General features: G+C 69.6%; 42 protein-coding genes, 1 tRNA gene and 7 pseudogenes (2 of these 50 running past the window's edge). 23 read left to right on the top strand and 27 right to left on the bottom strand.

Annotated elements, in window-relative coordinates:
* Window positions 1-370: the 5' portion of a hypothetical protein gene (locus ACZ60Q_RS20750; RefSeq protein ID WP_469636432.1), read on the bottom strand. It extends 80 nt beyond the left edge of the window; 370 of the gene's 450 nt are visible here — the first part of the coding sequence; its start codon is at window positions 368-370; its stop codon lies off the left edge, out of view.
* A 90-nt stretch (window positions 371-460) separates the two neighbouring features.
* A complete protein-coding gene (locus tag ACZ60Q_RS20745) occupies window positions 461-703 on the bottom strand; it encodes a DUF397 domain-containing protein (protein WP_469636429.1) in 243 nt (80 codons plus the stop codon).
* 784 nt (window positions 704-1487) lie between these two features.
* Here ACZ60Q_RS20745 and ACZ60Q_RS20740 point away from each other — a divergent pair.
* From ACZ60Q_RS20740 to ACZ60Q_RS20730, 3 genes and pseudogenes are all read left to right on the top strand, one after another.
* Window positions 1488-2855: a hypothetical protein gene (locus ACZ60Q_RS20740; RefSeq protein ID WP_469636814.1), complete on the top strand. Its 1368-nt coding sequence runs from the start codon at window positions 1488-1490 to the stop codon at window positions 2853-2855.
* Window positions 2856-2881: 26 nt separating this feature from the next.
* Window positions 2882-3481 (top strand): annotated as a pseudogene (locus ACZ60Q_RS20735) (DUF6879 family protein); the annotation flags it as partial.
* Window positions 3414-3677, top strand: a pseudogene (locus tag ACZ60Q_RS20730) (helix-turn-helix domain-containing protein); the annotation flags it as partial. The pseudogenes ACZ60Q_RS20735 and ACZ60Q_RS20730, both read left to right, overlap by 68 nt.
* Window positions 3678-3731: 54 nt before the next feature.
* On the opposite strand, the gene ACZ60Q_RS20725 reads toward ACZ60Q_RS20730, so the two are convergent.
* Window positions 3732-3923: a DUF397 domain-containing protein gene (locus ACZ60Q_RS20725; RefSeq protein ID WP_469636427.1), complete on the bottom strand. Its 192-nt coding sequence runs from the start codon at window positions 3921-3923 to the stop codon at window positions 3732-3734.
* Window positions 3923-4768, bottom strand: a complete 846-nt coding sequence (locus ACZ60Q_RS20720; protein ID WP_469636424.1) for a helix-turn-helix domain-containing protein — start codon at window positions 4766-4768, stop codon at window positions 3923-3925. The genes ACZ60Q_RS20725 and ACZ60Q_RS20720 overlap by 1 nt, the downstream gene beginning before the upstream one ends.
* Window positions 4769-4964: 196 nt before the next feature.
* Here ACZ60Q_RS20720 and ACZ60Q_RS20715 point away from each other — a divergent pair, with 196 nt between their 5' ends.
* The gene (locus ACZ60Q_RS20715; protein ID WP_469636421.1) at window positions 4965-5627 is read left to right on the top strand and encodes an ATP-binding protein; all 663 of its coding nucleotides are present in this window, start codon (window positions 4965-4967) and stop codon (window positions 5625-5627) included.
* Between the two features lie 8 nt (window positions 5628-5635).
* Here the strand turns inward: ACZ60Q_RS20715 and drmB are convergent, their stop codons facing one another.
* The 5 genes from drmB to ACZ60Q_RS20690 all read right to left on the bottom strand — a co-directional run bounded on the left by drmB (window position 5636) and on the right by ACZ60Q_RS20690 (window position 17874).
* The gene (drmB, locus tag ACZ60Q_RS20710) at window positions 5636-7480 is read right to left on the bottom strand and encodes a DrmB family protein (RefSeq protein WP_469636418.1); all 1845 of its coding nucleotides are present in this window, start codon (window positions 7478-7480) and stop codon (window positions 5636-5638) included.
* Complete coding sequence (locus ACZ60Q_RS20705) at window positions 7477-10734, bottom strand: helicase-related protein (RefSeq protein ID WP_469636415.1); 3258 nt, start codon at window positions 10732-10734, stop codon at window positions 7477-7479. Before ACZ60Q_RS20705 ends, drmB begins: the two co-directional genes overlap by 4 nt.
* Window positions 10731-12644 (bottom strand): UvrD-helicase domain-containing protein, encoded by a 1914-nt coding sequence (locus ACZ60Q_RS20700; RefSeq protein WP_469636412.1) that lies wholly within the window; start codon window positions 12642-12644, stop codon window positions 10731-10733. Before ACZ60Q_RS20700 ends, ACZ60Q_RS20705 begins: the two co-directional genes overlap by 4 nt.
* A complete protein-coding gene (locus tag ACZ60Q_RS20695) occupies window positions 12641-17413 on the bottom strand; it encodes a DEAD/DEAH box helicase (RefSeq protein WP_469636409.1) in 4773 nt (1590 codons plus the stop codon). Before ACZ60Q_RS20695 ends, ACZ60Q_RS20700 begins: the two co-directional genes overlap by 4 nt.
* A 116-nt stretch (window positions 17414-17529) precedes the next feature.
* Complete coding sequence (locus tag ACZ60Q_RS20690) at window positions 17530-17874, bottom strand: hypothetical protein (protein WP_469636406.1); 345 nt, start codon at window positions 17872-17874, stop codon at window positions 17530-17532.
* A 616-nt stretch (window positions 17875-18490) separates the two neighbouring features.
* On the opposite strand from ACZ60Q_RS20690, the gene ACZ60Q_RS20685 reads away from it, so the two are divergent.
* From ACZ60Q_RS20685 to ACZ60Q_RS20675, 3 genes are read left to right on the top strand one after another with little or no spacing between them, the layout of a single operon-like run.
* Entirely contained in the window at window positions 18491-20614 is a 2124-nt protein-coding gene (locus ACZ60Q_RS20685; RefSeq protein WP_469636404.1) for a helix-turn-helix domain-containing protein, read from the top strand.
* A complete protein-coding gene (locus ACZ60Q_RS20680) occupies window positions 20611-21603 on the top strand; it encodes a hypothetical protein (protein WP_469636401.1) in 993 nt (330 codons plus the stop codon). The genes ACZ60Q_RS20685 and ACZ60Q_RS20680 overlap by 4 nt, the downstream gene beginning before the upstream one ends.
* Window positions 21600-22502 carry a DUF6339 family protein gene (locus tag ACZ60Q_RS20675; RefSeq protein ID WP_469636398.1) on the top strand — a complete coding sequence of 301 codons (903 nt, stop codon included), beginning with the start codon at window positions 21600-21602 and terminating at the stop codon, window positions 22500-22502. Before ACZ60Q_RS20680 ends, ACZ60Q_RS20675 begins: the two co-directional genes overlap by 4 nt.
* On the opposite strand, the gene ACZ60Q_RS20670 is transcribed toward ACZ60Q_RS20675, so the two are convergent.
* From ACZ60Q_RS20670 to ACZ60Q_RS20645, 6 genes are all read right to left on the bottom strand, one after another.
* Window positions 22424-23737, bottom strand: a complete 1314-nt coding sequence (locus tag ACZ60Q_RS20670; RefSeq protein WP_469636396.1) for a DNA cytosine methyltransferase — start codon at window positions 23735-23737, stop codon at window positions 22424-22426. The genes ACZ60Q_RS20675 and ACZ60Q_RS20670 overlap by 79 nt on opposite strands.
* A gap of 69 nt (window positions 23738-23806) precedes the next feature.
* Entirely contained in the window at window positions 23807-24760 is a 954-nt protein-coding gene (locus tag ACZ60Q_RS20665) for a DNA cytosine methyltransferase (RefSeq protein ID WP_469636393.1), read from the bottom strand.
* Window positions 24757-25203: a very short patch repair endonuclease gene (locus ACZ60Q_RS20660; RefSeq protein ID WP_469636390.1), complete on the bottom strand. Its 447-nt coding sequence runs from the start codon at window positions 25201-25203 to the stop codon at window positions 24757-24759. Before ACZ60Q_RS20660 ends, ACZ60Q_RS20665 begins: the two co-directional genes overlap by 4 nt.
* A gap of 13 nt (window positions 25204-25216) precedes the next feature.
* Complete coding sequence (locus tag ACZ60Q_RS20655; RefSeq protein ID WP_469636387.1) at window positions 25217-28177, bottom strand: Z1 domain-containing protein; 2961 nt, start codon at window positions 28175-28177, stop codon at window positions 25217-25219.
* A 49-nt stretch (window positions 28178-28226) separates the two neighbouring features.
* Window positions 28227-29756, bottom strand: coding sequence for an ATP-binding protein (locus ACZ60Q_RS20650; RefSeq protein ID WP_469636385.1), 1530 nt, complete (start codon window positions 29754-29756; stop codon window positions 28227-28229).
* Between the two features lie 215 nt (window positions 29757-29971).
* Window positions 29972-30976, bottom strand: coding sequence for an SEC-C domain-containing protein (locus ACZ60Q_RS20645; RefSeq protein ID WP_469636383.1), 1005 nt, complete (start codon window positions 30974-30976; stop codon window positions 29972-29974).
* 442 nt (window positions 30977-31418) lie between these two features.
* On the opposite strand from ACZ60Q_RS20645, the gene ACZ60Q_RS20640 reads away from it, so the two are divergent.
* The 6 genes from ACZ60Q_RS20640 (at window position 31419) to ACZ60Q_RS20615 (ending at window position 36430) form a co-directional block, all read left to right on the top strand.
* The gene (locus ACZ60Q_RS20640; protein ID WP_469636380.1) at window positions 31419-32183 is read left to right on the top strand and encodes a class E sortase; all 765 of its coding nucleotides are present in this window, start codon (window positions 31419-31421) and stop codon (window positions 32181-32183) included.
* Window positions 32184-32211: 28 nt separating this feature from the next.
* Window positions 32212-32433 (top strand): DUF3311 domain-containing protein, encoded by a 222-nt coding sequence (locus ACZ60Q_RS20635; RefSeq protein WP_469636377.1) that lies wholly within the window; start codon window positions 32212-32214, stop codon window positions 32431-32433.
* Window positions 32430-34010: a sodium:solute symporter family protein gene (locus tag ACZ60Q_RS20630; RefSeq protein WP_469636375.1), complete on the top strand. Its 1581-nt coding sequence runs from the start codon at window positions 32430-32432 to the stop codon at window positions 34008-34010. The genes ACZ60Q_RS20635 and ACZ60Q_RS20630 overlap by 4 nt, the downstream gene beginning before the upstream one ends.
* 90 nt (window positions 34011-34100) lie before the next feature.
* Window positions 34101-34472, top strand: a complete 372-nt coding sequence (locus ACZ60Q_RS20625; RefSeq protein ID WP_469636372.1) for a DUF6412 domain-containing protein — start codon at window positions 34101-34103, stop codon at window positions 34470-34472.
* 189 nt (window positions 34473-34661) lie between these two features.
* Window positions 34662-35432, top strand: a complete 771-nt coding sequence (locus ACZ60Q_RS20620) for a YidC/Oxa1 family membrane protein insertase (RefSeq protein WP_469636369.1) — start codon at window positions 34662-34664, stop codon at window positions 35430-35432.
* 137 nt (window positions 35433-35569) lie between these two features.
* A complete protein-coding gene (locus ACZ60Q_RS20615; RefSeq protein WP_469636366.1) occupies window positions 35570-36430 on the top strand; it encodes a fumarylacetoacetate hydrolase family protein in 861 nt (286 codons plus the stop codon).
* A gap of 199 nt (window positions 36431-36629) precedes the next feature.
* Here ACZ60Q_RS20615 and ACZ60Q_RS20610 read toward each other — a convergent pair whose 3' ends face one another.
* The gene (locus tag ACZ60Q_RS20610) at window positions 36630-37109 is read right to left on the bottom strand and encodes a heme-degrading domain-containing protein (protein WP_469636364.1); all 480 of its coding nucleotides are present in this window, start codon (window positions 37107-37109) and stop codon (window positions 36630-36632) included.
* Window positions 37106-38263 (bottom strand): Gfo/Idh/MocA family oxidoreductase, encoded by a 1158-nt coding sequence (locus ACZ60Q_RS20605; RefSeq protein ID WP_469636362.1) that lies wholly within the window; start codon window positions 38261-38263, stop codon window positions 37106-37108. The genes ACZ60Q_RS20610 and ACZ60Q_RS20605 overlap by 4 nt, the downstream gene beginning before the upstream one ends.
* A gap of 74 nt (window positions 38264-38337) precedes the next feature.
* On the opposite strand from ACZ60Q_RS20605, the gene ACZ60Q_RS20600 reads away from it, so the two are divergent.
* The 3 genes and pseudogenes from ACZ60Q_RS20600 to ACZ60Q_RS20590 all read left to right on the top strand — a co-directional run.
* On the top strand, window positions 38338-39594 hold the full coding sequence (locus ACZ60Q_RS20600; RefSeq protein ID WP_469636359.1) for an ROK family transcriptional regulator: 1257 nt from the start codon (window positions 38338-38340) through the stop codon (window positions 39592-39594).
* An 82-nt stretch (window positions 39595-39676) separates the two neighbouring features.
* Complete coding sequence (locus ACZ60Q_RS20595) at window positions 39677-40912, top strand: peptidase (RefSeq protein WP_469636357.1); 1236 nt, start codon at window positions 39677-39679, stop codon at window positions 40910-40912.
* 126 nt (window positions 40913-41038) lie between these two features.
* Window positions 41039-41253 (top strand): annotated as a pseudogene (locus ACZ60Q_RS20590) (hypothetical protein); the annotation flags it as partial.
* Window positions 41254-41299: 46 nt separating this feature from the next.
* Here the strand turns inward: ACZ60Q_RS20590 and ACZ60Q_RS20585 are convergent.
* A complete protein-coding gene (locus tag ACZ60Q_RS20585; protein ID WP_469636354.1) occupies window positions 41300-42079 on the bottom strand; it encodes an HAD-IIA family hydrolase in 780 nt (259 codons plus the stop codon).
* Between the two features lie 85 nt (window positions 42080-42164).
* On the opposite strand from ACZ60Q_RS20585, the gene ACZ60Q_RS20580 reads away from it, so the two are divergent.
* Window positions 42165-42536 carry a hypothetical protein gene (locus ACZ60Q_RS20580; RefSeq protein ID WP_469636351.1) on the top strand — a complete coding sequence of 124 codons (372 nt, stop codon included), beginning with the start codon at window positions 42165-42167 and terminating at the stop codon, window positions 42534-42536.
* A gap of 198 nt (window positions 42537-42734) precedes the next feature.
* Here the strand turns inward: ACZ60Q_RS20580 and ACZ60Q_RS20575 are convergent.
* A pseudogene (locus ACZ60Q_RS20575) lies at window positions 42735-43490 on the bottom strand (transposase family protein).
* 22 nt (window positions 43491-43512) lie between these two features.
* Here ACZ60Q_RS20575 and ACZ60Q_RS20570 point away from each other — a divergent pair.
* Window positions 43513-43731: pseudogene (locus ACZ60Q_RS20570) on the top strand (hypothetical protein); the annotation flags it as partial.
* 61 nt (window positions 43732-43792) lie between these two features.
* Here ACZ60Q_RS20570 and ACZ60Q_RS20565 read toward each other — a convergent pair.
* The 5 genes and pseudogenes from ACZ60Q_RS20565 to ACZ60Q_RS20545 form a co-directional block, all read right to left on the bottom strand.
* Window positions 43793-44121 (bottom strand): annotated as a pseudogene (locus ACZ60Q_RS20565) (NF041680 family putative transposase); the annotation flags it as partial.
* A gap of 8 nt (window positions 44122-44129) precedes the next feature.
* Window positions 44130-45797: an FG-GAP-like repeat-containing protein gene (locus ACZ60Q_RS20560; protein ID WP_469636348.1), complete on the bottom strand. Its 1668-nt coding sequence runs from the start codon at window positions 45795-45797 to the stop codon at window positions 44130-44132.
* Between the two features lie 237 nt (window positions 45798-46034).
* The gene (locus tag ACZ60Q_RS20555) at window positions 46035-46802 is read right to left on the bottom strand and encodes a transposase (protein ID WP_469636345.1); all 768 of its coding nucleotides are present in this window, start codon (window positions 46800-46802) and stop codon (window positions 46035-46037) included.
* A gap of 184 nt (window positions 46803-46986) precedes the next feature.
* The gene (locus ACZ60Q_RS20550; RefSeq protein WP_469636343.1) at window positions 46987-47697 is read right to left on the bottom strand and encodes a transposase; all 711 of its coding nucleotides are present in this window, start codon (window positions 47695-47697) and stop codon (window positions 46987-46989) included.
* A 158-nt stretch (window positions 47698-47855) separates the two neighbouring features.
* Window positions 47856-48044, bottom strand: a pseudogene (locus ACZ60Q_RS20545) (transposase); the annotation flags it as partial.
* A gap of 130 nt (window positions 48045-48174) precedes the next feature.
* On the opposite strand from ACZ60Q_RS20545, the gene ACZ60Q_RS20540 reads away from it, so the two are divergent.
* The 3 genes from ACZ60Q_RS20540 to ACZ60Q_RS20530 all read left to right on the top strand — a co-directional run bounded on the left by ACZ60Q_RS20540 (window position 48175) and on the right by ACZ60Q_RS20530 (window position 50896).
* Window positions 48175-48741, top strand: a complete 567-nt coding sequence (locus tag ACZ60Q_RS20540; RefSeq protein WP_469636340.1) for a hypothetical protein — start codon at window positions 48175-48177, stop codon at window positions 48739-48741.
* 1 nt (window position 48742) lies between these two features.
* Entirely contained in the window at window positions 48743-49468 is a 726-nt protein-coding gene (locus ACZ60Q_RS20535; protein ID WP_469636337.1) for a class F sortase, read from the top strand.
* A gap of 381 nt (window positions 49469-49849) precedes the next feature.
* Window positions 49850-50896: a glycoside hydrolase family 6 protein gene (locus tag ACZ60Q_RS20530; RefSeq protein ID WP_469636334.1), complete on the top strand. Its 1047-nt coding sequence runs from the start codon at window positions 49850-49852 to the stop codon at window positions 50894-50896.
* A gap of 85 nt (window positions 50897-50981) precedes the next feature.
* Here ACZ60Q_RS20530 and glxA read toward each other — a convergent pair whose 3' ends face one another.
* The 3 genes from glxA to ACZ60Q_RS20515 all read right to left on the bottom strand — a co-directional run bounded on the left by glxA (window position 50982) and on the right by ACZ60Q_RS20515 (window position 55447).
* Window positions 50982-52919 carry a radical copper oxidase GlxA gene (gene glxA / locus ACZ60Q_RS20525; RefSeq protein WP_469636332.1) on the bottom strand — a complete coding sequence of 646 codons (1938 nt, stop codon included), beginning with the start codon at window positions 52917-52919 and terminating at the stop codon, window positions 50982-50984.
* Entirely contained in the window at window positions 52916-54835 is a 1920-nt protein-coding gene (locus tag ACZ60Q_RS20520; protein ID WP_469636329.1) for a glycosyltransferase family 2 protein, read from the bottom strand. Before ACZ60Q_RS20520 ends, glxA begins: the two co-directional genes overlap by 4 nt.
* A 538-nt stretch (window positions 54836-55373) precedes the next feature.
* A tRNA-Lys gene (locus ACZ60Q_RS20515) sits at window positions 55374-55447 on the bottom strand.
* Window positions 55448-55639: 192 nt separating this feature from the next.
* Between ACZ60Q_RS20515 and ACZ60Q_RS20510 the strand changes: the two genes are divergently transcribed.
* Both ACZ60Q_RS20510 and ACZ60Q_RS20505 read left to right on the top strand, forming a co-directional pair.
* Complete coding sequence (locus ACZ60Q_RS20510; RefSeq protein ID WP_469636327.1) at window positions 55640-56932, top strand: peptidoglycan-binding protein; 1293 nt, start codon at window positions 55640-55642, stop codon at window positions 56930-56932.
* Between the two features lie 8 nt (window positions 56933-56940).
* Window positions 56941-57100: the beginning of an SPFH domain-containing protein gene (locus ACZ60Q_RS20505; protein WP_469636811.1), read on the top strand. Its footprint extends 1997 nt past the window's final position; 160 of the gene's 2157 nt are visible here — the first part of the coding sequence; it begins with the start codon at window positions 56941-56943; its stop codon lies beyond the right edge, outside the window.

Below are 57100 nucleotides of genomic sequence, written 5' to 3'. Positions count from 1 at the left end.
GGGACTTGGTGTAGTGCACCCAGCAGACGTCGATCCCTCGGGGAAGGGCGTCCATCGCGTACGCGACCTTGTGTTCGAGGGTGACGTAGGCGCGGCCGCCATCGTCCCTGTCCGCAGGCGGATTTGCCTCGTATGTGCTCTTCAGCCACGTGACGGCACCCACCGCACGGGTCCAGGTGCGCTCCACCGCGCTCTGGTTCTGCCTCATGAGCCAGTGCCCGGTCATGAGGGGTGGCAGCGTCGAAGCGACGAACGCGCGGGTGTGTTCGGAGTTCAGTTCTGCACCCGGACGGCGTAGGGCCTCCTGGCCGTACGCGTCCCTGCTGCCGGTCCACGGACCGTATCCGTGCCAGTGCCCTGACCAGGTCATCTGCGTCCTTCGCTAGGGGAGACGGGCCGGCCCGGAGCATGTCCGGTCCGGCCCACTGCGTGGTGCTTCGTGCTCAGGAAGGGAGCCAGGTTAGAGCGTCAGACCCCTCGTCCTGACCCACCCGGTGGCGAAGTCGTCGAGCTCGGCCTCGGTGAAGCGCAGCTCCTTGCCCGCGCCCTCGGGCTTGCTGTCACGGATGACGAACGAGGCCTCCGCGCCGGGGATCGCGGCGAGGCTCACGCAGGTCTCGTTGGAGCCTCCGGCGTTGCCGCCGCAGAAGTCGGCGAAGGTGGCGGTCGGCGGGATCGGCAGTGCGTAGAGGTTTCCGTTCATGGGAGAGTCCCTTTCGGTGCTGATGTCGCGGAGATTCGGTCTCCGCACCGTCGTGCTCCTGGCCCCGCCCGGCTGCCGACCGTCCATGGAGACAGCCGGGCGGGAGTCTGTGGCCCCTACGCAATGGGCCTGCTCGCGCCTTTGCCAACGGCGTCACCGCTCGAACCACACCGCCGCCACGATCGACGAGCCGATAGCGGCAAGGCAGACGACGTAGGCGATCTGCCGGGCTCGCTCGCTCACCGCCCCGTGCCTCGCCCTCGCCCCGGAACCGGCCGTACGGGAAGGGCCGGGCGGGCCGGGACCGCATCCACTGCGTGGCCCGCCGTGTCCATGGCGACGAGCTTCCTGAGCACCCGGGCAAGTGCTCGGACGTGGGAGTGGACCTCATGTGACAGAGCTTCCGGGGACGGAGGATTGTCGAGGAGGTGGGCGGCTTCCAGGAGGAAGCCACGGCCGGCCCCACTCATGCCCTCCGCCCCCACCAGATCGCCGGCGAGGGCTGCCACCCGTGCGCGCAAGGAAACTGTCGCGTCATCAAGCTCGGTCCGGGTGGTCGTACCGAGCCGGAGGGCGAGTACGCGCTGTACCACGCGTTCCGGATCCGCCTCCTCACCTGCCGCTACTGCCTTGGGACGGCCTGCGTCAGGGGCGCTGCTTGTCTTCATTACGTAGGTCACCAGGCATCTCCGCTCATGGCCGCTTTCGATCGCGTTCCGTGTAGAGATAACTGCGCGCCGTGCTCATCCCGGTACCGTTGGAGACAGGCGCAACCGTGAAAGCCATGAATCTCCGGGGAGTTGGTGTGCCCGTGCCACCTGGGAGCGACCGCAACTCAGGCCTTGAGAACCTTCTTGAACAGGCTGGATGGTCCCGGACGCAGCTTGCGAACGCCGTGAACCGCACGGCCGGAGAAGCGGGCCTGGCGTTGAAGTACGACCAGTCCGCCGTTTCGCACTGGCTGAGCGGGACGCAGCCGCGAGCGCAGGTCCGGCCAGTGATCGTCGAAGTGCTCGAACGGAAGCTCGGCCGTCCGGTGACCTATATCGAAGCAGGACTGCGCTCGCCGAAGGGCCAGTCAGAGGACTCCATAGGCACCGCTGACTCCCTCTTGGATCTCGGAAGGGCTGACATGGACCCCTCGCGGCGCGGCGTGATCGCAGCAAGCCTGTACTCGGCTGCTCTTGCCGTCCCTCTCTTCGCAGGTGAGGCGCATGCCGAGGAACGGGAGCGCACGGTCCGGCCGACCGGACGCATCGGTGCGGCAGAGGTGGCGACCGTCCGCACGATGACGGACCGGATCGCGGACATTCTCGACGAGCTCGGCGCCGGACACGCTCGTCCGATGGCCGCTGCGTTTCTCGTCAACACCGTCGCGCCGTATCTGCGCGCTTCCGCTACGGGACCGGTTCGACGAGACATGCTCTCCGCCGCGTCCGACCTGACCTACCTCACCGGCTGGATGGCCATGTACGAGCGGGCTCACGGGCTCGGCCAGCAGTATTACGTGAAGGCGTTGCACCTCGCGCAGGAAGCATCCGACCACGTGACGTACTGCCGTACCTTGCGCGGCATGAGCCTCCAGGCATCCAATCTGCGGTACGGCCAGCGGGCCCTGGAGCTCGCCGACTCGGCAGCTGAGGCGGCACCGGACGCGGGGCCTCGCTTGGTGGCCTTCCTCCGCGGACAGCAGGCTCACGCCTCCTCGATGGTCGGAGACCGCCGCGCCGCCTTTGAGAGGTTGCGCGAGGCGGAGTCCGCTCTCTCCAAAGCTGATTCCAGGCGGGAGTCGATCGGAGGATACGACCAGGCCGCGTACCAGTTCCACGTGGCCCACGTTCTGTACGAGACACGTGACCTGCCGGGCTCCATCGCAGCACTGAAGACCTCACTCCGCGCGCAGCCCAAGCAGGAGAGGCAAGGGCGACTCCACGCCAACGCGGTGATGGCTCAACGGCAGTTCGAGTTCGGCCATATCGAGGAGGCCTGCACCACGTGGGGCACCTTCCTCGACGACTACGTGGGGCTTTCCTCGGCGCGCGGTGACGAGCACTTCACCACCATGCGCAAGCGCATCGCGCCGTACGGCAAGATCCGGGCTGCGCGCGAGCTCCAGGTGAGGTCGCGGCAGGTGGCGGGGATGAAGGGATAGGGAGGTGGCGGGGATGAAGGGATAGGGAGGTGACGGTGGTCGTACCGCATGAACTGGTGGGCGACTGGGCACCGAAGGGCGCGACCCGGCAGGATCGGACTATTGGCCTGGACGAGTTCGACGGGCTGTTCCGTACGTTCAGCCACTCGGCCTGGCGGTTGGAGACCCTGCGACGCTTCGCCAGTGACGAAGCCACGCACACCTACCGCCAGTTCGTCGAGACCGGCCGTGTCGACTGGCCCGTGGAGGACCCGTACTGCGAGCTGATCCGTTCCCAGACGGAGCAGGGCAAGCGTGTCGAACGGGTGCGGATCGTTGATCAGCCGCCGACCCCAGGGCAGCTTTACCTCCTGAACAACGCGAAGCGGAACAGCGGTCTGGGGGAGGACATCCGAAACCTATGGCGAGCGGATGCCGATCGTCTCCAACTCCCGGCCGAGGATTTCTGGTTGTTCGACAGCCGGCTTGCGGCGAAGCTGCGCTTCAACGACGACGACCAGCTCGTGGACGTCGAGTTGATCACTGAGCCGGCCGAAATCGTCCAGTGCTCCGTCATCCGTGGAGCGGCATGGCACCACGCGGTGCCCTACGAAGAGTTCGCGGCGAAGCTGGGGGAGAGCGAGTAGGAGCAGACGCGTACCGGTGAGCACTTCTTCTCAGAAGGCTCGTGAGCATTTTGGTCGACGACTCCGGACTCTCCGAGCGGAGTGCCCTCACGGTCCTCTCACCGGTACAGCCCTGAGTTCCTCTCTCGGCTGGGCGCAGAGCAAAGTGAGCAAGCTGGAGAACGGACGCCAGCTTCCCACCGCGGAAGACCTCCGGGCATGGGCCGACGATTCCGTAGGAATGCGCGGACAGGCGCAACCTCTCGCCGGACTACGGCCTCCGCATCCCCATGCCGGCGACGAACCCGGCCCAGGCCGCGCGGGAGACGAATATGCGGGGGCCCACGGGCCTCTTCGAGTCGCGTACTCCCACGGTCGTGGACAGGTCGGCGACTTCCACACACTCCGTGCCGCTGCCCCCGCTGTACGTGGACTTGAACCACCGACCGACGCCGTGAACCATCAGAACTCCCCGCTTACGTGACTCAGGAGCGCGGCAGACCGCTCGATGTCCAGAGCCTGCGCGCGCAGGTACTCGAACGCCAACTTATAGCGTTCCAGTTCTGCGGGCTTCTCCATGAAGAGACCGCCCCCGATGATGTCCACGTACACGACATCGAGTTCGGGCGCCGGACCGCCGAGCACGACGAAGCTGCCCACGGCCGCCGCGTGTGCACCCGCCTCGAAGGGCAGGATCTGCACGGTGACGTGGGGGCGTCGGGTCTGTTCGAGAAGGTGGTGCAACTGCGCGCGCATGGTGTCGCGGCCACCCACGGCGCGGCGGATCACCGCTTCGTCGACCACCGCCCAGAGGTGGGGAGGCTCAGACCGTTCGAGCAGCTCCTGCCGCTTCATGCGGATGTCCACCATGTGCCGGATCTCCTCGTCCGTGCACCGTATTTCGGACGCACGGTGCACGGCTTCGGCGTAGGCACGTGTCTGGAGCAGCCCGGGGACGTACATACAGGCGTAGTGGTCCTCGCTGACCACCTCGTCCTCCAGGGTCAGCATGAGGTTCATGGACTCGGGGACGGGGTCCGCGAGCGAACGCCACCAGCCCTGGATCCGTGCGCCCTTGGCCAGCTCGACGAGTGAGCGGCGCTCCTCGTCCGTGGTGCCGTACTCGCGGCACAGCGCGTCCACGGCCGGCCATTTGACCGCGCCCTCCTTCCTCTCGTAGCGACTCAGGGTCGCTTTGGAGATGCCGACCAAGGCCCCGGCCTCCTCCAGGGTGAGGCCCTTGCGCTCACGCAGGCGGCGCAGGTCCGCGCCGAGTTGGCGCCTGCGGGTGGTGGGTCCGACTGTCATGGCTGTGGTTCCTCACGTCGACGCTTCAGAGCGTGCACGGCTGATCGTTGTCCGGGCAAGCCGGCGCGCGCTGGGGGCGTGCGGCACGAGGAGTGCTTCCGAGGAGGTTGGATGAGAGTTCCACAATGAGAGTTTCACTGACACTGTTCTCTTGCGGACGGTCACTGCTGGTGAACCGAGTTGATCGAGAGTGGTGATGGACGTGGACGGCTGTTGCTTCGGTGTGTTGCGCAAGGCGTGGGAGATGCCTTTCCTGGCGGAGCCCACGGAGTTGGCAGGGCTGAGGAACGCGGTCAGGTATCGGCTGGGTCTCTGGGGTCTGGCCGGTGCCGTCGCGGATGCCCAGCTCTGCACCTCGGAGTTGGTGGCGAACGTTATCAAGCACGTGGGATGCGGCACGCCCACTCGCCTCGCCGTGTCCATGAGCGGCAGCCGCCTGCGTATCGAGGTGAGCGACCCGGATGCGCGGAGTGTCCCCGTCCTCGTCACGAGGGCGGACGGGGAGGAACACGGGCGTGGACTGGTTCTTGTGGACGCGCTCGCCGATCGCTGGGGTGTTGTCCTTCGGGCTGATTCGAAAGTCACCTGGTGCGAACTGGCCACAGGTCTGCGGTCGTCGGTCGACCATGTGGACGGGCCCGAAGTGGCCAGGGCAGAGGCGCTGCTCGGGCTTCTCGGGCTGTCCGCGCGGGACAAGGATGCCCATCGGGTGCCGTTGACCGTGGCGCACGCGGAGGAGGTCGCCATCGACGTGATCGCGGACCTCCTCCACTGGCTCCGGGCCCATGGCTGTGATCCGGACGGGGCCCTTGATCGCGCACAGGCACACTTCGAGGCGGAGCTGCCCGAAGCCGTGTGATGGTCTGCTCAGGAACCCAGCAGGTCACTGAAGAATCCGATCGACGGATCTTCCGGCGTGCCGACGAGGAGAGCACGGTCGAGCAGACCGTTGTTGTGCTCGCAACTCGTCTCCGGCAGCAGCACGCAGGCATGGCAGGCCGCCATGTTGATGCCACCGACACCGCTGCCCTCCGACTCGACGCACAGGGGATCTGCCGAACACCAACGTGCCCTGTCCAGCGCCGCGTCCAAGGAACGGCGGAGACGCTCGGGTTCGCCCTGCGCGACCAGGCCCCCCAGGCTGCCCGCGGAGTCGCTCGTCGCGGTACAGATGAGGATTCCGGCCATGGCGTCACTGGTGTACAGCCGTTCCCGCAGCGAGGCTGCCGGGTAGCCGCCGTCCAGGCTCCACTCGTTGATCAGAGCGTGCGCCAGAGTATGGAGAAGAATCATGCGGGGGGAGGCCGGCGAGTCGGGCACGGAGTCCGGATCCTGCGCGCGTTCGCGCGTCATGCGAGCGTGGTTGTTCCGGATGCGATCGGCACGCGCCGCCACGGCGACGCTCCGGGCCCAGTCGTCCAGTCGTTCTTCGTCGAGCCGGAGGAAGACGCCCTCGCCCTGGACCTCCATCGCGGGCAGCCAGTCGAGTTCCTTCAGGGACAGGGCCGCCTCGTGCACGTCCGCGCGGGTGTCCGGGGTGTCGACCCGCGAGAACGCCTTCAGCGCACGCACTTCCCGCAGCCGCTTCACCAGCATCGGACCCGTGACTCCGTACGGGGCCAGCACGGTCGGAGAGGAACGAGGCGGCTCGCAGACGAACCGGTCCTCGTGACCGGACTTTTTCTCGGGCTGCCCCGCGATCAGGCGTTCGTATTCCTGCTTCCGCAACGCGACGAAGGCACTGTCCACGGAGGCGTCGCCGTCGGCGTCCGCGTCCTCCTGATTCTCCGCTTCGAGCAGGGCGATGACTCTTTCGGGCGAGAACTCGTACGGCTTCTTCAGAGTGAGGGCCTTGAGGAAGCCGCAGATGCCGTGCTCGTCGCCCGCCTCGTACATCTCGCGCAGATCATCCATGTGGTCTTCGAGCCGGGTGAAGTGCTCGTCGCTCCACGGCGGGATCGACAACGCCGTTCGCACGATCGGCTGCCAGGCGACGGACGAACCGCGCTGCAGCGTGCGCGGCCTCTCCGAGCAGGGATCGGTCGGAGCGTCCTTCAACCAGGGCCGCTTGCCGCTGCAGAACACCTTCAGATCCGACAGGGCCGTTCCGCTGAACGCGCCTTCCATCGATACCTCGGGCACTCCGCAGGTGCAGGAGATCAGGACCGACCGGAGGGAGGCGGTCTTTCCGCTCGTACGCAGCCGCATCGCTCCGCCGCACAGACCCGTCTCGCCCTCCTGCCGGTTCTTGCGGTGCACCCACTTCCAGTACGGGAAGTCGTCGATGTGGCCCTTCGCGCAGGCCATGACGAAGCGTGAGGGTACGAGATCCTCCTCGCAGTCACCGCATTCGTTCTTGCCCGGGGGGGAGTTGAACTGCCTTACGTGTTGGAGGGCCTGGCACTTCAGGCAGGAATGCCACAAAGGGAATCGGCGGACGTGCACACCATCCTTGCTCGTGTCGTCCGATGCCGGTGGGAGGCGGAACGATTTCACCCCGAGGACCCGGGCCAAGCGGTGCTCGTGGATGGTGGGTGCGTCGCTGATGTTCCAGGAGTCGGTTCCGGCCACTATGAACGATTCGTTGTCCACAGCGACCATCGACCCGACGCCGTAGGTCGTGATCATCTGGGCGCGCCGGACGGAACCGCGACGGGGATAGCTGCGCTCCGGTGCTCCGGTCCGGCGGCGTCGGGCGGGGGGCGGGGTCATCGGGTTGCCTCCATGAACAGACCGGACTCGGCATCGACATCGCGCAGACTCCAGAGCGTCTGCCAGGCGCTCTCGTCGGGGTCTTCGTCGTCGAACGCGCACAGCAGCGAGGTTGTCCGCTTGCCTCGCTTCGGCTCGTAGAGCAGACCGCCCCGGGATGCCGCCAGATCGGACCACCACTCGACGAACTCGTCGTAGGCGTCTGCCGTAGCGTCGTACTCCTCCTTGTCGACCTTCTCGACCCGAGCCAGCAGTGTGGTCCGCACGATCCGGTCCAGCTCGTCGCGGAACTCGTCGATCCTTCCCGCACCGTCGTTCGGACGGGCCGTGGGGATCAGGATCCGGGCGAGCGCGACGACGACGGCGTGAAGGCCCCGTTCGCGGGAGCGGGAGGAGAACGGCGTCACACTGGTCGACTCCACCTCGCGGTACAGCGCCGAGTGGAAGTGCTGGAAGCTCTCGTAGTGCGAACGGTCCCTGGAGCGATTCGAGTTGAGCATCACGGCCACCAGGCCGGGGTGGCGGCGGCCCACCCGACTGGTCGCCTGGATGTACTCGGCCGTGGTCTGCGGCTGCCCCATGACGGCCATCAGGCCGAGTCGGTCCACATCGACGCCGACCGAGATCATGTTCGTGGCGAGAAGAACGTCCACGGCATCGGGGTGCCCCAGCCGCTGTTCCACCTGCTTCAGGCGCTTCGGAACCTCGCTGGAGTTGGCGCGGCTCGTCAACTCGGTCTGTTCCAGGATCTTTCGCCGTACGCTGCCGTCACGGTCTGCCAGGTAGCCGAGGTGCGCTTCGACGTCGTCGTGGACCTGCAGCTCGGCCGCGGCCAACAGCCTGAGGCTGTTGAAGTATCCGACGAGCGTCCAGTAGGCGTCACGGACCTTTCCGTCTTCCCCGCCCTGCGCGGCCCGGTGGAGCAGGTTGGCGTACGTACGGATGAGCAGCGTGGACTGGCTCGTGCTTGGCGTCAGCAGGCCGACATACTGCCTGCTCGCCTTGCGGTCGCCGGGCGTCTCCACGGCGAACCACGAGTCCCTGGCGTCGATGCCCGCCGGCGGGAACTGGGCGACCTCGCGGGCGAACAGACTGTTGCCCTGCTCGGATGCCCGACGGATCGTCGCCGTCGACGCGATGATCTTCGGTTCGTTCGCGAGCAGGTCCACCGCCGTCTCGTACAGCCCGGTGAGCGTTCCGAGCGGCCCTGAGATGAGATGCAGCTCGTCCTGGACGATCAGCTCCGGAGGAGGCGTTTCGTCCTCGCGGTCACGGTTGAACAGCGCGGCGGTCTGTTCGCGCCATGGCATGGCAGCGAACTTGTCGACGGTCGCGATCACCAGCGTCGGGCGCGCGTCGTAGACGGCCTCGTCGATCAGGTGGACCGGCAGCCCGTCGCGGAAGTCGCACCACGTGTCGGGGCAGCGGACGTGCATCCGCTTCGCCTCCTCGTCGACCTCGTACTGGAACGCGTCGATGCGTGTGCCGCACCAAGGACATGCGTGCAGTTGGACCGGGTTCTTCTCCTGAAGTTCCTTCTCCTTCCGGAGCTCCACGAGGCTCTCCTCGGCGACCGACAGCTTGTTCGGTGTGGCGGACTGGCCCACCCACATGCCGATGGAGATGGGTTCCGTCCCCAGCGTCCGTTCGTCACCGAGACGAATGCGCTCCATGGCGCAGATCAGGGACGCGGCACGTTCGAACTGCTGCAGGGTGAGCAGTCGCAGGGTGTAGCGCATCAGCACGGTCACGCCCCCGCCACGCTCCCTGAGCCGCATGCGGCGCAGGAAGGTTGTGAAGGCGATCAGACCGAGATACGCCTCGGTCTTGCCACCACCGGTGGGGAACCAGAGGAGGTCTGCGATGCGGCGGTCGTCGTGCTCCGGGTCCACGATCCCTTCGAGGCAGAGGAGCACGAAGGAGATCTGGAACGGTCGCCACCGACTCGCGGACGTGTCCGGTTCGCCCACCCGGCCGTTCTTCACCCACTCACTGCGGCCTCGCTGCTGGGACATCGCACGGTTGGCGAGACGGAACGCCCGCATCGCTTCGCTGTCCGTACCGAGGACCCTGATACCTCGACGTATGCGGGCCAGTGCCGCTCGGCAGTGCTCGATCTGCTTCCGTGCCGGAGCCTCGTGCGGGGTGCCCCGGAAGGCCCCTGCCTCAGCCTCCTTGCGGTCGATCCACTCCGCATACCCTGCCATCAGGTCGTTGAGCGCGGCCAGGACCTCGTTCTCGGGACGGGTCGCCAGGCCCTCCATGGTGAGGGCCGAGTCATCGATGTCGGGGTTGGAGTCGGTGAGCAGCACATCGTGCGCCGGGACGAACTCGGTGCGTACGGTGGTGATCGCCGCGCGTCCGATGTTCGGGTCACCGATCGGGGGCGGTGTCCATTCCCAGTCCGCCGAGCAGCCGTGGCCGATGGCGAAGGTCGGCGCGTGCCGGTGCAGCAGTCGACTTGTGGCGACCTCCGGGTCGATCACCGTACGTTCGGAAGGGCGGTCGACCAGGCCGGGCGCACCGGACTCGGTGGTCACGGTCAGGCGGGGCTGGTAGAGGCAGAACGCGTCCTGGAGGGCGTACTTGCCCACGCGATGCGTGTTGATCAGCGTGATCGTCACGGTGACCGTACCGCTCCCGTGGGCCTTCGGCCGGACGACGACGTCCAACGCCGGGCCGTCGATCGTTTCGTCCGGCGTCCTGCCCTGACGAATGTCGTCCAGCCGATAGCGACAGGGCACGGTCACATCGACAGTCACGGGGCGCACGGACAGCTCGCGCCGACGCCACCGCTCCTTCTGCTCGGACACCGTCCGGGCCTCGGCCCGCTCGGCGGCCACCGGGCGCCCCTCGGCGTCGACCGGATCGTAGGCCGCGACGTCCGTGTGCACGAGAAGTCGGGGAGCGATCGTCGGGTCCACGGCGAACGTCAGCCCCATGGACGAGGGGCGTCGGTCGCCTGCACGGGCCGTACCGAGTTCGGGCAGCGGGTCTTCGATGTCCCGACCCCTCCGCACGAGCGGAGCGTCGTCGAGTCCGTCGTTCTCGGCTGCGTCCTCCTGGAGCGCCCGCCCGGACTCGAGATCGGAGGCCCTCGGGAACAACACCCCTATCGGATAGGTGGTGATCGGCGGATCCTGGGTCAGGACCTCGTCGGCGGAGCCCGGGCCGAGCAGGTCCCTGCGGAGCTGCTCGACGAGACCTTCCCGGAGCGCGTAGTGGGCGGCGTGCGTGCTGGTCCCGTCCGTCATCCGACAATGCCTTCCTGCGTGTTCCTTGCGGCGCGCCTGTAGCGCCCGAGCCCTGACATGCGGGGCACCGTCCAGGTGCCGTGGTCGCCCAGCCCGGCGCGAGCACCGGACGCGGTACTGCCCGCGACGCTCTCCAGACAGTCGACCCGGAAGCCGGTGATCTCCACCGGCCAGTTGATCTCCCACGTCTTGTTGATCTTCAGGGAGGTGTGGAGGTCCTTGCGGAACCGCTCCGAGACGACGGAGATCGCGCGATCCCCGTGGAAGACGGTGTACGGAGGGCTCTGGTCGGCGGCCATGGCCATCTCGTGCTGAGGGCGGAGCGTCAGTACATCACCCGGCGAGACCGACGACGCCAGGTAGTCCTGCACGGCTGCCGCGTCGTCGACGAAGCCGTCCGTGCCGGGCGGGTGCTCCCGACACACGTCCTGCCCGCCGGCGACGATGCCGTCGCGGATGTACGGCTTCCACCCGCCGATGTACCACCGGTCGGTCACCCGGTCCCGGCGCACGAGTGCCGTGTCCGGTGCCACGATGCGGAACAGGTCGTCCCGGGCGCGGGTCATCGCGACGTACAGCGAACGAGCCTCGGCCGCCGGGTCCACGTGGCTGTGCTGCTTGCGCAGCTCCGCGGTGGTGGCCGGTTCGACCACGATCACCCGATCGAACTCGAGTCCCTTGGCACGGTGCACGGTCGACACCACCAGGCCCGAGGGTTCCACGGCCGCCAGGTCGTCGGGGAAACGTCCCTCCGCCACCAGCCTCCGCACTGCCGAGACATCCATCAGCCCTCTGGGTGCGCGGGCGGCGCCCCGTAGGGAGCGCCACATCCTCGCAGGGTCGCCGACGGGAGCGGTCGGACCGGCGGCGAGCAGTTCCAGGAAGCGCGCCTCGGTCAATGTGGTACTACCGGTGCCCCGCAGCACAGAGCTGACCCAGGCCGGGATAGGTCGGTCCTGCAACGCACGCTGGATCCGGTGCGGCACAGCGAGGGAGAACAACTTCTCGGACAGGACCAGAGCCTGGCGGTTGTCCCTGCAGAGAATGGCGCAGGTGCCCGGGTAGCCGCGGAGTGACTCGACGGTCGACCGCTCCTCCAGAGGGCTGAGATCGGGGCACGATCGCAGGAGGTCGGTCAGCTGCCGATGGAACTTCTCGCCAGCCGCGTCGGATTCGGCGGGTTCCGACGGCAGCCTCTTGAGCGCGCCGCCGAGAGCGAGCGCCGTGCGCGCTTCCCTGGTCCGGGCCCGGAAGCTGGTGGTGAGGTGCAGTTCGACCAGATCGTCCGGATAGGAGGCCCGCAACCAGTCGAAGAAGTAGTTGGTCTCCGCGGCACGGGCATCCTGGTCGGAGACCTGAAAGCCGAAGATGGCCTGGGCACCGTCCCCCACCACCGTGAAGCCGCAGTTTTCCTGGAAGCGGTCGAGCAGCGTCTCGACCATGTCCCGGCGGTCACCCACCAGGTCCTGGACCTCGTCGATCACCACGTGGGCGGGGGTGCCCTGTTCGCTCCCCTCGACCGCGCCCCGGAGAACGGCCTCGGTCGTCTCCCTGATCCGCTCGTCGAAGCGCAGCGCACCCCAATCCCGATCGGGTTGCTCTGCGCGCAGCACCGAGTACGCCCAGGAGTCGAATGTCTGCACCCGGACCCGACGTGCCTCCCGGGCGTGCAGCGCGATGCGCTCGCGCAGCTCGCGGACCGCCGCGCGCGAGAAGCTGAGCACCAGGATCTCACCAGCCTCCAGCGCGTCGTCCTCGTGCCCCATCAGGGCGTCGAGCCGGCGGACCAGCGTGTGTGTCTTGCCCGCGCCCGCGCCGGCAGTGACCAGCAGCCGGGCGTCCCAGGGCTGCTCGACCACGGCCCGCTGTTCCTCGGTCAATGGCGGGCTGTCGTGGTACGCGTCGGTCACTTGGCCCTCCACAGGTGCTCGAACTGCGTGAAGGCGAGCGCCTTGCCGTAGTTGGTGATGTTGTCCCGGACATTGAGGATCAAGCAGGTCTCCTTGCCCCCGTTGCCGGGACCGCGCAGACCGCGACCGATCATCTGCTGGTAGACGTTCGGACTGTAGGTGGGGCGGGCGACGACCACGGCCCGGGTGGCCGGAGCATCGAACCCCTGCGTCAGGACACCGTAGTTCGTGAGGACACGCACGCGACCGCGACGGAAGTCGTCGATGCTCTTCCTGCGCTCGCCCGCCGAGGTGGCCGAGTCCACCGAAGCGGCGGTGATGTCCCGGTCCTTGAGCTTCGCGGCGAGGAATTTGGCGTGAGCCACCGAGGTGGCGAACACCAGGACGGGCCAGTCGGCGGGCATCGCGCCGATCTCCTCCAGGATGCGCTTGTTGCGGTCGTGGTCGTCGGCGAGACGCTGCTCGGCGGCCTTCGACAGCAGGCTCATCTGGTCGGCCCGCTCCTTCTCGTCGTTGGTCAGCTCGATGGTGCCGCCGAGGAGTTCCCGGTGATCGACCTTGGCCAGCATGCCGAGTTCCTGCAGTTCCCCGTAGGCGTCACCCGTCGGGAAGACACCGTCGTCGAGGCGCTGTCCACCGAAGCGTTGGACCAGGCGTCGGGTCTCCGCGTCGTTCGTGTTGCGGAACGGGGTCGCGGTGAGCCCCAGCAGATGGCGACCCGTATCCCTAGCGGTCAGGCCGAGTTGCTCGAGGATCTTCGTGTACTGGGGCGAGATGGCGACATGCGCCTCGTCGACGATGACCAGACTCGCCTGCCGGAGCCAGGCGTATCCCTCGGTGTCGAGGCAGTTCCGGAGCTTCGCGTCCGTCGCGACCACGAGGTGCGGGCGATCGCTCACCGGACCCGCTTCGTTGGTGGTCCACAGCCTGCTGATGGTGAGCGGGCTCTCCGCGCCGACCTTCGACCAGACGAAGCTCCAGCTCTGGACGGCCTGCTCGCAGAGCTCCTCGGTCTGGGCGATCCAGAGGATGGGACCGTCCAGCTCTCCGACGGACTTGACCCAGCGGATCACGGCCTCTGCCGCCACCCGGGTCTTCCCCGCGCCGGTGGGCAGCGACAGCATCCCGCGCTGCGGTGCGAACCGGTCGAGCATCGCGAAGACCTTCGCCGCGAGGCGCTCCTGGTAGTCGTGCAGACGGGGAAACTCGGTGGGCCCCGGAATCTCGATCCTCGGCGGCAGTGATGGAGTCCTGGTGCCGGCGAAGGAGTCGGGGAATCCGAAGTCGGAGACGAACTTCACCGCGGGCGAGGAGCCGGTGAAGCCGGACGGGGCATGACTCGGATAGGCGGCCAGCAGATCACGGGTGTGCATCTGCAGAACGCCGTCCCCGTGGGCGTTGTACGCCATCCGCGCGATCCGGCGGGCCGACGGCTCGACGTCCCCCAACTCCGCGCGCTCGCTCTCCAGAAGGCCGGGCGGCAGACCCGCCCGGAGCGCGGCTTCGCCGATGAGCAGTTCCAGCTTCCCCTCGACGCTCTCCGCTTCCCGGACCCGGCGCAGGGCCGCCTGGAGCTGCTGGTCGGCCTCCTGCCGCTCCTGGGCGTCGAGGACTGCCCGGCATCCCGCTTCCTTCAGCCCCCAGCGCAGCTCGCGGTCGACCGCCACGAGGGCAGCGAGCCGGCCCGTGGGTTCGAGGACGAGCACGGTGTTGTCCTGGAGCGCGCTCTTGAGGGGTGTGGACCGGGTGCCCTGGGGGGTACGGGTCACCTCCTCCAGCTCGGAGCAGGGCTGCAACCGGTAGTTGTTGACGGCATTTCCCATCCGCTGGCGGAGTGTGGGGAACTCGTCGTGCAGAAGTGTGGGCTCGCCGATACCCACATGCCGCGTCTCCTTGCTGACGACGTCGCTGTATCGCAGCATGCCCCACGTCTTGACGAGCAGGGCGGCGTCCTCGTCACTGCCCGCGAGCAGCGCCGGAATCTGCTCCGCACGCAGCGTGCGGTACTCCGCCTCGGAGGCCGCGACGGCGATCTTGTCGTCCTCCCGCGCGGACCACTCCGAACCGATCCGGCAACGGGTGAGCTCTCCCTCGGGGAAGTCGACCCCCAGCCGGGTCAGCATCACGTACGTACGCCCCACGAAAGTGTCGTCGTCGCTGGAGCCGAGCTGTTCGAGCAGGCGGGCCCACTGCTTCGCCGGAACGTCCTCCACCAGCGTGGGCAGGTGAAGCTTGCGGGCCTTCTCGGCGCTGATGTCCGCGACGGGCAGGACATCGGCGTACGCGTGCAGCTGAGGACCCACGGCGTCGGAGACCGGGACGACGCCCTGCGAGGTGGGGACCCGGCCGAGCCGTACCAGCATCCAACGCAGCGGGGAGTAGACGGGCTTGCGTGTGGACACCTGGGTGCCGAACTGCATGGTCCAGGTATCGATGACGCTCCCGTCGGGCAGCGCCTTCACGAAGGCCGCCCGCCCCTCGTCCGACAGGAGCTCCAGGAGGTGCAACGGCCCGCCGACAGGAGAGCCCTCCAGTTTGAGCCTGGTGAGACTCGGACGTGACGCGTTGCTGCTCAATGTCCGGCAGTAGCTGTCGTAGATCGCAGTCGAGTACTCGCCGAACCATGCCTCGTCCGCAGACGGACGGTGACCGGCTGTCGGAGCCGCACGCAGGCCGAACTCGTGGAAGACCATCCGGTCGTCGGAGTGGAAGTCCAGGTCCACGGCGACGGACCGGTCCCGGCTCCCGTCGGGGGGCACGACCTGCCCGGGCAGGAGGCAGTCGCGCATGCGGTGGAAGCGCCCGTCCACGGTGCGGACCGACAGCGTCGCCATCGGGTCGGGCACGCGGGCGATCACCTCGCCGCTCACCTGGCTGCCGCCCGCGCTGTGGAACAGCTCCCAGAAACGTGCCCAGTCCTGCGGACCGTAGCCGGTGAATCCCTGCTCCAGAACACCGATGAAGCGTCCTCGGGAATCGGCCTCCCGAATGCCGATGGTGTTGAGGTCCTGGATGAGCGACTCGTCCTCGGACAGAGCGGGATCCACGTACGTCGTACCGTCCCGCAGTCCGTCCTGGACGGCCCTGCGGAAGACCTTGCCCACCACGGCGGGCACCAACCCGCTCTCCTCGGTCAACACGATGCGGGCCGCGCGGGCCTGGTCCGCGAAGGGCGACCCTTCGCGGACCATCGCGGCGAAGATGCGGATCGCGACGGCGGAGGCCTCGGCCGTACCGTCCGAGACCAGGGCCTCCAACCACTCCCGAACGGTCGCCCGCCCCTGCCTCGTCTGCTCCAGAATGTGCCCCACTTTGCCGGCACGGAACTCGGCGGCCTCCACGGAGGGGTGGACCCAGTCCGTCGGACGCCCGGGGTAGGCGTTCCACCTCCGGAGCCAGTCGAGCTTGAGCGGTGTCTTGCCCACCGGCGCGGGATGGACGCGCAACTCGAGGGGAACCCGAAGGACGCCATCCTGGTCGGGAAGGGAAGGGAGTTCGGCGGTCAGCTTCCAGATCTGTTCGGTCAGATACTTGTCGGCCCAGTTGAGAGTCTCCGACTCCCTCGTCCGACCGGGGAGCAGGGGGAGATACGCGCCGGGGTCCTCGGCCGGAGCCAGCTGCGGCAGTGATCCGACGACCAGCTTCGCCGCGACCTGGATGATCTCCTCGTTGAACGGGCTGGAGTCCAGAAGGTTCTGTCTGTCCTCATTTGTCTTCCAGGCTCCGTTCAGAATGCCTGCCAGGGTCATCGGGTACTTGGTCGGGAAGAACGACCAGAATTCCCCCCGCCCCCTGGGGGTGGTCAGGACCGTGTCACCGGTGTATTCGGGTACGGCCCACGAGACGTCGATCGTCACCCGGTCGTGCATCTCGCCCGCGCCGGCCCGTGCCCGGTCGGAGGGCCGGTGGGAATGGGTGAACACCTTCCAGGTGGCGTGGGACTCCGGCTTGCCTGTACGGGCCTCGTGGACCGTGTGCACGACGCCCTCGTGCTCGACCGTGATCTCCCGCCGGATCTGCGGCATGGCTCGTCGGTCTTCCAGAACCACCGCGCCCACGTGGTGGGAGAACAACTGGAAGCGTGCCGGGAACTCCCGCTGCGCCTCGTGGCTACCGGCGGCCGCGTGGATGTCGTGCCGGAGTCGATCGGCCGCCCCGGGCAGGAGGGGAAGGCGTACCACGGTCGTGGCCCAGCCGAGCAGTTCGTGGAGGACCGGGTCGGTCGAGCGCTCCTTCGCGGCGTCCAGGGGGCGCGCCATGCGTAGGACGGGGGCCTCGAAATCGGCGTCCACCGGGTCCCCGCCGGCCTTTCGGATCTCCTCGCGCGACCAGGCCCGGTCGAATCCGAATGCCCCCGATGTGCTGAAGAACTGAGGGGTGTCGGTGACGGCGAGGACCGATTTCACCCCGACGCCGAAGCGGCCGATCTGACCTCCGCGCTTCTTCGAAACGCTCATGCGGAGAATGGTCTCGGCGCCTTCTGCCGTGACTTCCTTGCCCTCGTTCGCGCAGTACAGATGGGTCGGGGTGAGGACGACGTGCACCTTCCCGCCCGGGGAGTGCGCGATCTCGTCCGCGGCGTTCTGGACGAGCTCGAACAATTGGCGGTCCCCGTAACCGCCTTGAGTGATTCGCCGTTCGCCGTTGGCATGCTCAAGAATCAACCCCGGATCGATCCGATACGCCGCCAGCATGCGCGCCGACTGGTCGATGATCGTCCGGATGACGGAGGTCCCGCCCGAACTGTCCGTCACGTAGGGGTGGTTCAAAGTCTTCCAATCCGTGGCTGTGAGCTGAACGCGGGTGGAGCCGGGGCCGGCGGCAGCGGGGGATGCGGCCTGCCCCGACTCCACGATAGGAGTTCCGGGTCCGACGATGTGCCGGGTCAGTCGAGCTTGAAGATGATGACGACGAATCCCGGGCGCGCACGGTTCCGGCGGCGCTTGTTCCGGACGGAGCCCGCGTCCTTCGGCGGGCGGCTGGTCGTGCCGCGATTGCGGAGCAGAGGCGGCACGCGGCGCCGCGGCCCCGTACCCTTCGGCGGGCCGGATGCTTCCGGGGCGGAGGCATTGCGGGCCGCCGCCTTGTCACGCCGGAGGGCGTTGATGTACGAACGCGTCGTTCCGACGGCGTCGAGGAACTCGGACCGCAGGTGCGGGTCTTCGATGGAGTCGTACTGTTCGACGAGTCCGAACGGGCCGTCGTCCGGATCGGGCGGGTCGATGTTCATGGCGGTGCCCCCTGGGCTCTGAGGATGTGTACCGAGCGTGACGGAGAATGGCGCACGTGCAGAAGGGCGGGAGCGCCCGGGGTGACGGGTGCGATCGCGAGGAGGAAAGGTTTCTTCGGGAGCGGAGAAGTCGATGGCGGGTCGGAGCGAAAAGAACGTGAGCGATAAACGTTCCAGAAGCCAAGCGTATTCTTCCGGCCGTGGCAAGGGATTTGGTGATTCCCGGACAGGATTTCCTTTGTGGCCCTTGAAGGCGATTTATGGCATGCGAAAAAGGCCCCCGGAAAGGAAGGGGCCGGTCGCGCGGGGTGAAGCGTCCCCGCCCCGAAGCTACATGACCGAAAGGCCAGCCCGCAAGGCTTTGTCGCGAGCGATCCCTCTCCTCTTCGGGATGCTTGCGGGGGTGCGCATTTCGGATGCCCAAGAAGTAAGTAGGCGGGAAGGGTGATTCTGCCCAGACTTCCCCTTCGGGGCATCTCCGGACTTATTTTCAAGGGGTTGAAGATGTGAAGGAAGCCTCCGGAGGGAGGTGTCAAACGTCGTTGTCGGACGGATCGTCAGTGTCAAATGGTGGGTGTATCGTGCAGGTCATGGCGCACGCCGCAGCCGAGGAGTGATGAGGTTGGACACCGGGATGGACTTCGGACCCTGGCTGGCCCGCCAGCTGAAGCAGTCAGGCATGAGCCAGGCGGATCTCGCTCAGCGGGTCGGGATGACGCGAGCTGCTGTCTCCGCCTGGATCACGGGCCGCGCGACGCCTCGCGAGGAGACGGTTCACAAGATCGCCGAGGCGCTCGGCACGGACCTGGGCACGATCCACACCCGCACCGCCGACACCTTGGCCGGCCTGCCGATCTCCTGGTACCACCGTCCCGGACACGCCGACGGTGGGCGCGAGTTCGGGAACGCGGCGGCCTTCGCCTTCGAGGCCGACGTCGGCGTCCTGGCCCGGGAGGCGACCCAGAACAGCCTCGACGAACGGCTCGATCTCGCCCAACCGGTCCGGGTCCGTTACACCCTGCACGAACTGTCGGGCGAGGCTCTGGCCCGATTCCGGGACGAGATCCGCTGGGACGATCTGCTGCCCCACTACGAGGCGGCCGCGCAGCAGGACCAGAAGGTCGGGCGCATGATCGCGGGCGGCTTGAGCGACATGTACGAGCGGGACCGCTTGGTGCTTCTCCGTATCGACGACTACAACGCCTCCGGGCTGACGGGAGACGACTACGAAACCGGTCGTTTCGCCGCGGTCGTGCGTCGGCAACTCGACAGCCAGAAGTCGGTGAGCGGTGCCGGGGGGTCCTACGGCCTCGGGAAGGCGACGCTCTGGGCGACCAGCCGCCTCGGCCTGGTCCTCATGAACTCCACCCTGTCGGAGCCGCACGAAGGACGGACCGAGCGCCGGCTCGTCGGACGGCTCGACCTTCCCTGGCGGAGGGTGGACGGAAAGCCGTGGGCCGGCCCCGCCTGGTTCGGTCGACCCGACCCGGAGGCGGAGGACGTGAACGTGGCCCGCTCGTGGTGGGCGGACGAGGAGAGCGTCGAGCGCCTCCACCTCACCCGGGAGAGCGCCGAGCCCGGCACGTCCTTCCTCATCGTCGGCGCGCACGACGTGGCCAGCCTCGTCGAAGGGACGGACGCTGACACCGACGTCGAGGACGAGGACAGCGTGCACCGCATGCACCACCGCCTCAAGGACGCGCTCGGCCGGAACTTCTGGGCGGCCATGACCGGCGGCGGCAAACAGCGGCCCCTTCTGGAAGCATCGGTGAGGACGCTCCGCAACGGCGTGGAGATCATTCCCGAGACGCGTGTCGACCCCCGGGAAACCCAGCCCTCCCGGACACGCGCACTGCAGGCGTTCCTGGACGGCACGACCGTCGACAGGATGACGGAGACCGGGCAGGTGGCCATGACGACCGTGCCCCTGATGGTGCCCGCCCCCGCCGGTCGCGGAAACCCGGTGGAGCACCGGGCGGTCGTGCTGGTCACGGAGGCCGAGGACGGCGACGACGGAAAGCCGAACCGGGTGACGACCATGCGGGGCAACCGCATGACGGTCAAGATCGGTTGGGTGCCCGGTCTACCGGTGGGCACCAACCCGTTCCAGGCCGTCCTGCTCGCGGGCAGAGCGGCGGGGGACGACGCTCCCTTCGCGGACGAGGCCGAGGCCTTCCTGCGCGCCTCCGAACCGCCCGAGCACGACAAGTGGGGGCAGACGGAGGAGCTACGCATGCTGTATTCGCCCTCCGCGTACCGCCGGATCGGCGCACTCACGAACCAGGCGAACAAGGCCGTGCGCGAGTTGGTCGCCCTGCCCAGGAAGAGTCGCAAGGGTGGCCCGGAACGACTACGCAAGCGTCTGTCCGTGGGAGGGCGCAAGAGGTCTCGACCCACGCCCCCGGCAGGCCCGCCGACGCTGGTGGAGCTCGACGCCAGGATCGACGACAGCGGTGCGTGGTGCTTCACGGCCGAGATGAAGATCCCCGCCGGCGGCGATTCCTGGCGCCCCGCACCGGTGGCCAAGCTCGACGTGCGCTCCGGGCCCCGACCGGTTCTGGCCTGGTCGGAGCTGGTCGCCGTGCACAACTGCGAAGTCATCGACGGCACGATCCGCTTCGCCCCCGGCGCGCGCACCGCGACGTTCCGGGGAACCACCGACGTAACCACCCATCCCGTACGCGCCCAGTTCAGCGGCCTCGTCGTGGAACTCCGCACCGACAAGGGGGTCCAGGCATGAGGGCATACCCGTATCAGCGACTTCCCGGTGTCGTGTCACTCCGGGTCACCTCCGTCGAGCTGCGGGGCCCGGAAGACATCAGGGACCCCCTCGACACCAGCGCCTTCTCCGCAGTCGAGCAGGTCGTCGCGCCCGGCTCGACGGGACGGGACGACTGGGAGTGGCTCCGTATGAGGGTCTCCGCCACCGTGCCGGGCCGGGCGACCGTTCCCGACAGCCCGTGGACCGACCTGGCGGTCGTCGTCGTGCTGAGCGAAGGGGCCACCAACACACGGATTTGCACGGCCCTCGCCCCCGGTGCGGAGAACGGGCGGAAGTGGGAGGGACAGCTCGATCTGTGGCGTGCGGACCATCTGGACCGGCCGACGATGTCCGTCCACGTCGTCGCCACGGTGGACGGCGTGCCGGGACGCGAGATCGCCGCCTCGGCCAAGGACTGGATCATCGACCTGAAGGCCGAAGCCCCGCTGCGTGAAAGGGAACTGGAGGTCGTCGAGGTCGGATTCCGTGAGGGCCCGCAGTGGCTGCGTCGCTTCCAGGAGGTGCCTTGGGCCGTGGACACGTCCGGCGACCTTCCCGTCGTCCACATCAACAAGGATTTCGAGGGAGTCTCCGACCTCGTCGGTGGTAACGGCACCTCGGTCGACAACATGGTGCGGGATCTGCTCATCGCCCAGATGTGCACGGACGTGTGGACCGCCGTCTTCCACACCGCCATTGGCGACCTGGAGATCGAGGACGACGGCACACCCCTGTTCCCTCGCGACTGGAGAGGCGAGGTGCTGCGCGAGATGTTGCCCGACGTCGTGCCCGATCTCCCGGTCGAGGACGCGCTGGGGGAGGTTCATCGGCGACGGACCGGAACATCCGGTTGGACCGATCTCCAGCCGCGCATCCACTACGCCGCCACGCGCAGAGGTGACGTGCCGAAGGCGCTGAGCGCCACCATCCGCGGCCTGGACAGTATCCACAGGGGGACCGACGCATGACCGACAAGCCGAACCTCCTCCCGGAACGCCTGGCGTTGCTGGCGGACCTCAACGCGGCGCAGTACCTCACCGAAGGTCTGCTGTCGGGCAAGGAGGACGCCCAGGCCATAGCGCTCAACAAGGTCACCGAACCGCTGCCCCACGACAGCGAGAGCCGTGCGGAACTGGCCCCGGTGCGCGACCTGATCGACGACGCGATGTATCAGTTCCGGGACGACCGACCGACCAGCGCCGACGCCTGGTTGGCACCGCGCCTCCACGCGACGCTCAGGCTCACCCGGCGGGAGGCGGCCGACCGTCGGATCTGGAACTACCTGGCCCTGGGGGTGGCTCCGGACTACGTGGTCTGGCGCCACCTGGTGGCCAAATCGGAGGATGCTCCGCCGAAGGTCGCCTCCCGGCGGTTCCGAGGGCCGGCCTACACCCAGGCGTTCGCCCGACTGTGGTGGACCGCCGAGCTGTTCCGCGACGGTCCCGACTACGGACCGGTGGCGACCGTGTGCTCCAACCAGGACATGCTGAACACCGCCTTGCGGGTCGACGTGATCGACCACCGGCCGACGGCGCAGGCGACCGTTCGCCTGATGGAGCGCGGCACCGTGCGGACCGGCCGGGAGGTGAACGCACTGGTGGCGGCCATCAAGGCTTCCGCCGCGACGCTGATGTACGACATCATCGCGCCCGACGCCGAACGGGATGGCAGGCCCCTGCGGGAGTGGATCGAGGCGTCGGAGTCAGCTCCTGCCGTCCCGCGCAGGGAGCTGCCCGTCGGGCCGTACGAAGAGAAGACTCCGGAGCGTTCGGTCAACGTACTAGTCGATCACTTCGCGGAGCTCTTCGCCGAAGCGCCGGTGAGGGGACGCTCGGACGCGGACGAACGGGACGGCGCCGAGACCTGAGGAGGCGCCGACAGAGCGGCCGCCGGCACCGTTGCCTGAGGCGCTTCGTCCTGGGGACTCCACTTCTCCAACTGCTCGTACCACTCCTTCCGCGGAGGCTTGTTGAACAGCGCCATGCTCAGAATGTGCAGCGACAGCCTCGGCGGGATGGCGTTCCCGATCTGCTGGGCCACATCGGTGGAGCGCCAGGGGTACTCCGCGGGGAAGGACTGGAGCAGACCGGCTTCCCGCGGGGAAAGGCGCTCGAGTTCGTCCTCCGGCCTGAGCACGACCTCGCCCGCGCCGTCCTTCCGCAAGGTGTACAGGCGGTTGCGTCGTACCTTGCCGGTGACCGTCGGGGCGGGCTCCCCGGACTCCCGGCGACCCCGCTTCTTCGGGTCGCCGCCGGACCCGTAATTGGAGACCATGACGAACTCGGTCGTCCGCGTGCCGGCGAGCGCGTCTCCCATGGAGACCCAGGGCTTGATGTCGTCGAACAACGATGCCTTCTGATCGGCATCTCTGGGCGGAAACCGTACGGCGCCCTTCCGGTACCTCTGGTGCGTCGCCTCGGGAAAGAGGGGCTTGCGGCGCACGTTCGTCGGATCGTGCTGGGCGATCAGGACAGCCCTGCGTCGTGTCTGAGGGACCCCGAAATCTTCGGTGTGCAGCACGTGGGCATCGGCGGCGTAGCCGACGCCCCGAAGGAGTTCTGCGAAGTGCCTCCACACCGGAAGCACGGTCGGCACCTGCTCCAGCACGATCACCTTGTACGGCCGCTCGCGCTTGAGCTTCGCCTCCATGATCCAGCGCAGTGGTTGCAGCACGAACCCGGTCCGGTTGTCCGACATCGCGTCGGTCTCGTCCTTGACCTCTTTCCAGGCCACGTCGAACGAGGCCTCGTCCTCGTGACCCATCAACCGGGTGGCCAGCCTCTTCACGTCGTCGAGCGCCTGATGGCCCTCGCGGTTGCCTGCCACCGAGAATGACTGACAGGGCGGCCCGCCGGTGAGCACAGTGGCCTCGTAGACCGAGGGGTCGCACGGGCCGAGCTCGGCGACATCCTTCACGTCGGTGGTCAGGAGGCCGGCCGCCGCACGTGTGGCGCGGGTCGCGTCGTCCCACTCGACACCGATGCTCTCGACGCCCTCGTCCTTCATGATCGTGGCGGCGATGTCGAGGCCGCCGGGCCCTGCGAAGAGATCAACGATCCCGAATTCCACAGAGGGGAGCGAAGGGGGAGAGGGGTGGGTCATGGTGTGCAAGTGTAGCCGGCGATCAGACCGGGGAAGGCGCTTCCTCCGGTGCCCTCCCCGGCGCGCGGATCAGCCCTTCAGGGCGGTGGCAACGGCCCGCCCGAGCGCCGTTCCGACCGGCGGGGGAGAGGCGTGGCCGATCTGCCGGTAGCGGGCGGTCTTCTTTCCCGCGAACTGCCACTCCTGCGGAAACGCCTGCAGAATCGCCGCCTGCGCGTCCGTGAGCTTGATCAACTCGAACACGTCGTCGTTCGGGCCCGGAACCTCGTCGGCCACCGTTCCGCCGTTGACCCTCATCCGAGCCCATGCCTTCTTCGACCCCGTCGGCCCGAGGTCCGCACCTCCCCGCTTGTCCGAGCCGCCCACCAGTGTCGGAGCGACACTGATGGCCTGTGCCGCCCAGGCGTCGGCGCCGGGCCAACCGCGGGCGCCCACCGATCTGCGAAGCGCTCGACCCACCGGCAGATGCTCCGTGACCGTCGGAACCGGCGGTTCGAACGCGTCGAAGTACTGGTCCTTGAGCGCGACGAGCACCCCCTGCTTGCGATCCTGCGGCACGCCGAAGTCGGCGGCGTTCAGGACGAACCAACGGAAGCGGTAGCCCAGGTGCTCCAGTTCCTTCCGGATGAAATCGCGGATGCTCTCGAATTTCGGGGAGTCGACCAGCCCCGGAACGTTCTCGATCACCAGCGCGCGCGGTTGGATGGCATGGGCGAGGAGGACCGAGGCCTCCAGCAGCCGCTGTTCCTCCTCCGTCTCGACCCGCGCAACCGTCGCGTTGGACTTCACCCGGGGAAGTCCGGCCGACAGGAGATCCACGTCGTAGGTCTGCCGGTGTTCGGCCGGGTCGAAGTCCAGGAGATCCGCCTCCAGCACGTTCCATGTCGGTCGGTTCATCCGGAGCGTCTCGCAGGCGATCCGCTTCTTGTCCAACAGCAGGACGGGCTCGAAACCCGCCTTCTCGAACCCCAGGGCCAGTCCCCCGGCCCCCGCGCACACATCGACGAACCTCAGCTTGTTCATGGGCCCCCGTCCTCGTTCGTTCCACGCCGTCCGTCGACGGCCGCTGCCACCAGCTCGGCCGCCCCCTCCGGTGCCTCGTGCTCCCAGAATCGCAGCACCGTCCACCCCGCCGCAGCCAGATGGTCGGTCGTCTCGCGGTCCCTGGCCATGTTCCGGTCCAGCTTGTCCCGCCACCACTGGGCGTTCGACTTCGGTTGCGTTGCGTGAACGGGGCAGCCGTGCCAGAAGCAGCCGTCGATCATCACGGCGACCTTGGCCCGCGTGAAGGCGATGTCTATCGTGCGCCGGGGCATGTCCGGCACCCTGGCGTTCACCCGGAAGCGATAGCCCGCCGCGTGCAGCAGCTTCCGCACCGCGACTTCGGGCTCGGTGTCGCGGCTCGCTTGGCGGCTCATCCGGGCGGAGACGCCGGGGGACGAGGGTCGGGCCGTGTTCGCGCTCATCACCACCAGTCTCCTACGAACCGCCCGCACCGCGTTCGATGATCACGGAATCCTTCTTGGTCGAATCGATGGTCCGGAAGCGCACCAGGTTTCGCTGAGGGGCGGTCGGCGAACGGGGCGCGACCAAGCCGAAGGCCATGACGAGGCGCTCCGGGGCTATTGCTCCGGCAGGGGATACGGTCGGGGGCTTCTCTTCCACCACGGGATAGAGGACGACCACGCCGCGCCGCTTACGCGCCAACGATTCCGGGCTTCTGTCAACGGGCCGGCTTGCGGCGTCGTCCGCGCGTGCGATCCCTAGTGCGGCTTCACGATGCTTCGGCTCACTGATGGCGCCGAAGAGATCGCCACGTCGCCGAGCACGGTGGGCGAGAGAAAGGGGACGCGACCCCAGGAGGCTTGCCTCGACACGACGGGACGACGTCTGACGCGGGAGGATCACCAGCCAGTCGTCGATGCCCTCGGCGCGTTCACCGGCGGAGAGCAGGGACTCCAGATGGGGTGAGAACTGGGAGGGAACCGACCACCGCAGGTCGCAGAGGACCTGGAGCATCGCCTCGTGATCGAGAGTGCCGATCTGCGCCTCGAAACTGTCGCCGAGGCCGCCGGCGGGTACGTCGCGCGGCAAGGTGACGGCGTCGGTGCTGAGCAGGTCCAGCACCGGCCGCCACACCTCCGCGTTGTGGCGCAGGTCCGCCGGGGCGGTCGGGTAGGCCGTCGGTTCGACCCACTCGCCCGGGGAGCGGATCTCGACCAGCTCCGCGTTGAACATCTTGTTGCGGGCCGAGGGCTTCAGCCAGGACAGGTGCTGGGAGACCAGGGGCGGGATCTGGGCCGGGGTCACCTGCGGCTTGCCGTCGATCAGGGTGGCGTAGCGGGTGAGCTGGGCGCGGAACGTCTCCTCGTCGCGGCAGATCGCCTCGAAGGCCTCGTACAGGTCGACCGTCCCGGTCCTGCCCGCGGGTTCGGCACGGCCGATGTAGAGGCGTACCAGGTCGCGGTATCCGGGGCGGAAGCCGAACCAGCGGCCCATCTGCATCAGGGTGTCGGCCTGCTGGGTCCTGCGGCGGTAGTACGTCACCGTCAGGCCCTCGACCGTGAAGCCGCGGGAGAGCTTCGTACCGCCGACGAGGATCTTCCACACGTTGGGGGTCCGGTCGAAGTCCAGCTCGGGCTGGTCGTAGTCGCGTTCGGTGTCGCCGTTGACGACGAGGACCGGCGTCCCGCCCGAGTTGATCAGCTGGCGGGCGCGGGAGACGTGCGGCCTCAGTTCCTCGTACGAGGCGGGCGTGGGCAGTCCGTCGTCGGCGAAGGGCTGGAAGTCCGAGGTGAAGAGGGCCGCCAGGCGGGCGTGGCCCTCCTGGCCCGTGTAGGCGGCCTGGTGCCATATCGAGCTGATCCGCAGAGCCAGGGCGGTGTGCTCGGCCATGCGCACGGACTCGTGGACGAGCATCGTGTGGTGCCGGAAGTCGCCTTCCAGGGAAGGGTCTTGGGCCAGGCGGTACAGCTTCAGCGCGCCGGAGAGGACGAAGGCGTCGAGGGCCTCCGAGAGCCGGTCCCCGCGGGCGTCGTCGTAGATGCCGCGTACGTGTGCCCGCTCGGCGCTCCCGACGGCCGACTCGTCGGTACGGTCCAGGTCGTGGAAGTCCTGGACGCCCATGTAACCGGTCGGGCGCGGCAGGGAGATCAGGAAGTCGCGCGGGAAGATGTCGTGGCCGTCGCCCGGGTCGACGAAGACGTTGGCGAAGGGCGTCGCGGTGTAGCCGACGTACTGGGCGCGGGGGAGGAGTCCGAGGAGCTGGGAGATCTGGCCGTTGATCGCCGTACGGGTGACCTTGCCCTCCTCCCACTTCTTCGGGTCCGTCGTGTTGACGGACGCCTGGTCCGACTCGTCGTCGATGATCAGCGTGGGGATCTCGGAGAGCAGCGGGCCGCCGATCTTCTTGAGGTCCTTGATGAGCTTGCTCAGGACGGACTTGTTCTTCTTCACGACCATCACGCGGGCGGCGGCGCGGTGGAGGTTGTCCGGCACGTGCAGCGGCTGTGTGCGGACCTGCTTGTCGAATTCGAGGGCGCGGATCCCGGTGGCGAGGCTCTTGTAGTCGTCGTCCCGGGTGGTGAGACGCTCGATGTCGAAGGCGCCGAGCGCGGACGGGCGGCCGTGGTGGCTCACGAACTTCTCCGGCCAGTCCTCGTCGTCCTGGTAATCGACGCCGATCAGGGCTTCCGGGTCGTCGGGAACCGCGCCGCGCAGGATGTTCTCCTGGCCGATCAGCTCCATGTCCAGGCGGCGCTGGGTCTGCCCGCGCAGCAGGTTGAGCGTGCCGCCGAGGACGATGACAAGGCGGTAGCCCGCGTCGATGGCCTTGGCCGTGACGCCCGTGAAGTTGGCGGTCTTGCCGGACTGGACGTATCCGACGACCAGGCCCCGGGCTCCGTAGGCGTCGGGGCGCATCGGGTCCGCGAGCCGCTCGACCACGGCGTGGCTCGCCTCGTCGAGGCCTGCCACGGCGGCGTCCGACCAGCCTTTGCGGCGCAGGAGTTGCTCGTACCCCGTCCAGTAGAAGGACCGGACTGCGGCCGTGTCGCGGGAGTACCACGAGGTGGGCGTGGTGCTGATGATCGTGGGGCCGGGCTCCTTGAACACCGGGACCGCGTGGTCCAGCGCCTTGCGCAGGCCGGCGTCGAGGCCGAGGCGGTCGTACGCGGCCGTCCGCCGCTCGTCCGTACGGGGCGGGGCCGTCGACCAGTCCGCCTGCTCCGCCAGGTCCCAGGCGGTGAGCGTCCGGTGCCACAGCGCGGTCAGCTCGTCGCCCGCGCCCGCGCCCGTGACGCGGTCCCGGAAGCTGCCCTGTTCCGCGTCGACGGGCTCCTCGTCCTCGGCGAGGGCGAAGGCGAGCTTGGCGAAGTTCCTGGGCCCGCGGCGCATCGCGGCGAGGACGTCCCCGTGGAGCCGGAGCAGATGGTCGGTCATGTGGCGGATCCCTTCCTCGGCGGGGGCTGGGCGGCTCGGACGGAAACGCTCAGCGTGCGAGTTCGCAGCGCGCGGCCGTCACGAGGACGCTGTTCCACAGGGCGATGTTGTCGAGGTGGGTGGCCCGGACCCGTTCCTTCTGGAAGATCTCGTTGACCATGAGGTAGAGCATGCTCTTCACCACCGGGGCGTCGTTCAGACCGCCCCGGCGCCCGCCGTTGAAGACCTGGCGGTACTCCTTGTTGAGCTTCACCACCCGTTCCTCGCGGTCGAGTTCGAAGAACACGTCGGAGTGCAGGCTGTCCCAGCGGAACGTGATCGGGTCCTCGCCCTCCAACTCGGGCAGCTCGTCGCGCAACGTGCGCTTCAGCCGGGGGTCGAGGCCCTTGCCCGCGGGGAGAACCGCTTTGCGCTGGGGTTCGGTGGCGCGGCGGGCCGCTTCCCGGTAGGTCGCCTCCGCCTCCTTGACGTAGGACGCGAAGTCGTTCCCCGCGCTGTCCCGGGCCTGTTCCAGGCCGCGGGCGAAGGCCGGGGTGACGCTCACGCCGTCCTTCTTGACCGTGAGGCTGAAGACGTCGTTCGCCTCGGCCGGCAGGTCGATGACGATCCGGGAGAGGGCGAGGTGGCCCTCCGGGCTGCGCGTGCTGTTCCAGCCGCCCGCCTGGACGAGCCGGTCGTTGCGGTAGATGTAGAACCCCTGGCGCTCGGCGAGCGGGCCGATGCCCCGGAAGCTCACCAGCGGGGACTTCGGCTGCCAGATGTGGGCGGTCAGCGGGACCTCGCCGACACCCTCCACCGGGGCGGTGAAGGTGCGCGGATAGCCGGGCCGGCCGGAGACCCGGTAGCCGAACGGGTCGATCGGCTCGACGCCGCGGTGATCGAGCTCCTCCCGCGTCGTCACGTCCTCGACGACGATGTCGACGTTGAAGTCGTCGCGGGCCAGGAAGCGGTGGAGGTGGAGACCGAGGTGGGTCTCCAGCTTCTCGATGGCGTCGTTCAGGAAACGGTCGGCCTGGCCGGTGGTGATCGTCTCGAAGGCCCTGACCCGGTCCCAGCGGATGATCGTGCCGTGCCACTCGATCAGACCGTCGTAGCGGTCGACGAGCGCCTGGCAGTAGCGGGGGTCCACGATGTCGCACGTGAAGTCGGCCCGGGCGCTGGCGGTCAGCCAGCGGCGGCCGGTCGACGGACTGCGTCTGGTGCGGCTGATCACGGTGAGGGAGTCGGCGTGCGAGAGCGAGGCGGCCTTGAGGCCGGCCCCGAAGTGACCGAGTGCGCTGTCCCCGTATTCCTGGCGTCCGCCGACCGTCATGGCGGTGTCGAGCGCCTCGTCGTTCATGCCGGAGCCGTCGTCCACCACCAGCAGCCCCACGAGCCGTTGGTCGTCCCGGAGGAAGCTGATCACGACGTTACGGGCACCCGCGTCGATGGAGTTGTCGACGAGGTCGGCGATTGCCGCCTCGAAGCCGTATCCCTGGTGCGTCAGCGATTCGACGTAACGGGCCGCGGGCGGAAGGCGCTTGCTTCCCGCGGTCGGGATCTCGTACTGCCAGTCCGCGGAAGGCTGGTAGGGCGGCATGAAGACTTCCTCGCACACGTGGACGGGGCCCGTGTGGGGACGTCGGCCCTGAGCTGATTGTTGAAATGCGATCGTATGGGAAAGGCCGGACGGCCGGGAATCATCGCGCGAACTGCTTCGGCCGGTCAGCCGTCGGCCGGCCCTCGCGCGGCGCGGCCCGGAACCCCGCACCCGTCACGCGCGGGGTTCCGGGCCGGCAGTCGAAGTGCCGGGGCTCACGCCCCGTGGCACCCCCCGTAACCCTCCCCGCTGCCGCACCAGCAGGCGGCCGTGCGGGACGGGGGCCAGGGGAGGGCGCGGCCTCGGGCGGCGAGGGTGGTGGCGTACTGGGGGAGGAGGCCCGGGGCGGCCGGGGGCGCGGCCTCGGAGGCGGCGAACGCCTCGTACGAGGGGACCGTGCCCGTCACGATGCCCAGGTTCGGGGTGCCCGTCGCGTGGAGGTCCCGCAGCGCGGCCTCCAGGCGGTCCAGGTGGGTGGCGCGGTCCCCGTACTCCTCGGTCAACGCCGGGTACGCGGTGAGCAGTTCACGCAGTTCGTTCTCGGGCCAGTGCAGGACGGCGACCGGGAACGGGCGGGAGAGGGCCGTGCGGTAGGTGCCCAGCTCCGAGCGGAGGCGGGCGATCTCGGCCTTGAGCTCGACCGGGTCCGAGGAGCCCAGCGACCACAGGCGCTTGGGGTCGTGGAGTTCGTCCAGGGGGACCGGGGCGGTGTGCAGCTCGCCGGCGAGCTCGTCCCAGGCGTCGTGGTCCAGGCCCATCAGCCTGCGCACCCGGTGGCGGCCGGTCAGCAGGGACTGGACGGCGTACGGGACCTCTTCGCCGGGGGTCAGCAGCAGGGTCAGCGCGGTCGAGAGGAGGTCGTGCGCCGACTCCAGCTCATCGTGCGCCTCCAGGGTCTCCGCGGCCACCTGCCACGGTGCCGCGTCCAGCGGGCCCGCGGTACGGATGCCGTCGATGATCGCCCGGGCCTCGGCCACGTGACCGTACTCCCAGAGGTTGGCCGCCTTCAGGGACTTGATCAGGTGCGGGTTGTCGACGGTGGCCTCGGGGGCCCCGAGCAGCTCGTCGTAGAGCGTGCTCGCGCGGGCGCGGTCGCCCGCGAGTTCCAGGTGGGCCGCGGCCTGGAGGATCAGCGGTTCGCGGTCCTCGGGGTACTGCGCCGCGGTGCGGAGCAGGCGCTCGGCTTCGGTGGTGTGGTCGGCAGGCGTGTCGGGGCGCATGGACCACACGGTACTGCCGGACGGCGACGGCGTGGAGGAGAGGGAGGGGGACGGGATGGGGGAGAGGTCTGGAGAGTTGTGAGGTCTGCCCCTACTGTGCGCGCCATGCCCGGGCGGATGCGGAGGAGGGGGCGGATGCGGAGGGGGCGTGTCCAGTGCCGTGTCCGGTGCCGTGTCCGCTGTGCGGGACCTGCGCGCGGTGCCCGGGACCGTGTCCGCTCTGCGGGACCCGTAGCCGTGTGTGGGGCCATGCGCCGTGCGGGACCCGTACGGGCTGTGCGGGATCCGTCCGTCGTGCGCGGGACCGGCCGCCGTGCGGGACCGTGCGCGCCGAGGCGGAGAGGTGACGTCGATGCTGCGGGAGTGGGGTGCTGTGCGGAGTCGGGGATGGAGGCCGGGACGGGGGCGGGTGCGGAGGCGGGGGGTCCGGAGGCGGTCGGCCGTGCGAAGCCGCCGGGGTGGTGCGCCGCGTCTCCTCGCCCGGGGGCTGTGGGTGTCGGCCGAGCTCGTCGTGAGCCTCGGTGTCGTGCTGCTGCTCCTCGTCGCCCACCAGCTGTGGTGGACCAACCGCGAGGCGCGCGCAGACGCCGGGCGCACCGTGCGGAGCCTGGAGCGGGAGTGGGACGAGCCGACCGCCGTTGACGACGAGGTGAGGGAGAGGAGCGCCTTCCCTCCGGCCTCCGGCCGTGCGGCCGAGGCCGCCCCGGCGGCGCCCGATGCCCCTACCCCCTCCCGTACCGGCACCGCCCCCCGCTGGGACCAGGCGTACGCCGTGCTGCGCATCCCCCGGATCGGGCTCACCGCCCCCGTCGCCGAGGGCACCAGCAAGGGCGGGGTGCTCGACCGGGGGTACGTCGGGCACTACACCCGGACCGCGCAGGCCGGGCAGGCCGGGAACTTCGCGCTCGCCGGGCACCGCAACACCCACGGCGAGCCCTTCCGGCGCATCGACCGGCTGCGGAGCGGCGACCGGATCACCGTCGAGACCCGGGACGCCGTCTACACGTACACCGTCGGCAAACGGCTCGCGCGGACCGCGCCTTCGGACAGCGGGGTCATCGCGCCCGTGCCGCGCAGCAACATCACGACCTCCGTCGGCTACAGCGCGCCCGGCTACTACCTCACGCTGACCACCTGCACCCCCGAGTTCAGCTCCCGCCACCGGCTCATCGTCTGGGGGAAGCTCACCGCGATGCGCCCGCGGTGAGCGGCCGGAAGGGGCGTAGGGTCCCTGGGTGTTCGGAGTGATCAGACGACGCCCTCAACTGCTGTGGCTGCTCGTCCCCCATGTCCTGTACCTCGGTGCGCTGCCGTTCGCGAACCGGGTCACCCCCCTCGTGTTCGGCGTGCCCTTCCTCTTCGTGTGGCTCCTCGGGGCGACCCTCCTCACGCCGGTCGCCGTATGGCTCACCAGGCGGGCGGACCTCCGGGACCCGCGCCGGGGCGGTCGCGCGTGAACGCCCTCGTCGCCACCTCCGTCTTCGCCGCCTTCATGGTCGCCACCGTCGCCCTCGGCCTCCTCGCCCTGCGCGGTCGCGGCAAGGGCGGCGGGCTCGCCGAGTGGTCCGTGGGCGGGCGGAGTCTGGGCCCCGTCTTCATCTGGGTGCTGATGGCGGGCGAGGGCTACACCAGCTTCAGTTATCTGGGGGCCGCGGGCTGGGGCTACAACTACGGGGCGCCCGTGCTGTACGTCGTCGCGTACATGTCGTGCGGTTACGCGATCGGGTACGTCGTCGGGCCGATGCTCTGGGGGTACGCCCGCCGGCACGGCCTCGTCGGGATCACCGACATGGTCGCCCACCGCTTCGGCCGGCCCTGGCTCGGCGCGGTGGTCGCGGTGCTGGCCACCGTGTTCCTGCTGCCGTACATCCAGCTCCAGATCACCGGCATGGGGGTGGTCCTCTCCGTCATCTCCTATGGGGCCGTCAGCCTGAACTGGGCCTACTTCGCCGCCTTCGCCGTCACCACCGGCTTCGTCGTGGTCAGCGGGCTGCGCGGCAGCGCCTGGGTGTCCGTGCTGAAGGACGTCCTGGTCATCGCCACCCTGGGGTTCCTCGCGCTGTACGTCCCCCTGCACTACTTCGACGGGTACGGGCCCTTCCTCGACCGGCTCGTCACCGAGAAGAGCGACTGGCTGACCCTTCCGGGACACGGGGGCGGCGGGAGCGGGGACGGGGGCGGCAGCGGGCTCGGGGAGCTGTGGTTCATCAGCACCACGTTCCTGAACTCGCTGACCGTCGTCATCTTCCCTACCACCGTCGCCGGATACCTCGGGGCCAGGAACGCCGACGCGCTGCGCCGCAACGCCATGTACCTGCCCGCGTACAACGTCCTGCTCTTCGTCCCGATGCTGCTCGGCCTCGCCGCCCTGTTCGTGGTGCCGGGGCTGGCCGGAGCGGAGTCGAACCTCGCGCTGTTCAAGCTGGTCGTCGACTCGCTGCCCGCCTGGGCGGTCGGCGTCATCGGGGTCGCCGCGGGGCTCTCCTCCATCGTGCCCATGGCCGTGTTCATGCTGGTCATCGGGACGATGTGGGGGCGCAGCGTGCTGTCGCTCGTGCCGCGTCTCGCCGAGCGGCAGAAGTCCGCCGCCCAGGTCGTGGTGGTGCTCGCGGGCGGCCTCGCGCTGCTCCTCACGTACACCGCCCCCAACACCCTCGTACGCCTCTCCCTCATCTCGTACGAGGGGATGGCGCAGCTGCTCCCGATGGTGCTGCTCGCCCTGGTCTGGCGGCGGCTCACCTTCCGGGGGGCGTTCAGCGGGCTGATCGTCGGCGTCACGGTGGTCAGCGTCCTCGTCTTCAGCGGGAACGATCCGGTGGGGGGCGTGAACGCCGGGCTCGTCGCCCTCGCCGCCAATCTGGCCGTCGCGCTCGCCGTCACCTTCGCCGGGCCCCGCGACGCGGACCCGCGGCCCGACGCCGAGGTGCTGGCCGGTGATCCGGTCGGGGACGGGGACGGGGACGAGGACGGGGACGAGGACGAGTCCCGCACGGTCGCCCGAACCGCCCGGAGCGCATCCGATCATCGTGTATAACGAAAGAAGTGCCGTGCGCTTCGATGAATGAACGGTACGCACGAGCCGTTCGGCCAACGGTACGTATGAGGCGCACGACCAACGGTACGTATGAGGCGTACGACGAGGGAGGAACGGGAGGTGCACACCGTGGGGGACGCCAACGCTCTGCGTCGCGCCTTCGCCCGGCTGCTCCGGCCCGCCGGACTCCTCGTCCTCTTCCTCACCGAGGTCCTCCTCGCCGAGGGCGGCATCCTCTCCGCGGCCGTCGCGCTCGCCGCGACCGCGGCCGCCGGCTCCGCACTCCTCGCCTGCTCCGTCATCAGCGCCCGCTGCGCGCCCCCGGTGCCCCGCACCCGGGTCCGTACGGCCATCAGGGACCGGGAGAAGCGCACCGCGTTCCTCCCGCAACGCGACCCCGACGCCCGGGGCCGAACGCGGCCCCGAGCACCCGGGCGCGCCCTCCTGACGGCCGCCGCGTAGCGAACCCCCGCACCTCTCCCGCACGTCTTCTCGTACGCACCTCTCGCGTCTCTTCGCGTCTCTTCGCGACTCTCGCGTACGTGCGTCCCGTACGGGCGGTGCGCCCCGCGCCGGTCGTCATGCCGAGTGATCACCCCGTACCTCCTCGCAGGTACCCCCGGCACGACGAGACCCCCGGAGGGCTCACCCATGTCCGCCTTCATGTCCGCTTTCGCGAGCCTGGTCGGCTCCCTCGCCGACCTGCTCCAGCCCTTCTTCCAGACCGCGTCCACCGCCGCCGCGATCGTCCTGTTCACCGCGCTCGTCCGGCTGGCCGTCCACCCCCTGTCGCGGGCCGCCGCACGCGGACAGAAGGCCCGCAGCCGACTCCAGCCGCAGATCGCCGTACTCCGCGAGAAGCACGGCAGGAACCCGGAGCGGATGCAGAAGGCGATCATGGATCTGCACGCCGCCGAGAAGGTGTCGCCGCTCTCCGGCTGCCTGCCGAGCCTGCTCCAGATGCCGGCGTTCTTCCTGCTCTACCACCTGTTCTCCAGCAGTTCGATCGGCGGCGAGCCCAACGCGCTGCTCAGCCACGATCTGCTCGGCGCACCGCTCGGCGGGCGCTGGTACGACGCGCTCGCGCACGGCGGTGTGTTCGGCGGCCAGGGCTGGGTCTACCTGGGGCTCTTCGCGATCGTCGCGGCCGTCGCCACGTTCAGCTACGGACGCACCAAGCGACAGCTGGCCGCCAACCCGATGACGCCCCCCGCGGGCCCGGACGGACAGGCGGTGCCCGGCATGGGCGCGATGACGAAGCTCATGCCGCTGCTGTCCTTCTTCACCCTGATCACCGTGGCCGTCGTCCCGCTGGCCGCCGCTCTCTACGTCGTCACCACGACCACCTGGACCGCCGTCGAACGGGCCTGGCTGTACCGCGACATGCCGGCCGCCGGCGCCGCCATGGCCACGGCGGCGTAGTCGGCCGGACCACCGCGCCGGTCCAGTGTGTGAACGAGGTCTTGCGGAGTGATCGCATCTCTTGGACGATCGGCCAAGTCCTCCGTCGGCCGCAACCCGCCGGAGGGCCACCACCTCGACCAAGAGGAGTTGGACCGTTGAAGCTGCTTCGAGTCGGTACGGCGGGCGCCGAGCGCCCCGCACTTCTCGACCGCGACGGGACTCTGCGTGATCTGTCGGGGATCGTCCCCGACATCGACGGCGAGCTGCTCGCCGACGCCTCCGCGCTCGCCCGGGTACGGGCGGCCGCCGAGGCGCCCGGCGTGCTGCCCGCCCTGGACGCGACGGGGCTGCGGACCGGCCCGCCGCTCGGGCGCATCGGCAAGATCGTGTGCATCGGGCTGAACTACCGCGACCACGCGGCCGAGACGGGTGCGGAGATCCCGGCGGAGCCGATCCTGTTCTTCAAGGCCCCCGACACCGTCGTCGGGCCCCACGACACGGTCCTGGTGCCGCGCGGCAGCCGGAAGACCGACTGGGAGGTCGAACTCGCCGTCGTCATCGGGCGCACCGCCCGCTACCTGGAGACGGCCGAGGAGGGGCTCGCGCACATCGCCGGGTACGCGACGGCGCACGACGTCTCGGAGCGCGAGTTCCAGATCGAGCGCGGCGGCACCTGGGACAAGGGCAAGAACTGCGAGACGTTCAACCCGCTGGGGCCCTGGCTGGTCACCGCCGACGAGGTGCCCGACCCGCAGGCCCTGTCGCTGCGGCTCTGGGTCAACGGCGAGCTGAAGCAGAACGGCACCACGGCCGAGCAGATCTTCCCGGTCGGCGAGCTCGTCCGCTATCTCAGCCACTTCATGACGCTCTATCCGGGCGACGTGATCAACACCGGTACGCCCGCCGGGATCGCGATGGGGCGGCCCGAGCCGAAGCCGTATCTGAGGGCGGGCGATGTGGTGGAGCTGGAGGTGCAGGGGCTCGGCCGGCAGCGGCAGGAGCTGAAGGGGGCGTAGTCCACGGAGGCCTCCTCCCGAGCCGGAGGGGCGGGCCGGAGAGGTGGGCCGGAGGGGCCGGGGCGCTGTCACGCGTACGAGGACGCGCGGCGGTGCGCCGCTACGCGTACGGTGACGGCGCCCGTTCCCGTTCCCGTTCCGGGTGGTGACGCGCCCTGTTCCCGTACGGTGACGCGCCCCGTTCCCGCGCCGGCTCCGCTCAGGCTCCCGTCGTCGCCGCGAACTGCTCCAGCGCCTCGACCACCATCGCGTGGTCCTCGGCCTGCGGCAGCCCGGACACCGTGACCGTGCCGATCACGCCCGCGCCCTCCACCGCGATCGGGAACGAACCGCCGTGCGCCGCGTACGTGTCCGGGGCCAGGCGCGAGGACTCCTCGAACGTGGTGCCCTTCGCCCGGAACCGGGTGCCCACCAGGTACGAGCTCTCGCCGTACCGCTCGACGACCCTGCGCTTGCGGTCGATCCACGCGTCGTTGTCCGCACTCGACCCCGGCAGCGCCGCGTGGAAGAGCTGCTGCGCGCCGCGCCGGATGTCGACCGCGACCGGTGCGTGCCGCTCCCGGGCCAGCGCGACCAGCAGGATGCCGAGCGTGAACGCGTCGTCGTAGGAGAAGCGCGGGAGGATGAGCCGGCGCTCCTGGGCGATCAGCTCGGAGACGGTGGGGGAGGCGGTGCTCATGCGCGCTGCTCCTTCGCCCGCTGGTCCTCGTCGTGGTGGGGGAGAAGGGTGACGGAGATACCTTCGCGGGCCGAACGGCGGGCGGCCTCCAGGACGTCCAGCGCGGCGGCGGCCTGGAGCGCGGTGACCGGGTTCCGGCCGGCGCCCCGTACGGCGGCGGCGACTTCGGCGTAGTACGCGGGGTAGTCGCCGGGCAGCGTGCGGACCGGGGTGCCGGCGCCGGTCAGCGGGGACTCACCGGAGCCGAGGCGGCCCCACAGCTCCTCCGCCTCCTCGCCCCACGGCTCACCGGCCGTCGGGCGCAGCCCCTCGCGCAGCGCCGCCTCCTGCGGGTCCAGGCCGTACTTCACATAGCCCGCCTCCGAGCCCAGCACCCGGAAACGCGGGCCGAGCTGGGCCGTGGTGGCACTGACGTACAGATGTGAACGGACCCCGTTGGCGTGGGTGATCGCGAGGAACGTGTCGTCGTCCGCCGCCGCGCCGGGACGCCGTACGTCGGACTCGGCGTACACCTGGACCGCCGGGCCGAACAGCACCAGCGCCTGGTCGACGACATGGCTGCCCAGGTCGAACAGCAGACCGCCGATCTCCTCCGGGTCGCCCGACTCGCGCCAGCCGCCCTTCGGCTGCGGCCGCCAGCGCTCGAACCGGGACTCGAAGCGTTGCACCTCGCCCAGCTCACCCCCGGCGATCAGCCCGGCCAGGGTGCGGAAGTCGTTGTCCCAGCGGCGGTTCTGGAAGACCGAGAGCAGCAGCCCGCGCTCCTCGGCGAGAGCCGCGAGCTCGCGCGCCCCGGCGGCGGTCCCGGCGACCGGCTTGTCCACGACCACCGGCAGCCCGGCCTTCAGCGCGGCCGTCGCCAGCGGGACGTGCGTCCTGTTCGGGGTGGCGATCACGACGAGGTCCAGCTCGTCGGCGCGCTCCCACAGCTCGTCCGGCGAGGCGGCGAGGCGGACGTCGGGGAACGCCGCGAGGGCCTCGGCCCGGCGCTCCTCGTTCGACGTGACGACCGTGTCGAGGACCAGCCCGTCGGTCGCGGAAACCAGCGGGGCGTGGAAGACGGAGCCGGCCAGGCCATAGCCGACGAGGGCGACGCGGAGAGGAGCGCCGGGTACGCCCGGGGCGTCGGAGGCGATGGGGGCGTAGGGGGTCATGCGTTCCACTTAAGCAACGCTGTTGCCAAAGTGCAAGCGACCGGCACAATGGGGTCGGTGAAGAGGAGTGAGCCGTGAACGGGAGCCGGACGAAGACCCAGACCGGGGTGAACATGCCGGGCCTGCGCCACCACAACGCCGCGCTGGTGCTGGACCTGCTGCGGGCCGCCGGGGCGGAGGGCATCAGCAGGCTGGAGCTGGCCGAGGGCACCGGCCTCACCCCGCAGGCCGTCAGCAAGATCACCGCCCGGCTGCGGGAGGACGGCCTTGCCGTCGGCGCGGGCCTGCGCCCCTCCACCGGCGGCAAGCCGCGTACCGTGCTGCGGCTCGTCCCCGACGCGCAGTTCGCCGTGGGGCTGCACCTGGACCGCGACGGGCTCACCGCCGTCCTGGTCGACCTCGCGGGCCGGCCGGTCGCGGTGACCCGCGCGCCGCTCGACCTCGGCGCTCCGGCGGACCGGGTCCTCGCGGACGCGGCGGACGCGGTACGGGACCTGTGCGCCGCCGAACCGCACAAACCGGTGCTCGGCGTCGGCGTCGCCGTGCCCGGCCCGCTGGACCACCGGGACGGGGCCCTGCGCCGGGTCACCGGATTCCCCCAGTGGGACGGCTACCCGCTGCGCGCCGCCCTGGCCGAACGGACCGGGCTGCCGGTGGTGCTGGACAAGGACACCAACGCCGCCGCCCTCGCCCTGGCCCTGTCGCTCGACGAGCCGCGCGGCGACTTCGCCTACCTCCACCTCGGTACGGGGCTCGGCGCTGGTCTGGTCCTCGGCGGCGAGGTGCACCGGGGCGCGCGGACCGGGGCGGGCGAATTCGGCCACCAGACACTCCAGTTGGACGGCCCGCTCTGCGGCTGCGGCGGACGCGGCTGCATCGAGGCGCTGTGCCTGGCCGCAGAGGCGCGCGGCGACCGGGGGGAGGCCGCCCGGGTCCTGGGAACGGGCGCGGCGAACCTGGTCGGCCTGCTCGGTGTCGACCGGGTGGTCCTGGGCGGCAGGACAGTGGCCGCCGACGAGGACGCGTACGTACGGGGCGTCCGGGCCGTGATCGAGGAGCGGGCCGCGCGGGGCGGGGCGGGCGCGGGCGTGACCGTCACGGTCGCCCGGGGCGGCGACCGGCCGGTCGCGGAGGGCGCGGCGCAATTGGTGCTCGCTCCGGTTTTCGGGCGGGTGGGGGAGCGGGTCGGGGAGCGGGTCGGCGAGCAGGGTGGCGAGCGCGGGAGCAGGAGCGGGGGCAGGAGCGGGAGCGGGGCGGGAAAGCGAGGTGGGGAGCGGGTCGGCAAGCAGTCGGGTGATCCTATGAATCAAGTCGGCATGTCGACTCTCTGAGTCCGCGCGCGCGTGGTGGTGTCGGAGGCCACCACCGGAGGCCCCGGCCCCGGTCGTCCGCGAGCAGTGAAGGGTGACCTCCATGCCCCCCACCTCCCGCACACGGCTGCGTGACGCCCGTGCGCTCGCCGCCCTCGGGCTGGCCGCCGGGATCACGGCGCCCACCGCTCTCCTGGGCGGCCCGCAGGCCGCCGCCCTGCCGGCCGCGTCCGCACCCGCCTCCTCGACCGCCGACCAGCAGCCCGCCTGCGGTGACCCGGACGCCCAGGGCTTCCCCATCGAGACCCGGATCCAGGGCGCCCCGGACAGGTACGCCTCCGGCGGCGGCTACGGCACCTGGTTCCTCGACCTCACCAACACCACCGACGCCTCCTGCCGGGCTCTGCACCCGGTCCTTGTCCTCGCCGACCGGGACCGCAGGCTGACGTCGGGCCAGATCCAGCTGGAGTTCTCCGAGCCGGGCCGCCCCGGGATCGAACACCGGGTCACCTGGGAGAGCACCGACCGCGACGAGCAGATCGGCGTCTTCGGCGGCGAGGAGGGCGGCAAGCGCGACAAGGATGGTCAGCGCGAGGAGGAGGGCGGGGAAGCGGGCGGGGCGGGGACGCCGAGCGGCACCGGCACCGGCACCGGCGTCAGTGGCTCCGGCGACGAGTTCCTCGGGTTCACCGTTCCCGCCGGCGAAACCGTCTCCGTGCGCGTCCGGATGGCCTTCACCTCCGACACCGCCCCCGGCCCGGTCACCGCCCACGCCGCCGTCGTCCAGCGCCGCCACCAGGACAAGGCCAAGGGCGGCGGGCGCGAGGACGGCGAATGGGTGGGGGAGTCGGAGGACTACCCCTTCGTGATCGTCGACGGCGCCACGGGCGGCATCCGAGAACCGGAACAGCCCCGGCCCGAGCACTCCCGGCCTGAACACTCCCGGCCCGAGCGCCCGCAGCCGGAGAGCCCCTGGTCGGAACGCGCGGATCCGGAACGCGCGGATCCGGAACGCGCGGACCCGGGCACCGGCACCCGCACCGACCCCGGCCGGGATCCGTCCCCGGACCTCGACCCTGGCGCCGGCCGGGATCCGTCCCCGGGCCTCGACCCCGGCGCCCGGCCGCCGAGCCGCCCCGGAACCGGTGAGGAGGGCAGGGGTGCCGACGAGGAGCACCCCGGACGCCCGCCCCGCGACGTCCTGGGCCGCCCGCTCCCCGAACTCGCCCGCAGCGGAACGGAGTCACCGGCCTGGACCGGGGTCGCCGCCGGGGCGCTCCTGCTCGGCGGGGCCGCCCTGCTGCGGTATGCCCGCAGGGCCCGCCGCGCCACGGACTGACCGGCTGCCGTCGTGCGCGCCGCGGTGAGCGCCCCGCCCGGCGGCGGCCGGAGCGGAGCCCGTACCGCCGCCTGTTCACCCCTGTCCGAAACCATCGGGCCGTGGACTACCCGCGCGACCAGGCACCTGGCGCACCGATCCGCTCCGGTGGTGGCAGGCGGCACCTCGTACGGGCTGCCCTTCCCCTTCCTCACCGACAACTCCATCTGCACCGCCGCGACCCGCACGCCCGGTTGAGGCGCATGGGCCTGGACGTGCCCGTGGAGAACATCTGGACCTCCGCGCTCGACGCCGCCCAGTTCCTCGACGACCAGCGCCCCGGCGGCACGGCGTTCGTCATCCCGGACTACCGGGAGGGCCTTCTTCTTTGCTGCTGAATCCCAGCGACTACACGTAGTCGATCATGTCCGCGATCGAATCCACGACCTTCGACGGCCCGTACGGGTAGCGGCCCAGCTCGTTCGGCTGGGTAACCCCGGTCATGACAAGGAAGGTCTGCATCCCGGCTTCCAGGCCTGCGAGTACGTCCGTATCCATTCGGTCGCCGATCATGGCAGAGGTCTCCGAGTGGGCCCCGATCGCGTTCAGCCCGGCACGCATCATCAGCGGGTTCGGCTTGCCGACGAAGTACGGCTTCTTGCCGGTGGCTGCGGTGATCAGTGCCGCGACGGCCCCTGTGGCGGGGAGTGCGCCCTCGGCGGAAGGCCCGGTCTCGTCAGGGTTGGTCGCGATGAAGCGGGCACCGCCGTTGATCAGTCGGACAGCCTTGGTCATGGCCTCGAACGAGTAGGTCCGAGTTTCTCCGAGAATCACGAAGTCGGGCTCTGTGTCGGTCAGGACGTACCCGATCTCATGCAACGCGGTCGTCAGGCCCGCTTCTCCGATGACGTACGCCGTGCCGTTGGGCCGCTGGTCGTTGAGGAACTGTGCCGTAGCCAGCGCTGATGTCCAGATGTTCTCGACCGGCACGTCCAGCCCCATGCGCCGCAGTCGGGCGTGCAGGTCGCGCGGGGTGTAGATCGAGTTGTTGGTCAGAACCAAGAAGGGCAGTCCGGACTCCTTCAGTCGCTTGAGGAAGTCCTCGGCGCCGGGAATCGGCACGCCCTCATGGATGAGTACGCCGTCCATGTCGGTCAGCCAGGATTCGATCGGCTTGCGCTCTGCCATGGGGTGTCTCTCCTACCGGACGCGTTCGGTCGAGGCGGCTTGCCCTCGGCTCAGACACTACCTTCGGTGCCTGCTCGATCTCGGAGTGGGCCAAGTCACACATGAACGTAGTGAGCTGAAGCCTTCAACGCTAGATCGATTATTCGAACATACGATTGAGTCGTTCGCGGGAAATGCGTATTCCGTTTGGGGCAGGGACGCCCATGGGCTGTCACGCGCCGTCGTCGAGACCTACCAGTCCGCCAAGGCTCCGCTGTCTGTCGGGACGAACCTGACGGAGAAGCATTACCCGTCGGCCGGGGAGAGCTTTTACGACGATGTCGAGGGCCTGAAGGACGCCCTGCCGGGCCCGCTGGGCAAAGTGGTTGACGGCATGAGCCTCTTCGCTCTGTGGCTGGACGCGGCCTCGCCGGGCACGCCCGAGTCCATGGACACCATGGAACGCGACACACGCTGACGACGGTTGTCGAGGCGGACTTGGCCCCCGACATGCCGCCGACCACCTCACTCACGGCGCCCCTCGACGAGGGCGCCCAGGCCGAGCCCGTCCTTGCGGCGGTCGTCACGGACAGCGAGAGCGGCGAAGTCCTGACGTAGTCCTCGAAGCCCGCGAAGAGGTTCCGCTTGCGGAGATCGCAGTGAGCCTTTTCCAACCTCACGCTGACGCATGATGAAGGACAAGTACGGCCTTCACGACGTCGGTGATTCGGTTGGTGCTGCAGCGGAGCTTCCTCAGGAGGCGCCAGCCCTTGAGGGTGGCTATGGCCTGCTCGCCGAGGCAGCGGATCTTCGCGTGGCAGCTGTTGTGGCGGCGCTTTCATCTCTTCAGGTGGCGGCCCCGAAACGGTACCCGGACGGGTCCGCCGGCTCCTTGATACGCCTTGTCCGCCCAGCATTTGAGGCCCGCCTCGGTGAGGGCTTCGATGATTCCATGCTGTCGGGCGGCGGTGAGGTCGTGGGTCGAGCCGGGCACTGAGGGCGAGGCCCGGAGCAGCCGTCCGAACGGATCGGCGAGGGCCTGGACGTTCATACCGTGGCGTTTGTTCTTTCCCGAGTAGTACGGGGTGTCGGCGGCGATGCGGTCGATCGGCAGCAGGGTGCCGTCGAGGATGACGAACGCCTTCGTCCGGATCGTTCTCATCGCCTCGCTGAGGGTCGGGGCGAGGGCGGACAGGGCCTCGACGGCTTCGCGTATGTAGCGAAACACGGTCGCGATTCCGACACCGAAACCCGCGGCGAGCTGGGCGTAGGTGTCGCCGCACCGCAGGTGGGCCAAGGCCAGGAGGGCCTGGCGGCCGACCGATAGTCGCCGCCACCGCGTCCCGATCTTCTGCCGCCTGGCTGTCAGTTGTCCGGTCAGGAACCGTAGGGTGCGGCTGGACAGATCGATCGAGGACGGGTAGACAAGCACGCGAAGCTCCTGGCGGACATGGGTGATCTTGGTCGAGAACCCGTCTACCAGGGGCTTCTTCGTTGTGCAGGATTGTCCAACTCGCGGTCAGCGCCGCCAGCTTGGAAAAGGCTCAGTGCACCACCGCCAACAGCGCCCGCACCGTGCGTTTTCCCCGCGCGAGCTCCGCGACCTGCAACTCCGCGTCCGCACCGAGCAACAGACACCCGAGTGGATGACCCGCTATGCGGTCCGCTCCGGAGTGGAGGGCACGGTCAACGAGTTCGCACACGGACACGGCATGCGACGCTGCCGCTACCGACGGCGGCCGAGTCGCGAAGGCGGGGTCGGGTCCAGCCGAGGGTCTGCTCGAGCATGCGGAAGGTGTGCTCGATGTCGAACCTTCGCAGGAACGCCTGCCAGCACCGGTCGGCATCGGCTTCGGTGGCGCCGGTCCTCGACCACCACAGCCAGACCGGCTTGTTCACCCGCCGGAGGGCAGGCGCTCGACGGCCAAGCGGATGACGGTTCCCTCGATGACGGGCAGCGGGCCGTCGTGCTCCAGCCACACGGCCCGGTGGGTCAGACGCGGGTGCAGCCGGTCCCACGCCTGAGCGGTCGCCTTGCCGTAGAGGCGGGTGCCAGCGACCGTAAGCCCTACTAGCCGAGGGAATCGATGTAGCCCCAACCGCCTTCGCCGACTCGGACAGGGGTGCCGAAGACGCCCATTATGCCTGGGCGGAACCACAGGTCGCCGCCCGTTGCGGTCGTCGCGTCGTACTTTGTCGTGACCCAGAGATCGGCACGGCCGTCGTCGTTGCCGTCGCCGAGGGAGACGGCCAGGGGCCGCTGTAGGGCGTCCCAGGTGTCGCCGCCGATCACCTGGGGCGGTGCGAGACCAGCCGCTCCCTTGGAGCGGAACTGCTTGAGTTCACCTGTGGTCCGGTCGCGTGCCCACAGGTCAGCCATGTTCTCGTCACCACTCTCGGCAGGGTCCTCGGCGATGTTCCCTGGGGTGAGCACGTCGTAATCCGCCCAGTCGGTGCTGCCCCCGACAGAGAGGGCTGCACGCGGCAGCGAGGGCCCGGTGGCCGGTGTGCCGCCACGGTGCAGCCACAGTGCGCTGCCGTTGGCGCTCTTGACGATCAGGTCGGACTGGCCGTCACCGTCGAGGTCTCCCGCAGCGCGCGGGACCTTGTCCGTCCAGCCGGTTTCCCGGTTGGGTATCGCGACCCGCTCACCCAGCGATCCGCCGCCCACGTTGGGGTAGACCCAAAGGCTATCGCCGATCTGCGCCATCACATCCTCGCGTCCGTCCCCGGTCCAGTCGCCGCGGTGGCTGACAACGGCCCCCAGCCAGCCGGCGCTACCGATCAGGCGCGGGGAGTCGAACCGGCCGGAACCGAGACCGGGGTAGAGGCGCAGCGTCCCGTCCTTGCGTACGGCGACCAGGTCGGGGCGGCCGTCCCCGGTGAGATCGCCGTCGACCGGGGCCTGGGTGACCGCAGTCGCCTTCAGGAGGGCGTGGTCCTTCGTCCCGGCAAGCCCCACATCGACGACAGAGGCGGACGGGGACCCGAAGTCCTCCGAGCTGAAGAAGGCGTAGTCGAGTTTCGCGGTGTACCTGCTGCTGGCGCTGCTCCACCCCGCTGTAGCGGTGTTCTTTCCGGCATCCGCTTCGACGAGCGAGCCGGTCGCAGGCCTGCCGGCGGCGACGGCCGCCCCCAGCTTGTCCGGCTGTACGTTGAAGTCGCCGCCGAGGATCACGGAAGCGCCGCCCGCGTTCGCCTCGATATGATCGAGCAATTCGCGCATATCGCCTTGGGCAGTATCGACGGACAGATGGACGCTGCAGGCCAGGGTGTGGCGGCCGGACACTGGCCCCTTCGCGCACACCGCGAGCCGCGTGTCCCGGCCCACCGTCACCTGGACGGACGATCCGACGACACCCGCGCCGGTCTGCAGGATGACGGCCTGTCCGATCCGGGTCGAATCGGTGGTCGGCGGGGCCGCGGTGCTCCACTTGTCACAGCCGCTGTGGCTCTTCTGAGCCGCGAAATGACCCGAGTACCCCGTGCCCAGTCTCTCCACCAGTTTCTCGTACTGGCCTGCGCACAGCTCCTGAAGCAGGATCACATCGGTGGCGCCCAAGTCGGGCACCTTCTGCAGCGCCTGGTCCACCCACGCGTCCTCGTCCGCTGCGGAGCTCTGGCATGTCCACGCGCCGCACACGTTGTACGAGATCAGGCTGACCGGCTTACCGGTAGGGGCGTCCGCCTCTGCGGCGGCCGGGTCTGCCGTGCCCGCGAACAGGCCCGCGACAAGCATGAGTCCGGCTGCCAGCCGGGCGCCCCTCGACGCCCGTGTTGTTCGTATCGCTCTCACACGCCCACCTCTCTGAGAAAGATCACCAAACCTGGCTAGGATCACATTTCACACACGCTCCTGGGGAGGGACAACGCGATAGGGGTCCCCCGCCAGCGCCCGGGCGGCGGGCAGGACCCAGGAAATTTGGACCTGTTCGATCTAACCTTGACTCTGTCGGGGATCTTGGAGCCGCCGAGGTCAGGTGCCCGGGGTTCGCCATGACTTCGGCCGGTGTATCTCGCGCTGGTCGAGGTAGTTCTGGAAGGCAGTCGGTCGGCGAGGTGTAGGTGATTCCTCGGTTGGTGGCAGTCTGCTGAGGCGTTCGATGTTGACGGCGATGGCCGTCAGGACGTGCTGGATGTGGGCTTTCCCCTGTCCTCGGTAGCGGCAGCGCCGCATGCCGTGGCCGTGGGCGAACTCGTTGACCGTGCCCTCCACTCCGGAGCGGACCGCGTAGCGGGTCTTCCACTCGGGTGTCTGTTGCTCGGTGCGGACGCGGAGTTGCAGGTCGCGGAGCTCGCGCGGGGGGAAACCCACGGTGCGGGCGTTGTCGGCGGTGGTGGTGCACTGGGTGCGGGCCGGGCAGGGGCGGCACTGGCTCTTGGTGAACCTGGCCACGATCAGCGGGGCCGCGGTGGGCGAGGAGGTCGGGTAGGGGCCGTGCCAGCCCGCGCTGACCTGGCCCTGGGGGCAGGTGACCTGCTGATGGTCGTAGTCGATGTGGAAGTCGTCCCGGGCGAAACCCCTGCCCTGGCGGTGCTGGCGGGTGGGGTTGGCCGGCAGTGGTCCGGTGACGGTGACCTGGTGTTCACGGGCTGCCTGTTCCAGGTGGGGCAGGGAGGTGTAGCCGCCGTCGACCAGGTGCTCGGCGGGCAGCAGCCCGCGGCGGGCCAGCCGGTGGTGGATACCGGGCAGGACCTGGCTGTCGTGTGTGGTGGCCGCGGTGGTGGCCACATCCGTGATCACGTTGGGACCGTCGGAGGCACAGGTCTCGGTCAGATGAGCGGCGAACCCCTTCCAGCTGATGATATGTCCGTGTCGTGCGTAGCGGGCCGAGGTGTCGTAGGGAGAGACGATGGCCCGGGACGAGGGCGGCAGCCCGGGCCCGCCTTCCTTCTCGGCCGTGCGCCAGCGCAGGTTCCCAGCAGTGTCACGGTTCGTAGTTCTGCACCATGATCTGCCGCAGGGCCTGGATGCGCGGGCCGGACGTGCGGTCCGCTCCGTGCCGGCAGAGGTGTTCCAGGAGCCGGAGGGCGTCGTTCCCGGTGGCGAGGATCCGGGTCTTGGGCTTGGTGGGGTTCTTGCCCAGACGGACCGGCCGGCCGTAGCGGCGTCCCCAGTCCTCATCGGCCAGCCCGTCCAGCAGGTGAGGGGAGACGCCGGCGACTTCTTCCAGGGCGGCGCGGACCGCCTCGGTGATCAGCTCCAGGCGGGTCAGATCCCGCACCGCGGCCAGTACATGGGTGGAATCGGTGCGCTGGGTGGTGCGCTCGTGGACCAGGCCGGCCTCCTTGAGGCGGGCGAGCGCGAGGTCGAGGAGACGGTCAGCCCGGTCCCCTTCGGCGAGACGGTCGCGGAAGTCGGCGAGCACGCTGTGGTGGAAGCCGGGGTCGTCCAGCTCCATGGCCATCGCGTATTTGAAGTCGATGCGGCAACGGACGGCCTCGGCGGCCTGCCGGTCTGACAGGCCGAGCAGGAACTGCAGTACACAGACGGTGGCCAGTTGGGCGGGCGAAAGGCCAGGTCGCCCGTCACGCGGGTACCAGTCGGCGAAGTCCTCGTCGCGCCAGAGCCCGTTCAGCCGGTCTCTCACCCACATCGCCGTGGTGCCAGCCGGATTGCTCGCCCGTGCGATCTGCACGGTCAGAGAAGGGACTTGCTCACCGGAACGGGGGCGAAGGGACAACGAGCACCTCGACGACTGCATGGGCCACTGGAACAACCCGAGCATGCCCGTTGATCAAGCTGCCGCACCGGAGAACTCCAAGATCCCCGACAGAGTCAAGCTAAGAGGATGTCTCACGTGGTGCTTTCGACGAGCTTCTTGTAGCAGGTGAGGGCTGCGGCGAGGCCGAGGAAGGCGAGGAAGTGGTTGCCCTTGCGCTCGTACCGAACGGTGAGGCGCCGGTAGCCGAAGAGCCAGGAGGTCGACCGTTCGATCTTCCAGCGGTGCCGGCCGAGCCGCTCGCCGGACTCGATGCCGGGCCGCTGATCTGCGCGGACCGCAGCCGCAGCCGTCGCCCGGCCGTCCCCGGCCGCCGCCCCGGCGTCGCTCGAATGGAGGACTGCGGATGCGGGCCGCCGCGACAGACGTGAACCTTCCCGTAGGAGGTTCACCATGCGTTCAATCCCCCTCACGTTCTGTGCCGCGGCGGCGGTCGCCCTCATAGCCCTGCCCGCACCCGCCGCCCTGGCGTCCCCGGCCGCCCCGGCCGGTGACGACGACCGGCGCACCGGCACCGTCTCGGTCACCCCGTCCACCATCGCCCCGGGCGGGCGGGTGGAACTGTGGGTCGACGTCTGCGGCAGGGGCCGCGAGGCGACCGGCAGCTCCGACGCCTTCGCCTCGGAGGCCCGCTTCCGCCCCGCCGACGACAAGGGCCTCTTCGCGGAGGCCCGGATCCGGGACGACGCCGCACCCCGCTCCTACGAAGTCCGGGTGACCTGCGAGGACGGCCGGTCCAAGGCGACCGGCACCCTCACCGTCGTCCACCACAACCGCCCCTCGCCCGCCGCACCCGTCAAGGCGGGCGGCGGAGGCACCGCCACCCTCGCCGAACGGTCCACCGAGGCCGAGGGCCCCGGCACCCGGCACGCGGTGATCGGCCTGGTGCTCGCCGCCGTCGCGGCCGTCGCCGTCGCCCTGCGCAGCTCGCGCCGGCGTCGCGGCCCGGCCGGCAGCTGACATGGGAGCCCCGGACCGCCCGGCGGGCAACGGGCGGCTGCTCACCGGAGTGACCTGGGCCGTGCTGCTGCTCGGTCTGTGGATCTGGGGCCGGGACGCCGGCGGGGGGCTCGGCGGCCTGTCGGGGACCACCACCGGCGACGTGGCCGCGGTCGGCCGCCCCCTCGGGGCGGAGCTGCCCCCGGCCCACGACCCGCTCGACGGGTCGGCCCCCGAACGCGTCGAGGTCCCCTCCGTGGGGATCTCGGCCCCCGTCATCGCGCGCGGCCTCGACCGCGACGGAGCCATCGACCCGCCCCCGTACGGCATGCCGAAGACCGCCGGCTGGTACGGCGACGGCGCCCGGCCCGGTGTGAAGGGCGCGGCCCTGTTCGTCGGCCATGTCGACACCGACACCAAGCCCGCGGTCTTCTACGGGCTCAGCGCGGTGAGGCCGGGCGCCCGGATCGAGGTCGCCCGGACCGACGGCAGCGTCGCGGAGTTCACCGTGGACGACGTCCAGCTCGTCACCCGCGAACGCTTCGACGCGCAGAAGGCGTACGGGCCCCGCGAGGACGGCCGGGCCGAGCTGCGGCTGATCACCTGCGGCGGAACGTACGACCACAGGACCCGCTCCTACACGGCGAACGTGGTGGTCTCCGCCTACCTCACCGGCGCGCGGGACGCGAAGGACGCCGGCGACGGCGGTGGGCGCGTACAGGCCGTGGGCGACGAAAGCCGCGGCTGACCCGCCGCACCACGCGCCACGCGTCACGCACCGCACGTCACGCGCCACGCGCCACACACGGTCAACCCGGCCCGGCCGGCCGCCTCTCACGGGGCGTGCGGGCCGGGCCGGTCCTCGACCGCGTGCGCCCGGCCGCGGGAGTCGCCCGGCGCGGTACGGGAGGTCGGTGCGGTGGGAAGGGCCCGATCCTCCGTCACTGTAGGTGGCCCGTCGGACGGATGACCGGCTTTCGAACAGGATGTCCGGAACCGGTGCCCCCGTGTGACCGTTGTACAGGTGGGAGCGTCGGCTCCCGGCCGCTGTGCCAGGATGGATCGGACCGTCAGCTCATCGGTGCAGGCGAAGAGCAACAGTGCAGGCAGTGCACCCAAGGGGGAGTGGATGTACGGCAGTTACACCGGTCGGTCCCGGACGCGCGGGCGCGCGGCGGGCCTGCGGAGGACCGGCACGGCGGCGGCGCTCGGGGCGGCCCTGCTGCTGGCGGGGTGCTCCGGCGACGGGGACGGCGGCGACAAGAAGGGCGCCCCGACCGTCGAGCAGCAGCCCAAGGACAAGGATCCGTACTGGGTCAATCCGGAGGGCAACGCCGCCCGTCAGGTCGCCGCGTACAGCAAGGACGGCGACGAGAGGAACGCCGAGCTGATCCGGAAGATCGCGCGGCAGCCGGTCGGTCAGTGGATCGGCCCGGACAACCCCGAGGGCGAGGTCAAGGGCATCACCGAGGCGGCCACCGCCGCCGACCGGGACGCCCTGCTGGTCCTCTACAACATCCCGCACCGCGACTGCGGCCAGTTCTCCAAGGGCGGTGCCTCCGACGGCAACGCCTACCGAGGCTGGCTGGACGGCGTGGCCAAGGGCATCGGTGACCGCAGCGCCACCGTGATCCTGGAGCCGGACGCCCTGCTCCACCTGGTCGACGGCTGCACGCCCCAGGAGTTCCACGAGGAGCGCTACGACCTCCTCAGGGGCGCGATCGAGCGGCTGAAGCAGCAGCCCGCCACCAAGGTCTACCTGGACGCGGGCAACGCGGGCTGGCAGTCGCCCGACGCCCTGTTCCAGCCGCTCCAGCGGGCCGGGATCGCCGAAGCGGACGGCTTCTCGCTGAACGTCTCCAACTTCCAGACGACGGCCGTCTCCACGGAGTTCGGCAAGAAGCTCTCGGAGAAGATCGGCGACAAGCCCTTCGTCATCGACACCAGCCGCAACGGCAACGGCCCCTACGAGGGCGGCGACCCCGCCGAGAGCTGGTGCAACCCCCCGGGTCGCGCGCTGGGCGAGGCCCCGACCACACGGACCGGCGACGAACAGGTCGACGCCTACCTGTGGATCAAGCGTCCCGGCGAGTCCGACGGCGACTGCAAGGGCGGCCCGAAGGCCGGCGCCTGGTGGCCGGAGTACGCGCTGGGCCTGGCCGGCGGCGCGCAGTAGGGGCCACACGGCGAGGGCCGCGTTCAGGCAGGAGGAAGACCTCCTTACCGAACGCGGCCCTCGCCGGGTGCGTGCGTACGCGCCCCTACTCGGGCACCTCCACCCACATGCCCTCCGACGGGGTGCCCTGGCCGTCGGTGACGAACAGCATGTACCAGCCGGCCGGCACCAGCGCCCGGTTCTCCGGCACGGTGACGGTGATCCCGTCCTTCGACTTCTCCATCTCCAGCGCGATGGTGCGCTGGTCCGTGTCGGTGACATGGGTGACCGCCGAGGGCCGCATCAGCTTCGCCGAGGTGATCGAGGAGGCGTGCTGCGTGGTGAACAGGCCCGTACCGCCGCGCTCGATCTTCTGGGGCCCGGCCGTCAGCTCCGGCCTGGAGTCCCGGTAGAGGTAGGGCGGGGTGTAGATCTCGATGCGCTGCTCGAAGACGCCGGGCCGGGTGTTGGCCTTGTCCGAGTAGAGCGAGTCCGACCCGAAGATCATGACCCGGCCGTCCGGCAGCAGCAGCGACCCCGAGTGGTAGTTCCGGCCGACCGCCGGATCCGCCACCTTCTTGTACGTGTCGCTCTTCGCGTCGTACAGCCGGGCCTGGAGCACGTCCGAGCCGCCGCGCCCCCGGTAGTCGCTGGAGCCGCCGGTGACCAGCAGGGAGTCGTCCGGCAGTAGCGAGGCGCTGGGGTAGCGGGTGCCCTCGGAGAGGGAGGCGCCGTCGGTGAACTCCGGGTTCTTCTTCCGGAGGTCGACCAGCCGGGACTTCTCGCTCGCCTTCTCCGACTCGCCGACCCCGCCGCCGCCGATCACCATGAACTTCTCGTCCTGGGCCGGGGGCAGCCGCACGGTCGCGGAGGTCTCCATCAGGTCCGGGTCGCCGAGCCCGGGGATCTTCTTGAACTTGTTCGTCGACAGGTCCCAGACGCCCGGGTCGCGGCCCACGTCCGCCGGACCGTACCCGGCGTTGGAGCCGGAGTAGAAGAGCTTGCCGTCGTTCAGCAGGAAGACCGCCGGATAGGTGGGGAACTTCCGGACGATGCCGGTGTACTCCCACTCCTTGGTCTCCGGGTCGTAGACCTCGTCCTTGCCGGGGACGATCTGCCCGATCTCGTCCAGACCCGACAGCGCGAGGACCTTGCCGTCCTGAAGCGTCGTCAGCGTCGGATACCAGCGGGCCTCGTTCATCGGGTCGACGGGTAGGTACTTCTCCGCGACCGGGTCGAACTCGAAGGCGTCCTTGATCCCCTGGAAGTCCTTCTTGTCCAGGGCCAGCTTCTGCGCGATGCCGTAGACGTTGCGGGTGTCCGAGCCGGACAGGCCCGCCACCCGGTAGTTGTCCTCGGTGCCGGTCTCGTACTTCTTGCCGGTCTTCTGCGCCTCGACGTAGATCCGGCCGATCCCGGGGTCGTTGCGCAGGAACGCGCCGGTCTGCTTGTCGAAGACCTTCTCGGCCTTCTCCACCAGCACCGGGTCCTTGGAGAGATACGTCTTGCCGTTCTCCTTGCCGGTGAACCGGGTGCCCGCGGGCAGGGTGATCGGCTTGTCCGGGTTCTCGTTGTGGACGATCATCAGGCCGCCGGCCTTGGTGACGTCGCCCTGGAGCTTCTCGTAGCGCTTGGTGCCGCCGGCTATGAGGAGCTTCCCGTCGGCCAGTTGGGTGTGCCCGGCGCAGAACATGTCCTTGGGGGTGGAGATGTCCTTGAAGACGTTCGTCTTCGGGTCGAACAGCACCGAGCGGAAGCTCTTCGCGTCGAAGTTCTTCTGGTTGTTCCCGGAGCCCGCGACGAGCAGCACCTTGCCGGTGTGCAGCAGCGCCGCGTGGATCGTGTTGATCCGGTGCTCGGAGGGGACGTCCAGGAAGTCCCAGTGGCCGTTGGCCGCCTTGTAATCCGGCTGGTTGATCTTGTACTCGTGATAGCGCTCGGTGCTGAAGCGGTACAGCCACGGCCCGTTCGCCCCCGCGAGCGCGAGAACCACCGCCGTACTGATCGCCAGGCGGCGGGTACGGCGGCTCGGACGGTACTTCATTTCTTACGTCCCCCAAGGGCGATCTGCATGGTCTGGTCGTTGCCGGGCGCCCCGGGCAGGGGCATCGGGCGGGGCGCCGGGGCCGGCCCTCCGCCGCGGTGGGATCCGCCGCCCCGGCGCTTCTTCTTCTCCGCGCGGACCGTGTACCGCCAGCCGATGATCGGTGCCGCGGTGATCAGCAGCGCCAGCGTGGCCCAGGTGATCATCGCGGGGTGGCTGTGGCCCAGGAAGAACGAGGAGATCATCGACGCGCCGAAGACGACGATGAAGAACAGGTGGATGCGGAAGGTGCCGAACAGGGTGTCCGGGCTGGACGAGTCGCCCTTGGGGGTCACCACGAACGAACTCTTGCGGCGCAGCGCCGCGTCCATCAGCGAGCGGGCGTAGATCGGCGCGGAGAGTGCGGACATCACCATGCCGGCCAGACCGCCGGAACCCTCGGGCTCGTGCGGCGAGACGTTGTGGCGGCGGTTCCAGATGTACAGCCCGATCTGGAGCGCGGAGGCGTTGCCGTACAGCATCATCCAGATCGTCGGGTCGATCTGGACGCCGGAGGCGCCCATGCCGAGGAACAGTGCGCAACTGAGAGCCGCGAGGATCCAGTTCATGGCCGACATCGGATAGAAGATGATCATCATCGTGTAGTTGAAGAGCTTGCCGGGCGGCATGGTCCCGAAGCCCTTCCAGAACTGCCCGATGATCGTCTCGTAGGTGCCCCGGGACCAGCGCAGCTGCTGGGTGAAGAAGTCCGTCCACGCGGTCGGGCCCTCGCCGACGGCCAGCACGTCCGGGGTGTAGACCGAGCGCCACTTCTTCCCCGTGGCCGGGTTGCGGTGGCGGTGGATCTCGAAGCCGGTGGCCATGTCCTCGGTGATCGAGTCGTACAGGCCGCCGATCTGCTTGAGCGTCGAGATGCGGACCGCGTTGCTGGTGCCGACGAACATGGGCGAGCCGTAGCGGTTGCCCGCGCGCTGGATCAGGGCGTGGAAGAGGAACTGCTGCGACTCGGCGGCCTTGGTGACGAAGGTGTCGTAGTTGCCGTAGACCTGCGGGCCGATGACGAAGCCGACGTCCGGGTCGCGGAAGTAGCCGAGCATCCGCTCCAGGTAGTTCGCCATCGGGATGTGGTCGGTGTCGACCGAGGCGAAGAAGTCGTAGTCGCCGCCGTGCGCGTCCAGCCAGGCGTTGTAGTTGCCGTGCTTGGTCTTGGCGCGGTGCGGGCCCTTGGCCTGGTTCCAGTGCGCCACGCCCTTGCGGGAGAAGTGGTGCACACCGAGCCGGGCGCAGACCTCCTTGACCGCCGGGTCATCGCCCTCGTCCAGCAGCCAGACGTGCATCAGACCGCGGTGGCGGATCCGTACGGCCGCCTCCAGGGTCTTCGTCACCATCTCCAGCGGTTCCTTGCCGGGGACGAAGGAGGTCAGGAAGGCGACCTTGGTGCCGGACTCCGGGACCACCGGGACCGGGTCGCGGGCGACCAGGGTGGCGTGGGCGTTCGACAGGACGTTCATCGTGCGGAACAGCTCGATCAGACCGATCGATACCAGCATGACGATGTCGAGGACCAGCAGGAGGTCGTTGTCCAGGTTCGGATCGCGGTCCGTCCAGTGGCTGGGCTGCATCAGCCAGGCGAAGAGGCCGAGCGAGACGAGGGGGGCCGCGCCGAGCAGGAGCGCCGCACGCACCCGGTGCGGCTCCTGGGATATGAGCGAGCGGTACTGGACCTTGTACGGCTTGCCCGCGGGGGGCTGCGTCAGCGGCCCGGCGAGCCGGCTGTAGTGCTCGTAGTCGTAGCGCGGCAGCTCCTTCTTGGCACGCCGCCGCGCCGCTCCGGCCCGCAGCCCCGCGGGTATCCGGAGCTGCGTCGTCCGGGAAGCGTCGTTCTCCTGCCGGTCGCCTGGCGGCGTCGACGTCATGGGTACATCCCCCCGCACGCATGCTGGTGCGTGACTGTTCGGTCTCACTCTTCGTGCGCGGTGGGCCCCGTTCTTCACCGGGCACACACACGGTGGCAGGCCACCGCCCCCACAGACATGGATCGGCAGCCTTCCGGTTGCATGATGCCCCCTCGGTGTCCGCCCCTGAGCGGGACCCCCACCCCGCGGCACGGACAACCGGAACGTCACGCTCTACTGCGCCAACTGTACGGATCAGCAGCGCCCTTGGGCCTGACGGTCCTCAGACAGATTGTCCGACACCGAACGGGATCGCAAGGGTGAATCATGCGGTTTGCCGGTCATATGCGTGATTTGGCCACGCCTGGTGAAGGGGGTGCGGCGAAGCGGGGGCCGGTGCTCGCCCCGCTTTCGTCGCCGCTCCGTGACCATCGGAGGCTCCGTGACCATCCGGGGTTCGGTGGGTGGCTGTGCGTGCACGGCCATCGGGTGTCACCGGATGCCGGGCGGGGAATGATCAAAGCCCCGTCACTGAACGTGAAGGGGCTTTGACTGTGCGTGCGCCGTCAGGGACTCGAACCCCGGACCCGCTGATTAAGAGTCAGCTGCTCTAACCAACTGAGCTAACGGCGCCTGCTGGCCTGGAGAACTTTACCCGACTCCCCGGGGTGCTTCGAACCATTTACCGGCCGCCACGCCCCGTCAGATAGTCGTTTTTTTCCATTGTTCCGTCAAAATGCGATATGTCGGGAGAGTTGAGACACTGACGCCCGTTGCGGCTGCGCCCAAAGATCTTGACGAATGACGAGTGCGGAGGGGAATCGCATGACTGTGCCGGTCTTCGAGGAGTACGAACCCGCCATCGACTGCGGATGCGCGGGGTGCGCCGTGCGGCGGCGCTCCGCCGCGAGGGCCCTGCCGGTGCGGCGCGGCGGCCACCCCGCCGCGCACGGCGCGCGCCGCGCCCTGGTGCTGGCGACGGCCGCCGGGGTGGTCCTCTCCTGTGGGGCCGCGGGGGCGGCCGCGGCCGCCGGTCATGCCCCCGGGGTTCCGCGCGCCGACGGGGGAGCCGATCCCGAACCGGCGACCCCGCAGGGTGAGAGGGGGCCGCTGCGGGGCACCGGCGCCTCGGGCCCGCCGTCCGACGGGTCGGCCGCACCGAGGACGACCCGGGCCGACATCATCGACCGGGCGGGGCGGTGGGTGGGCGCGAAGGTCCCGTACAGCATGGAGAAGTACTGGTCGGACGGCTACCGCCAGGACTGCTCGGGCTATGTGTCGATGGCCTGGAACCTCGGCAGGAACGAGTGGACCGGCAGCCTCGCCGCCTACGGGACCCGGATCGCCCGCGCCGACCTCGAGCCCGGCGACATCCTCCTCTTCCACAACCCGGCCGACCCCTCCAAGGGCTCGCACGTCACGGTCTTCGGCGGCTGGAGCGACTCCACGCGCACCCATTACGTCGCCTACGAGCAGGCGCGCCCACGGACACGGAAGCAGTCGACCCCCCTGGCGTACTGGAACAACTCCGACCGCTATGTGGCGTACCGGTACAAGGGGGTCACGGAGGGATCGCCCGGCTCCGGATCCTCCACGGCCTTCCCCGGGGTCAAGCGGTTCGGCCCTGGCGCCGACAACAAGTACGTCACCCAGCTCGGCCGGATGCTGGTCCAGCGGGGCGGAAAGGGTTTCTACGCGGTCGGCCCCGGGCCCGTGTGGAGTGCGGCCGACCGGCGTGCGACCCAGGCGTTCCAGCGGGCGCAGGGCTGGCAGGGCGAGGAGGCGGACGGCATCCCGGGCCCGGACACCTGGCGCCTGCTGGCCACTGGCGGTGGACGGAACATTCCGGCCGTCGGCGCGGGCGGCAGCCCGAATACGGCCGTCGCGTTCCCCGGACGCGGCTATTTCCAGCCGGGTCGGTCCAACAGCCATGTCGACCGGCTCGGCGAACAGTTGGTGAAGAAGGGATACGGCAAGCACTACGTGTCGGGCCCCGACCCGCGCTGGACCGAGGCCGACCGCCGCAACGTCGAGGCGTTCCAGCGTGCCCAGGGCTGGCGCGGCGGTGCGGCCGATGGTTACCCGGGGCCGGAGACCTGGCGCCGGCTCTTCGCGTGATGACGGACGTGACGGACGTGACGGAAAGGAATCAGGAACCGGTGACCCCCGACGACGACCAGACCCCCCGGACCAGCCCCACCCCCACCCCCCACCCCCTGGACGACCAGCTCCCGCCGTCCCTCTTCGCCCCACCGGGCAAGGGGAGCCCGCCCCCGCTCTTCGGCT

It is taken from the genome of Streptomyces sp. NPDC104313 (assembly GCF_055583985.1).
The sequence above is the reverse complement of the archived record's forward strand: the minus strand, read 5'-3'. Positions and strand labels throughout refer to the sequence as shown.

Excerpts from the sequence above, each read along its gene's own strand:
- ACZ60Q_RS20745 (WP_469636429.1), bottom strand. The coding sequence starts at position 703 with ATGAACGGAAACCTCTACGCACTGCCGATCCCGCCGACCGCCACCTTC.
- ACZ60Q_RS20740 (WP_469636814.1), top strand. The coding sequence starts at position 1,488 with ATGAATCTCCGGGGAGTTGGTGTGCCCGTGCCACCTGGGAGCGACCGC.
- ACZ60Q_RS20725 (WP_469636427.1), bottom strand. The coding sequence starts at position 3,923 with ATGGTTCACGGCGTCGGTCGGTGGTTCAAGTCCACGTACAGCGGGGGC.
- ACZ60Q_RS20720 (WP_469636424.1), bottom strand. The coding sequence starts at position 4,768 with ATGACAGTCGGACCCACCACCCGCAGGCGCCAACTCGGCGCGGACCTG.
- ACZ60Q_RS20715 (WP_469636421.1), top strand. The coding sequence starts at position 4,965 with ATGGACGTGGACGGCTGTTGCTTCGGTGTGTTGCGCAAGGCGTGGGAG.
- drmB (WP_469636418.1), bottom strand. The coding sequence starts at position 7,480 with ATGACCCCGCCCCCCGCCCGACGCCGCCGGACCGGAGCACCGGAGCGC.
- ACZ60Q_RS20705 (WP_469636415.1), bottom strand. The coding sequence starts at position 10,734 with ATGACGGACGGGACCAGCACGCACGCCGCCCACTACGCGCTCCGGGAA.
- ACZ60Q_RS20690 (WP_469636406.1), bottom strand. The coding sequence starts at position 17,874 with ATGAACATCGACCCGCCCGATCCGGACGACGGCCCGTTCGGACTCGTC.
- ACZ60Q_RS20685 (WP_469636404.1), top strand. The coding sequence starts at position 18,491 with ATGAGGTTGGACACCGGGATGGACTTCGGACCCTGGCTGGCCCGCCAG.
- ACZ60Q_RS20680 (WP_469636401.1), top strand. The coding sequence starts at position 20,611 with ATGAGGGCATACCCGTATCAGCGACTTCCCGGTGTCGTGTCACTCCGG.
- ACZ60Q_RS20675 (WP_469636398.1), top strand. The coding sequence starts at position 21,600 with ATGACCGACAAGCCGAACCTCCTCCCGGAACGCCTGGCGTTGCTGGCG.
- ACZ60Q_RS20670 (WP_469636396.1), bottom strand. The coding sequence starts at position 23,737 with ATGACCCACCCCTCTCCCCCTTCGCTCCCCTCTGTGGAATTCGGGATC.
- ACZ60Q_RS20665 (WP_469636393.1), bottom strand. The coding sequence starts at position 24,760 with ATGAACAAGCTGAGGTTCGTCGATGTGTGCGCGGGGGCCGGGGGACTG.
- ACZ60Q_RS20660 (WP_469636390.1), bottom strand. The coding sequence starts at position 25,203 with ATGAGCGCGAACACGGCCCGACCCTCGTCCCCCGGCGTCTCCGCCCGG.
- ACZ60Q_RS20655 (WP_469636387.1), bottom strand. The coding sequence starts at position 28,177 with ATGACCGACCATCTGCTCCGGCTCCACGGGGACGTCCTCGCCGCGATG.
- ACZ60Q_RS20650 (WP_469636385.1), bottom strand. The coding sequence starts at position 29,756 with ATGCCGCCCTACCAGCCTTCCGCGGACTGGCAGTACGAGATCCCGACC.
- ACZ60Q_RS20645 (WP_469636383.1), bottom strand. The coding sequence starts at position 30,976 with ATGCGCCCCGACACGCCTGCCGACCACACCACCGAAGCCGAGCGCCTG.
- ACZ60Q_RS20625 (WP_469636372.1), top strand. The coding sequence starts at position 34,101 with ATGAGGCGTACGACGAGGGAGGAACGGGAGGTGCACACCGTGGGGGAC.
- ACZ60Q_RS20620 (WP_469636369.1), top strand. The coding sequence starts at position 34,662 with ATGTCCGCCTTCATGTCCGCTTTCGCGAGCCTGGTCGGCTCCCTCGCC.
- ACZ60Q_RS20610 (WP_469636364.1), bottom strand. The coding sequence starts at position 37,109 with ATGAGCACCGCCTCCCCCACCGTCTCCGAGCTGATCGCCCAGGAGCGC.
- ACZ60Q_RS20605 (WP_469636362.1), bottom strand. The coding sequence starts at position 38,263 with ATGACCCCCTACGCCCCCATCGCCTCCGACGCCCCGGGCGTACCCGGC.
- ACZ60Q_RS20595 (WP_469636357.1), top strand. The coding sequence starts at position 39,677 with ATGCCCCCCACCTCCCGCACACGGCTGCGTGACGCCCGTGCGCTCGCC.
- ACZ60Q_RS20585 (WP_469636354.1), bottom strand. The coding sequence starts at position 42,079 with ATGGCAGAGCGCAAGCCGATCGAATCCTGGCTGACCGACATGGACGGC.
- ACZ60Q_RS20560 (WP_469636348.1), bottom strand. The coding sequence starts at position 45,797 with ATGCTTGTCGCGGGCCTGTTCGCGGGCACGGCAGACCCGGCCGCCGCA.
- ACZ60Q_RS20540 (WP_469636340.1), top strand. The coding sequence starts at position 48,175 with ATGCGTTCAATCCCCCTCACGTTCTGTGCCGCGGCGGCGGTCGCCCTC.
- ACZ60Q_RS20535 (WP_469636337.1), top strand. The coding sequence starts at position 48,743 with ATGGGAGCCCCGGACCGCCCGGCGGGCAACGGGCGGCTGCTCACCGGA.
- ACZ60Q_RS20530 (WP_469636334.1), top strand. The coding sequence starts at position 49,850 with ATGTACGGCAGTTACACCGGTCGGTCCCGGACGCGCGGGCGCGCGGCG.
- glxA (WP_469636332.1), bottom strand. The coding sequence starts at position 52,919 with ATGAAGTACCGTCCGAGCCGCCGTACCCGCCGCCTGGCGATCAGTACG.
- ACZ60Q_RS20520 (WP_469636329.1), bottom strand. The coding sequence starts at position 54,835 with ATGACGTCGACGCCGCCAGGCGACCGGCAGGAGAACGACGCTTCCCGG.
- ACZ60Q_RS20510 (WP_469636327.1), top strand. The coding sequence starts at position 55,640 with ATGACTGTGCCGGTCTTCGAGGAGTACGAACCCGCCATCGACTGCGGA.